The following is a 57,671-nucleotide window of genomic DNA, read 5'->3' as shown; positions in this document are numbered from 1 at the left end:
TCTCCGGCGGTCTCTTTTTCCCTGCTATTTTTTCAAGCAAAAGTCGGGCAGCAGCACGACCTATTTCCGACACCGGCTGGGCAACGACCGTGATCTGTGGATCGGTAAAAGTCGCCAGATTAAAATCATCAAAACCGATCAGAGAGACATCGTGGGGAATCGATATTCCCATCGATCGGAATGCTAAAAGCGCTCCCTGCGTCATCAAACTGTCGACAGTAAAAAGTGCCGTTGGAGGTTTTTTTTGACTGAACAAGCGGATGGTTGCATCCACGGCATACTCAACCGTCGACTGTGCGACGCAGATCAATTTTTCATTGGGTTCGATGCCATGTGCAAGCAACGCAGCCTTATAGCCGTTGAAACGCTCGCGTGATGTGAAGATGCGTGCATCATCCTGCAAAAGCGCAATATCGCGATGCCCCATTTCGATCAGATATTCAATGGCTTTGCGTGCGCCACCTTCATTGTCGACCACAACACTATCGCACTCGACACCCTGCGCTGCGCGATCGATGAGGACCAGGGGTACGTTTTCGGCTATCAGACGTTGCAGATGTGAACTGTCTTCAGCTGATGTCGGTGCCACGATGAAACCGCGAATGCTCAACGACTGAAGGCTGGCCAGCAGTGATTTTTCCTGATCCAGTTGTTCTTCACTGCTCGCAATGATGAGATTGTGCCCCTCTTCGCGCGCCAGCACTTCGACATCATGGGCAATTTTAGCAAAAAACGGATTTTGTATGTCACCAAGAACGCAGCCGATAATCGGCAACTGCCCGCTGCGCAGAGCCTGGGCCAGTCGATTGCCTCTGTATCCCAGTTTCTCCGCAGCAGCCTGAACCTTCTGGGCCGTTTCATCACCAACATAGCCGTAACTGTTGAGTGCGCGGGCAGCAGTGGCGCGCGATACATTCGCTAACGCAGCCACATCCTTAAGGGTCGCCGATTTCAGAGCCATACCATTTTCACAACTGATGAACCTTGATCGTTGTTATCATTCGCAGGGGCGCAATAGTAGTACTGTTTATCAAATGGTTTGCATGATGATCGATCAAAAAAAATTCGGTGTTGATCTATTGGGTCGTGAGCTGGATTTCGCCTCTAAAATCATTCTAGACCGGACTAATCGTCGGTATTTTCGTAACAACGCTACAGGCTGCTATATCAATGGCAGTCGCGGTTTAGAGCTAACCATTTATACTCCGGAACATGAACGATAGAACCTGGCATCATATAGCGTTTTCAATTCGAACAGGCCATCAAGATGGAGAGGCCACCAGGCATTAACTTCGAACCACCCGTCCTTTCAATCAGAATGTTTACTCTGATGGCGACTGCGCTCGAGTGTTAGTTCGGCAGTGGTCTGGCCGAGCCGTTTTGCCAATTCCCGCATGATCGTGACGGCCATTTCCGGGTAGTCGCTGAGAATTTTCGTGAAGTGTTCCTTGCTGATGCGCAAGGTTTCCAGCGGTGTCGCCGCCCTCACCGTGGCGGTGCGCCCCATATCACAAAGAATACCTATTTCACCGACGATTGAATTCGGCTGGGCTTCGGCAACCTTGATCGGTCCACCGGGTGAATCGACCAGAATATCCGCGCTGCCCAAGAGGATCACATAGGCAGCATCGGATATGTCGCCCTGATGGAACAGTGTCTCTCCGGGCTTAAAGGTCATGCGATCAGAGGTGAAGGCGAGAAGCTTCAGCTTCGACGGCTCTATACCGGCAAAGAACGGCATGCGCCGCAGCATTTCGACCTCATCCTTCAACAACATCGATTTCCCCTTTCATCACGCTTTACGACAGCAACTCCTTGAGCGGCCCATCTTCCTGTATCAGTGCCTCATAGGTGCCATCCTGCACCACGCGTCCATGATCAAACACGATAACGCGGTCGAAGTCGCTGGCGAGTGGAAAATTGCTCAGCGCCCATATTATCGCGGGTTTATGACCTTCTTTATGCAACGTATGCATGATGTTTCCCGCGATCTGGATCTGGATACGCTGATCCAGCGACGGCAACGGCCGGTTGAACACCACATAATCGGCATGTTTCAGCAAAGCCCGCGCCATATTGATCTTCTGACGCTGCACGCTGGTCAACCGCTTGCCGCCCGAACCAACATCAAAATCGAGGCCGATGATCATGATTGTACGCTGCTGACCTGTTTCCTCAAAAAGATCGATAAGGGTCGATCGAATCTTCTCCGACGCGTTCACCTTCCCGTAGCTTATCTTGCCGAACAGAAGATTATCGAGAAGCGTGGCGTGCTTGATGAAACGATCCGGCTCGTAGGGCTCGATAACGGCACGTAAATCCTTCGGCGTATCTCGCAGAAAGCGGGTTCGCGCCTTTACGATCTTGGCCTTCAACGCTTCAGTCAGAAGGCCGAAGCGATGCCGTGGCTCAATATAGGCGAAGCTTAGACGCACAATGCTGACGCGATCATCATCCGACACGGCATCAACACTGAGCCCCTTCACCCGTTGCAAAAGCGTCTCGTAATCGGGAATGTCTTCAGGACGCATGAAGGTCAGTTGCTGGAAGAAGGGATGATCCGGCGGCAGATCTCGGAAAAGCTCAATTGCATTTTCCGCGATTTCGAGACTCATCGCGTAGAGATCGGCGAGAAGATCGTTCTCGCCGATAACATCCCGGAAAAACGGATGCGCCGCCAATTGCCGGATAGTCATGGAGGAGCGGTCGAGCACACCGAACAGGAGATTTTCACCCACCGTCGCCTGCGCGTTATAGACATCCGGCTCGAAAGGAATGACGAGTTCGGCCATATCGCTGCCATCAAGCCGCTGGCGCAACGCCTGCCTGAGTTCAACGATCCGCCCGATGAATTCGGGATGAGCAACCGTATCGACCTTTGACAGAAGCGCTATGTCGAAAATGTCATGGGTCACCATCACCGCATCGAGGACAGGGCGCACAATGGCGTAAAGCTCGTCCCGCCCCTTAATTCCCATCGCCGCGTAATCGACCCAGTCGCTGTTGAGGTCGAAATCAGGGTTTCGTGCGCGGCGCGCTTCTGCGATTTCCCAGCGCCGTTTTTCTGCGTCATCGCCCTCATAGGCGACCTTGGTCAGCGGCGCATGTTTCAGCCCATAGAGCAGATTATCGCGTAAGGAACCGCTGAAGAAATAGCCATCGCCCGACGCATAGGCAATGCGCCGCCCTGTAACCGATTCAGGCAACTCGAGAAGATCGTGACTGTCGATTGAGACCCGTCCCGTCGAGGGCCAGACGAGCCGACCGAGCAGTTCGGCAAAAACGTCGCTGCCGCTGCCAGCAGGCCCGATCAGTGCTACAGTCTCGGTCGGCTTCAACTCGATGCTGATATGTTCCAGAAGCGACGCGCCGCTGTCGTCCTGCACCGTGACATTGGTGACGACAAGTGGCTGATCAAGCGGGGAAACTGTATCGTAGTGGACGGACTGTACCTTCGGGTTGATGAGATTATCGACGCTGAACTGCTCGACGACCTGAGCATATTTGACCTGCACATCCTGCCGGTTCTGGTCCCAGTCGATCAGTTCCTTGAGCGGACCAGGCAGATCCTTGTAGGCGTTGATGACGGCGACGAGCTGGCCAATGTCGAGCCGGCCCTGAAGCGCCAGAAAGCCGCCGATCATGTAGAACAGGAATGGCGTGACCTGCGCCAGGAAATTATTGATGAACTTGACCAGAAATTTCCACTGATAGAGATTATAGCGGATGGTGAAGATGTGGCCCAGTCGATTGGCGATATCGGCGCGCTCGAAATTCGACGTGTCGTTGCTGTGGATGGCGCTGATGCCCTCGACGATTTCGCCCACGCGGCCCGAAAGCTCACGCGCTGACAGCTGGCGCTGACGCCCAAGTTCCAGAAGCCGCTTGCGCATCCGGGGAATGATAATGCCCTGCGCGGCAACAATGATCGCAGCAATCATGCCGAGCCAGAAATTCTGCATCAGAATGAAGGCGAGCGCCGTAACAGCCTGCCCCCCAAGGAGGGCCGGCTGTACAAAGGCGTCGCCGGTAAAGCCTCCGAGCGGCTCCACTTCATCCTTGATCATGGTCGCGATTTCCGCAGAGCGCACCCGCTTGAAATGGAATGGTGGAAAACGCAGCACACGGTCCACGAGATCAAAGCGGATGCGGCGCAGCATGCGCTCGCCGAGCCTGCCCTTATAGGTATTGATGTAGAGCTTGAAGAGACCGTTGATCACCACCAGCAGCAGGAACACCATGCTGAGGCCGACGAGCATCTGGACGCGGTTAAGTTGCAGACCGCCGAAGAAGACCACCTCGCCCACAATCGGGAAATCATAGGTGATGCGCATGAAAGTCTGCCTAGCGCCCGGCTTCTCAAAACCTATGCCCTGAATGGGGCCGTTGATGATCTGTTTGGGCAGATCAAATGACAGGAAATAGGGGATCATCGAAACGGCGACGACAAAAAGAATCCAGGCTTGCTGGGCGCGCGTCGTGGACCAGATATAGCGGGCTAGGTTCTTTTCCATGAAGTCCCATTTGAAATCGATGGCCCGCCGGGCCGTGCTGCTATGGTGCCAATACGGTTGATCGCTCTAGCTATACCGATGCATGTTGCGAAACCTCCTCCGCTCTTGCCAGTATATTTCTAGTGCGTTTGCAACAAAATGGAAGTATCCCGTGTCATATAAAGGCGGGATAAAAAGTTTTAAGCTGAGGGCTGCACTTTGCCAATGAGGCTAACGACGACGATATAGAAAATAGCGCTTCGCCGGGATATTCTGCGGTACTGGTATCGGTGTCAATTCCGGGTGTTCTAGCGGCAGACCGCTGGCCGCGATACCACCCTGTGTCAACAAGCGGGCTGCCGCATCGGGCAGCCATGTCAGCGTCATGGCGTCCAGGTCGTCATGACCGGTGCCAATATCGGCATGCACAAATGCTGCCTCAATGCCAAAATAATCACGGATCGTGTCCTTGATTTCGCCCAGTACCAGATTGTCGCTGTCAGGCGTCGAGCTTTCGAAGGACTGCATCACACGATCAAATGCAATGATACGACGATCGGGAAAAAGCTCCCGGATATGATCATATGTGCGACCGTTACCAAGGCCAAGCTCCATGATGGTGCCCGGGGTTGCGCGTACATCATCCGTAATGCAGTTCAGGATATCACGCTGGGCACAGAGACGGCGGATGAAACTGTCAAGACGGCTCATGGTTTATTCTTCCTGCATGATGGAACGCTGCGGCATTCTTCAACAATGTGCCGAGCTATGCCTTGACGATATTGTCGCCGCTAATGCCACGGCGTCCGAACGCATTGCGGGTGTCGATGACCAAGGGCGCCCAGTTGACCAGCGCCTGATAGTCGATCGGATCATGGTCGGTGGCAACGAGCACAGCGTCAAAGCTTCTGACTACCTCTTCGGTCAGTTCGACCGAACTGCGGCCACGCAGTTCGATATATTCGCGTGTCGTTGGAATCGTCGCGACAAAGGGATCGTGATAGCTGGTCGATCCGCCACGAGCTTCAATCAGCTCGATAAGTTTCAACGATGGACTTTCGCGAATGTCAGGCACATTTTTCTTATAGGCAAGCCCGATGACTAGGACACGCGAACGGCTCACGGCCTTGCCGTGGCGGCGGTCAAGCGTCTCAGCCAACCGGTCGACTACATGGCGCGGCATGGCCGAATTGATCTCACCAGCAAGCTCGATGAAGCGCGTGGGCAGTTCGTATTCGCGCGACTTCCAGGTCAGGTAAAACGGATCGATGGGAATGCAGTGCCCGCCCAGCCCCGGACCCGGATAGAACGGCATATAGCCGAATGGTTTGGTCTTGGCGGCCTCGATCACTTCCCAAATATCGATGCCCATGGCCTCGAAAACGACCTTCAACTCATTGACGAGCGCGATATTGACCGCTCTGAAGATGTTTTCCGTCAGCTTTACCGCCTCGGCGGTGGCGTTGGACGAGACCGGAACAACAGTTTTGACGGCGGCTCCATAGAAGGCCGTCATGAGTTGGGACGCCTCTGGTCCATCGCCAGCCACGATCTTCGGGATGCTCGCGGTCTCGAAATCGCGATTGCCGGGATCCTCGCGTTCTGGCGAAAAGCCAAGGAAGAAATCCGTGCCGGAACGCAGTCCGGTCTCTTCCAGGATCGGTCGCACCACCTCATTCGTGGTGCCGGGATAGGTAGTGGATTCCAGCACGATCAGTTGGCCGGGCTTCAACGTTCGGGCGATCGCCTCGGAGGTCTTGACGACGAATGACAGGTCAGGGTCCCGCTGTTTGGTCAGCGGCGTCGGAACGCAGATGATGATGATATCGCAGTCGCCAAGGCACGCAAAATCAGTTGTCGCGCGGAAACGACCTTCGCCGACATGACACCCCAAAAGCGTATCGGATACGGACTCTATGTAGGATTTGCCATCGTCAATCATGACAATCTTGCCGGGGTCGATATCGAAGCCAATAACGCTAAAACCGCTATTTGCGACGGTCATCGCCAGTGGCAGTCCGACATAGCCAAGGCCGATGACGCCCACTCGCGCCGAACGATCTGCAATAGCGGTAAACAGGTTTCCGTGAAGCGGAACAGAATCGGTCAAGATCATGGATCTCCGGCAGTTGATGCCTTTCAGTGGCGGATTTGCAGGCTCCATGTCAAGCACGCGGCTTAATGGCAACTGCACGTAGAGCGAAAATCCTTTCTATTTTACTTTGGTGAAACTGGCTTTGCGGCTATTACACGCTATATTGGTCAGCGTGATTTGCTGATGACACGCCATGAAACGGCTGATGGCTGGAAAGAACAAAAAGCGATGGATGTCCCCCGGATTACGATTTCCGAAACATTGCTCAGTCCAGTTTTATACTGGCTACAACAGTCCGCGCTGAACGGCGCAAGCCTCGAAACTCTGGCCGAAGGATTTTGCGATCAACTCGCAGCGGCCGGTGTGCCGCTGATGCGTGTTCATTTGAGCTTTTCGATGTTGCATCCGCTCTACGATGCGCTCGGCTTCACGTGGATACGCGGCAAAGGCATGGAAATCGAAGGGTTTCGCGCCTCGGCCAGCGAGAAGGATACGGAGCGCTTTCTCAACAGCCCCTATTTCTATCTTCTCAGCAACAACCTGCCGCATCTGCATCGTGAGATCGACCCGTCCATACCTTCGGAATTCGCGGTTTTCGATGAATTGAAGGAAATCGGCGCCACCGACTATCTCGCCTTCGTACACTCCTTCGGCGAGGGTGACAGCCAGGGTATGGTGGGCTCCTGGACGACGGATGTCCCGGGCGGCTTCGGGGACGACGTCGTCGAGACACTCCTGAAAATTCAGGACAACCTTGCTATCGCGGCGAAGATGGCAGTGCTGGGCAAGCTCGCGGACAACGTGGTCACCACTTATCTCGGCAGCAATGCCGGCAAGCGCGTGTTGTCAGGCCAGATACGTCGCGGGGATGGGGAGACCATTCGCGCGGTACTCGTGATGGGCGACATGCGACAATCGACCAACCTAGCCGACCAGTATGGCAGGCAGGTTTATATCGACACCCTTAACGAATTTTTCGATGCAATCGCTGCGCCATTCAACAAGAATGGCGGCGAGATTCTGAGTTTCATCGGAGACGGTTTCCTTGCCGCTTACCCGTGCGGACGTCACCGGGAGCCTTCCGAGATTGCAGCCCGCGCGGCAATGGAAGCAGTGCGGAAAGCCGCCGCCGCCGTGACAGACATGAACGATGAGCGAAAGAAGAAGGGGTTAGATGAAATCCGCTACGGGATGGGGCTGCATGTCGGCAACGTCATGTTCGGAAATGTCGGGCTTAAGGACCGGCTGACATTCTCCACTTTTGGCAGCGCGGTCAATGAAGTGGCCCGGCTGCAGGGACTGACCAGACTCTATCCCGACCACCCAATCATCGCCAGCGAGGCGTTCGCCACCTATTGCGGCGGCGACTGGTTGATGCTCGGCGCGAAGAAACTGCGCGGTGTTCAGGAAAAGGTAACGATACTGGCGCCAGGTGCAGAGAACATGAAGTTGGGCAACGTCGAGGCAACCGGCCAAAACAAATCGGATGCGGGCTCGGAGGCCGAGCAGGTGATGCTGCTTTACCGCAATTCCCGCGATCAGAAGAAGCCCCGGAAACTTGAGGGAAACTTCATGCAATGATGAAGACATGGGCTGTTGCGTTACTTATACTCACATTCTTTGTCAGAGTCCCAGCGGTTGCCGATCCATTGAACACACCCCTTTTCGACACTTTCGACGGTGAAGATTTTTCACCCACAGGCGGGCTATATTACCGCAACAATGATGAACAGAAAGCAGGATCAGTCGAGTTCCAGAGTGCGGTCACCCGCACCGGAACCGGCGCTCTGAAACTGAGTGTGCGGCCCGGCTGCAAAGCAACAACAGAAAACTGCAGCGAACGGGCGGAAATCTGGGAAAAAACCGCGCTCCGTGTCCCGTATGACGAAGCTGTCTGGTATGGCTTTGCCGTTAAATTCGCCGACCCCATCCCGCAGGACGACCACCGTTATGTCATTGCGCAATGGAAACGCGAGATCGGCCCCGGGACAAAAGGCGACTTCAGCCCGTTTCTGGCGGTGCGGCTCAATAAGGGCAAACTCTTCATGACGGTGGAAACGAATTATCACGCGCCCGTTTCCACCGGGACCAAGGGCATAGCCGCAACATGCACCAAAGGCTCGACACCGGTTTGGTTGCGCCCGGAAACCAACCAGATGCGGGCGCTTGTTGCGACCGACAACAATTGGGTTGCCGAAGATGGCAATCTCTTCACTGGATGCACGGATAAAATCACTGTCACGCTGCGCGGTAACAACCTTCCCGCTCCGGATTCCGGATGGATCGACTTTGCGATCATGACGAAACCCGGACCTGACGGAACCGGCCATATCGAGATTTTCGCCAACGATCTCTGGGTCGCGACAGTCAAGGGCTTTATCGGCCATAACGACCCAGGTTTGGGCAAGAACCAGTATTTCAAATTTGGGCCATATCGTGCGGCTGGAACCGGCGAATGGTCGCTGTTCTATGATGATTTCCGGAGATCGGCCAACTGCAAGGACGTCCTGCGCGACAGCAACGCTTGCAGCCTCATCAAGTAACCCTTCCGGACGAGAAGAAATTCCCGCCGCATATCCTTCAATTGCCGTATGGCGACTACTGGGAGGTAGGAATCTAGTCATAGACTCGACAGCATTCGTGCGCTAGCGTTCACATCGGGGTATCCGCACCGGAAACACGCAACTGTGAAGGCCCACAAGCATGATCTCTGGTACGGATCTCTTGAGGATTGAAAATCTGAGCATTTCCTTCAGCCTGATGGGCGGGGAAATCATGGCCGTGAAGAAGGCGGATCTCCGAGTCCTGCCAGGGAAAGTCACAGCCCTTGTCGGGGAATCCGGTTCCGGAAAATCCGTTATAAGCCAGTCCGTTATGGGAATCCTGCCGCGCACTGCGTCCGCAAGTGGAAGGATACTCTTCCAAGATCCTGCTGCACCGGGCCAGCCGCCGATCGACATTCTCAGCCTTCCAACCGATGGCCCGGAGATTCGCGCCTTGCGCGGCAGCCGTATAGGCAAGATTTTCCAGGAGCCGTTGACCTCCCTATCACCGCTCCACACGATCGGCAACCAGATTTCCGAAGTGCTGTCGATCCATACGAAAGACACCAAAGCCGAACGGCGCGAGCAGACCGAGCAGATGCTTGGACTTGTGGGCTTTCAGAACCCGGCTCGCGCCTATGACAAATATCCATTCGAGCTGTCCGGTGGTATGCGTCAGCGCGCCATGATTGCAATGGCGCTTATATGCAAGCCATCACTGCTGATCGCTGACGAACCCACCACGGCGCTTGATGTTACCATTCAGGCACAAATTCTTGAGCTGCTAGGCGAGCTGCGCACCAAGCTTAACATGGCAATGCTGCTCATCACGCATGATCTGGGCGTTGTTGCGAATGTCGCGGACGAAGTCGTCGTTATCTATCACGGCGAAATCATGGAATCCGGTCCCGTCGAAACGATTTTCCGCAAACCAGCCCACTCCTATCTCAAGGGGCTGATGGCCGCCGTGCCGCATTTCGACATGAGGCCGGGCGAACGGTTGAAATCCTTGCGCGATGTGCCCGTCGATGTCACCAAGTTGATGGGTAAGACAAAGGCGGCTAATGAGGATCGCAGCAATGTGCTGCTCTCCGTGCGCAACGTCTCCAAGACCTTCGCCGCCCGCAAGACCCTCTTTTCAAAAGATGACGGACCGCCGACACGCGCAGTCAACGATGTCAGTTTCGATGTATTGCGCGGCGAATGTTTCGGTCTGGTCGGCGAGAGCGGTTGCGGCAAGACTACACTGAGTAAGATTCTGATGCGCGCCATCACGCCAGATGCCGGCTCAGTGACATTCAACGGCAGTACAGGCCCGATTGATGTCCTCGACGCCAGCGGGAGCGAGCTGCAAGCGCTGCGCACTAAAATCCAGATGGTGTTTCAGGATCCGGTATCGTCGCTATCGCCGCGCATGACGATCCAGAATATTCTCAGCGAACCGCTGGAAATCCACGGGCGCGGAAACGCCAAATCCCGGATGGACAAGGTGTCTGACCTGATGGATGTCGTCGGCCTCAACCGGCGCTATCTTAAACGCTATCCACATGGTCTCTCCGGCGGCCAGCGCCAGCGCGTCGGCATCGCGCGCTCCCTGGCGCTTGGCCCGGAACTGATCCTGTGCGATGAACCGGTATCGGCGCTTGATGTGTCTGTACAGGCGCAGATTCTCAATCTTCTCAAGGATTTGCAGAAGGAGCTCGGGCTCACTTACATCTTCATTTCACACAATCTGGCGGTAGTGGACTATATGGCCGACCGGATCGCCGTGATGTGTGCCGGACGGATCGTCGAAATAGCTCCGCGCAGTACCTTGATGCGGTCGCCCGTCCATCCCTATACGAAGTCGCTGCTTGCGGCGGTTCCATTTCCCGATCTTGATCGTCCGCTTGACTTTGGCAAGCTCCGGGCCAGCGGCGCATCCGACAAGCGCAACTGGGGGATCCAGTTCCGCAACGACGGTCCGGAAGATATGTTGACACCAACGGATCTGGGCAATGGGCATCTTGTGCTTGCACGCAGAACGGCAGATGTGCGGGAGTTGAGACCTTGATCAACCGCCGTACTGCTTTGGCTATGCTTGCTTCCTGCGTTCTGCCTGGCGTTGCGCGGGCGAGATCGTTTGACTGGAACTATTCAATGCCGCCGCGGGGACCTTCAGGGCTGCCCAGCATAACCGACCGTCTCCCCAAAACTCCAAGGGTCATCAACATGGCAGCCCTTGGTCGAAAGCCCGGCGTCAATGGTGGTGTCATCCGGACCTTGATCGGCAACCAGAAAGACATCCGGCTGATGACACTTTATGGCTATTCCCGCCTGGTCGGCTACGATGAAAAGCTCAACATGCATGCGGATATTCTCCAAAGCTTCGAAGTGATCGAGGACAGGGCCTTTACCTTCAAGATACGCCCCGGACACCGCTGGTCGGATGGTTCTCTTCTGACATCAGAGGATTTCCGCTATTGCTGGGAAGACGTGATGCTCAATACGGAGCTGAAGCGCGGTGGACCGCCGCGAGTGCTGCTCGTTGATGGAAGACCACCACGTTTCGAAGTCATCGACGAGTTGACCGTCCGATATAGCTGGGATGCTCCCAATCCGGATTTTCTGCCGCTGCTAGCTGCACCACAGGCGCTGACGATTGTTCTGCCGTCGCAATATATGAAGCAGTTTCACAAGAAATATCAGGACAACTTCCGGCTTTCCGCGCTGATGAAGCAATATCGCGTCAAGAAATGGGTTGATCTTCACTTCAATATGGCCCGCAGCTATCGTCCCGAAAACCCCGAGCTGCCGACGCTCGATCCGTGGCGCAACACGACCGCTTCACCGGCTGAACAGTTCGTTTTTGAGCGCAATCCGTATTTCCACCGTGTCGATGAAAACGGCCTGCAATTGCCCTATGTCGATAAAGTGGTTCTGAACATCAGTTCCCCTGCAATCATAGCAGCCAAAACCGGCGCAGGAGAAAGCGACCTGCAGGCACATGGTCTCGATTTTGCCGACTACGCTTTCCTGAAGGATTCAGAGAAGCGATTTCCGATCAAGGTCAGTTTATGGAAACGGACGGAAGGCTCGCGAGTGAGCTTGCTGCCCAATCTCAACTGTACCGACGCGACTTGGCGGTCGCTTTTCTGGGATGTACGGGTGCGCCGCGCGTTGTCGCTTGCGATCGACCGAACTGAGATCAACAAGGCGGTGTTCTACGGCCTTGCCGTTGACAGTGCCAATACCATCCTGCCCGAAAGCCCGCTGTTCAAACCCGGATACCGAACTGCGTGGAGTGCACACGATCCAGCGCAAGCGAACGCCCTGCTGGACGCCGCAGGTCTGCAAAAGCGTGACGAGAATGGCATACGCTTGCTACCCGACGGTCGTCCGGCAAAAATCGTGGTCGAAACCGCTGGCGAAAGTACGCTGGAGACAGATATCCTTGAGCTGATCACAGATCACTGGCTGGATATCGGCATTGCGCTGTTCATCCGGACATCTCAGCGTGACGTTTTCCGCAGCCGGGCCATGGGGGGCGAAATCATGATGGCAATGTGGTCGGGGCTCGACAATGGCATCCCTACTGCCGACATGAACCCGGGCGAACTCGCGCCAACCTCCGATGACCAATTGCAATGGCCGGTCTGGGGCATGTATTACATGTCGAACGGGATGAAAGGCCATCCCCCGGAAATTCCCGAGGTCAAGCAACTTATCGAGCTTCTTGACCAATGGCGGGATTCCAGCGACATGACCGAAAGAGCCGCCATTTGGACGCAGATGCTCGATATCTATTCGCAACAGGTATTTTCTATCGGCATCGTCAACAGCACGCCACAACCCGTCTTGCGAGCAGACAGTCTCCGGAACGTGCCAGACAAGGGACTTTACGGCTTCGACCCGACGGGTTTTCTCGGAGTATTTATGCCGGATGCGTTCTGGTATGGTAAGGATGCCTGACCATGCTGCGATACATCCTTTGGCGCATCGCAGCGATGATCCCCACACTGGTAATCATTTCAGCTCTGGTCTTCACCATCATCGAATTGCCGCCCGGCGACTACTTTGAAAGCTACGTGTCCGAACTTCGTGCCCAGGGTGAAGCGGTCGACATGCAGGAAATCGAAGAGCTGCGTGTCCAGTATGGCTTCGATAAGCCGCCAGTGCTTCGCTATTTCCACTGGGTCGCCGGCATGCTGCAAGGTGATTTCGGCTATTCATTCGAATATCAGCTTCCTGTCAGTGATGTGGTCGGCGACAGATTGTGGCTGACAGTGATGGTGTCGTTCTTCACGATCATCTTCACCTGGCTGATCGCCTTCCCCATCGGTATTTATTCGGCAACGCATCAATATAGCTGGGCGGATTACGGGCTGACACTCATCGGCCTGCTTGGCATTGCGATCCCGAACTTCATGTTCGCGCTCATCCTGATGTATTTCGCCAATATCTGGTTCGGGACGTCAATTGGGCATCTCATGGACCAGAAATACCTTGCCGAACCAATGAGCTGGGCCAAGGCATCCTCGATCCTCTCCCATCTCTGGATCCCGGTGCTGATCGTCGGCACCGCTGGCACTGCGGGCATGATCCGGCGTCTGCGCGCCAATCTTCTGGACGAATTGCAGAAACAATATGTGGTGACGGCACGCGCCAAGGGTATGCACCCTTTCCGTGCCTTGGTGAAATACCCCCTGCGTATGGCGCTTAACTTTTTCATCTCGGATATCGGCTCGATCCTGCCCGCGATCATTTCCGGTGCTGAAATCACAGCAATCGTCCTTTCGCTGGAGACGACGGGACCTATGCTCATCAAGGCATTGCAAAGCCAGGACATGTATCTCGCGGGTTCGTTCCTGATGTTTCTAGCAACATTGACGGTGATTGGCGTGTTGATCTCCGATATCGCGCTCGCCTTTCTCGATCCGCGCATCAGACTGCAAGGCGGAAGCACAAAATGACATCACCGCTTCCCGAACCCGGCGCACCCCTTCCTCACTTTGTCTCGACGAAGCCGTTCGATCCGCATTCGGTTGATGTCATGACCGAGGAGCAGAACCGCCTCTATCGGGCATCGCAGATGCAGCTGATGTGGTGGAAGTTCAAAAAGCACAAGCTGGCTCTTGCCTCTGCGATTTTCCTCGCCGCGCTCTATCTGATGATCGCATTCGTCGAATTTCTGGCGCCTTACAATCTCCACACACGCAACGTCGACTTCATCTATAGCCCCCCGCAAGCCGTTCGCCTTTTTCACAACGGCGATTTCATCGGACCGTTCGTCTACGGCCGCAAGATGACGCTCGATATGGATACGCTGCGGCGGGTCTATGTGGACCAAAAAGATCAGGTTGAGCCCTTACGGTTTTTCTGCTCGGGCGACCCATACAAATTCTGGGGCGTGGTCGCGACGGATTTCCACCTTGTCTGCCCCGCGAAGGGCGGGCAGCTGTTTCTGCTTGGCACTGATCGCCTCGGGCGCGACGTGCTGTCGCGCATTCTCTATGGCGCTCGCATTTCGCTTACAATCGGCGTAATCGGCATCGTTATCAGCTTCACTCTGGGAATTGTTATCGGCGGCCTTGCCGGTTACCATGGTGGAGTTTTCGACCTAATTGTCCAACGAATCATCGAAGTACTTCAGTCTATTCCAAGTATACCCCTGTGGATGGCCCTCGCCGCTATTATGCCGATTACATGGAGCCCCATGCTGATTTACCTCGGGATCACCGCCATCCTCGGACTGCTCGACTGGACGGGGTTGGCGCGCGCCGTGCGTTCCAAGCTGCTTTCACTTCGTGAAGAGGACTATGTGCTCGCGGCCCAGTTGATGGGTGCAAATAGTCGCCGCATCATAGGACGACATCTCATTCCCGGTTTCATGTCACACCTGATCGCAACTGCAACCATGTCTATTCCGGGCATGATCCTCGGTGAAACCGCGCTGAGCTTTCTCGGGCTTGGATTACGGCCACCCATAACAAGCTGGGGCATCCTTCTAACCGAAGCCCGAAGTGTAAGCGTCATCGTCTTCTACCCATGGCTATTGTTCCCCATCATTCCGGTCATTCTGGTGGTTCTGGCCTTCAATTTTCTTGGTGACGGTCTCCGCGACGTTGCTGATCCGTATAGTTGAGGTGGATGCTCATATGTTGAAAAATTTCCCATATCACGGGTTGCGTCACCACATTGCCGCGAGGTTCGCATCATGACACGCCGCCTGGAGGACGTCCGTATCCTGATGTATAGCCACGACACGTTCGGGCTCGGCCATTTGCGACGCTGCCGGACGATTGCCCATTCGCTGGTCGAGGACTATCGCGGTCTGAATATCATGATCATATCCGGCGCCACGATCGCCGGTGCTTTCGACTATCGCGCGCGTGTCGATTTCGTCAAAATCCCAAGCGTGATCAAGCTGCGCAATGGTGAATATGAGTCAATGGAGCGGCACACCGATCTTCATGACACACTGAAAATGCGCCAATCGATCATCCGCCACACGGCCGAAACGTTCCAGCCCGACATTTTCATCGTCGACAAAGAACCGATGGGCATGAAAGGCGAAGTCGAGGAAACCCTCACCTATCTCAAGACCCGTGGAGCGATGCTGATCCTCGGCCTGCGTGAAGTCATGGACGCCCCGCATTTGCTCGATGCCGAGTGGAAGCGCAAGAATGTGATGGACAAGATTGACAAGCTTTATGACGCGGTGTGGGTCTATGGTCCGCCGGATTTCTACGATCCGCTGGTTGGGCTCGACGTGCCCAAGAGCGTCCGCGATAAAATGAGTTTCGTCGGTTTCCTGCAGCGTAGCGTCTCCACCCATGAACTCCCGGACCATCGTCCAAAGGGCGACTACATTCTCGTTACCACGGGTGGAGGCGGTGACGGCGCCGATCTCGTCAACGACGTCATACGGGCCTACCAGCACGATCACACACTCCAGCACAAGTCACTCGTCGTTCTCGGACCGTATATGCCCGCGAAGAAGCGCCGCAAGATGATAAGCAAGAGCAGGGCGATCCCTCATATCGAGGTCATCGAATTCGATAACAGGATGGAAGAGCTGGTGGCGGGCGCCAAGGCCGTCGTTGCGATGGGCGGATACAATACCTATTGCGAGATCCTGTCCTTCGACAAGCCAGCGCTGATTGTTCCGCGCGTCCTTCCGCGCGAAGAACAGTTAATTCGCGCCAGACGCGCCGCAGAGCTTGGACTGATCGACATGCTGCTTCCCAGCGAATCCGAGGACCCGGTTCGCATGGCTGGCGCGCTCAAAGCCCTGCCCAGCAGACCTGCACCTTCCAAGAGTGCACTCAAGGGTTTCAGACTGGAAGGCTTGCCGCATATTTCTCAAATTGTCGGGGACCTAATGGATCGACGTCAACCGAACCACCTGTCACTCGTCAAGGGATAATCGCGTGTCATATCGTCGAAAAACGGTCGTGGTGTTAAAGGGATATCCGCGCCTGTCTGAAACATTTATCGCCCAGGAATTGCTTGGGTTGGAACAGTCGGGCTTCGAACTGGTCCTCGTGGCTCTGCGTCGACCAACAGATAAGAAGACCCATCCAGTGCACGACGAAATTCGTGCACCAGTACACTACCTACCGGAATATCTCCGTGATGAACCCCGCCGTGTTCTGTCGGCACTGATCGCCTGTATGCCGCGCCCGGGTTTCTGGCGCGGTTTGACGACAGCGCTCAAGGACTTTCGGAAGGACCCGACGCGCAATCGTATCAGGCGCTTCGGACAGGCCGCAGTTCTTGCCGCGGAATGGCCGGATGGAGCAGAATGGATTCACGCGCATTTTATCCACACCCCTGCATCCGTCGCAGCCTATGCCAGCCAGATCACCGGCATTGGATGGACATGCTCCGCTCATGCCAAGGACATCTGGACTTCGCCGGATTGGGAGTTGCAAGGTAAACTTACCAGCACACGGTGGACGGTGACTTGCACGCAGTCGGGCTTCAACCATCTGCGTCAGCTAGGAGGCCCCAAGTCCAATGTGCATCTGAGCTACCACGGCCTCGATCTTGCCCGGTTTGGGCCTTTCGAGGGGAGTCGCTCGCTGCGCGACGGGAGTGAAGCCGACGATCCTGTAAGAATCCTGAGTGTCGGTCGCGCCGTTGAGAAGAAGGGTTATGACATTGTGCTGAAAGCGCTCAGCCTGCTGCCCGACGACCTTCACTGGCGGTTCGAGCATATCGGCGATGGAGACAAGATCGCCAGCCTGAAAGCGCTCGCAAGCGAGCTGGTGATTGCAGACAAAATCCAATGGAAGGGCGCGCTTGACCAGAAGGACGTCCTCGCTGGCTATCAAGCCGCCGATATTTTCGTACTTGCCTGCCGGATCACGACGGATGGTGACAGGGATGGTCTGCCGAATGTGTTGGTGGAAGCGTCAAGTCAGGGGTTGATCTCGGTCTCCACCAACATATCCGGCGTGCCCGAACTACTGGTGGACGGGGAGAATGGCCTGCTTGTTGCGCCTGAAGATCCCCAAGCATTGGCTAGCGCCATGGAAACAGCGATCCGCGATGCGAATTTCCGCCATCGTCTGGGGCGTGCCGCCGAAAAGCGGGTGCGAACGGAATTCAACTTCCACAATAGCATCCGTCAATTAAAATCCTTGTTCGAAACCGAATGGCAGCCAAACAAATGAGGCAATCGACGGCAAGACCGCGCGTTTTGTTCTATGTTCAGCATCTGCTCGGCATCGGCCATCTCGCGCGCGCCAGTCGTATCGCCCGCGCACTGACGCAAGATGGTTTCGACGTCACCATGGTCACCGGCGGCATGCCTGTTCCGGGATTTCCGGGACCTGAAGTAAACCATGTGGCACTACCGGCGATTGCTTCGGGTGATGCTGGGTTTTCAGGTCTTGCCGATGCCTTCGGTAACCCGCTGACCGATGAGTTCAAGGCGGCCCGCCGTGAGATGCTGCTTGTAACATTTCGGGATATCAGGCCCGATATCGTCATCATCGAGGCATTTCCTTTTGGACGTCGGCAGGTTCGCTTCGAACTTATCCCTCTGCTGGATGAGATCAGCGGAATGACGCCGAAACCACTCGTGCTGACCTCGTTGCGCGACATCCTGCAGGAGCGCGCCAAGCCCGGTCGCGATGAGGAAAGTGTTGCGCTGGTGCAGCGCTATTTCGATCGCGTGCTGGTTCACGGCGATCCGCAGTTTGCACGTCTGGAGGATAGTTTTCCGCTGCATTCAGATATTGCCGACAAGGTTATCTATACCGGCCTTGTCGCCGCGCCACCGCCCTCATCGCCTTCGGAGACTTTTGATATCGTCGTCTCGGCGGGTGGCGGTGCCGTGGGCGCCTTGCTCATCCGTGCAGCTCTGGAGGCCGCAAAGCGCCAGTCGCCCGACCTTTCCTGGTGCATTGTGACTGGCCCTAATCTGCAGCAGACAGTTTTCGACGACATCTCAGCGGGGGCCCCGGACAATGTTCGTATCTTCCGCTTCCGGCAGGACTTTCCAAGCCTGTTATTGGGTGCTCGCCTGTCAGTCTCTCAGGCCGGATACAACACCGTGTGCGATATCCTTCGTGCGGGCTGCAGTTCCTTGCTCATCCCGTTCACAGCGGGTGGAGAAACCGAGCAGACTGCACGCGCACGCCATTTGGAAAAGCTCGGCCTCGCATCGGTTCTGACTGAAGACGAGCTATCGGCGGATAGCATGACCGACGCCATAGGCAAGGCGCTTGCCACACCTCGTTTGCCCGCTCACAATCTTGATCTCGATGGCGCGCATCGCACTGCAGAAATCCTGCATGATCTTCTGACAGTACGCTAGACGGTACCGATCAGCATAAATCTGGTATATTTCTTCATGGGCAGTGCGCCGGCAAACGCAATCGTTTCCAACGACGCTTGAGCTATGAACGCATCCAGCGAAGCGACGCAGTTCACATGGGTCGGCTCGCTGAAATAATCATTCGACTGCAGAAGAACGCGGGTTCCTTTGGGCAAAAGCGATAGCCAGGCAGGCAGATCAGCAATATGCTCGCAGCTGGTGTTGATCACCAGATCGGCTCCAAGGTCCGGATAGGCAAGATCATACATATCGGCGGTCAATGCCCGGAACCGATCATTCCACGCGCTGTTCAGGGTTTCCGCGACAGCGCCAACATCAGGATCAATATCAAAACTGTCGATCGCCTCGATCTCAAAGCGCGGATCATCGAAAAACATCGCGGCCAAAATGCCGTACCAGCCGCCAAGTATAACCACACGGCTGAATTTTCCGCCGAGAGTTTCAAACAGCGATTGCCGCGCCCATAGTTTGCAAGCCACTTGTTTGTGGTTGAAGGCATTTCCAAGATCAGCTTCGGGGTGGCGGGCAACGACCCGCGACAAACCCTTGATCAGCGGGCTTGATGTGTAGGCGGCAGTACCACGCAGAATGTCGAATGCGCTTTCATGCCAGTCAATGGTAGTCGCGTTTGCGTCGAATGTGTCCATCATGGGTAAGTTGTAGGCCAGACATTTATTGCTGGTCAATTCCTATGGCCGATCTTCAAACAGAAATGCGCTGGTTAGCTGGGATGTATCTTGCCGGTTGTCAGATCAATAGCAAAGTTTCGTGACGGCAAACCGGACATGAAGCGGTCGAACATCTGAAAAATTTTGCCAAAGGCTTCTTGCATTGATCCCGTTTCCATTACCTCTATACGACGGGCATAGAGGTCCGACACCCATTTATAGGCTGCAAGGTGTGGCCCAGATATCGCATCAAGCCCCAGATCGCTGCCCATCCGCACACGATACCAGTCACGGAGAAACGTCATTGCCTCAGTTCGCGACAGAAAATCCATATCAAGTCCGTATTCAACGGCAGATATAGTTAGCCGGCGCTGGATCTCTCCATCCGCAAGTACCGCCTTAAGATCGGGAAGCGCGCCGCAACTGACAGGAGGTTCGACCAGCGCGATGGCGGCCAAATCCAGAAGTCCAAGATTTTTCATTGCTTCTGCAAGGTCCTGCGGCCATTCCCGGCGCAAAAAACGCCGGCCGATGAGATGCGCGAGGTGGCTCGACAGGAATTCCCCATAATTGGCAGCGTTAAGCAGATTGCCGGGATTGATCTTGTTCCTCTCCGCTTCGTCTGCATATAGAGAGAGGATATCAGCGTCGAGCGTCATATCACCGATGCTGACCGTCTCGATATCCAGCGAATTGGGCTGGATGTGCAAAATCTTGTAAGCGCCGGGAAAAGCGACCAGCGAGGGCACGGACACATTGAACAGAAAGCCATTGGAATTGCGATAGCAAGCGGTATCGTTGATATGAAGATGACCGCTGAAATGCACGCGAACACCAGCATCAATCAAGGCGTCACCGACATCCACTTCCGGGATGCGTCCCAAGAGGCTTGTTTGCCCGAGAACTGAAAGTTCGTCATTCCGCGTGCCATCCAGTGGATCAAGCGCCGGATAATGAGAAAATGCGACGACTGTTTTGCCAAGTTTCCGCGCACGGTCCGTGACCGACTGTATCCAATCCAGAATGAAACGCTTGTGGATCAGCATAGCGTTCCAACCGGCATCGGTGCTGTCCGTGATAGCCTCCTCCGCATCGCCGGTGTGTCCCGTCACCGGCACGAACACGTTGGCGTCGATCATCAGCATCCATAGATCTTCAAAAGGCTCAACAAGATAGGACCCATCCATGAGCGTGCGCACCGTCAGTCCGTCAGGCGAGCGAATTTCGAATTGTCTAGCAGATGGATGATCTGCAACTCCGAAAGGGGTTTCCCAATGCAGATATTGCGGCTTTCGGAAAAAGCCGACATCACCTGGCGACTGAAGGCCGAGCGGATAGCCTGCGCAACGTAGATTTTCATTGACGATCAAGGCATCGTCGTCTGGCGAAGCCTCGCGCGCCGGATTGCTGGTTACCAGATCGTGGCCGCCGCGAGCATTCAGAAAACGTTTCGATCGATGCCTCCCGCCGGGACCAAAAATGTCGTGATTGCCGGGCACCGCATAGAACTGCATTCCATGGCGTCTGGTATAATCGTTCAGAAGGGCCCGCAAGCCTGTCATGGTCGCCGTCTGACCGTCATCCGAGTAGTCACCCAGAAGGACAACGTGGCGGATTCCTTGCCCAGCTATATCCTCCAGCGCGTATCGCAATGCGGCAAAGCTCTCGTTGAACACACGCGTCGAACGCACCGTGTTGGCAAATGGACGCAATGCCATGGCCCGGTTGTTCACAGTGACCCCGGCAGTGCCATAGTCACCGAAAATGTCATGGAAATGCGCGTCAGCAATCACGGCAATGGGCGGGAATTCAGATGTCATCCCTGGGAGATTTCCTTTTCAACATCTCGCGCTTCATACGACTGACAAGAGTGCTACATATTTAGTAGCAGGCTAGATTCGGTGCTCGCATATGCTTCACCGTCTGGCTAACATGCCATGATTGCGACAAAACCGGAAACGGTCGGACAAACGTTGATTTTCTTGCCGAAGAGCCAGCAGTCTCATGTAGCGGCGGCCTTCGGGATTGCGCGACGGCAGAAAGAGAGAGCGACACAGTGTTTCGGGTGCGTTTTTGGGGAGTGCGGGGCAGTTTGCCGGTATCAGGACCGGATTTCCGGCAGTATGGCGGCAATACTGTCTGCATAGAGATGCAATGCGGTGAGCACAGATTATTGTTCGATGCGGGTTCAGGCCTGCTGCCCGCAGGCAGATCGTTGCTCGCCGAAGGTATTTCCGACTTCAAACTGTTCTTCTCACACTGCCACTACGATCACATTATAGGTCTGCCCTATTTTGCGCCACTCTTTGATGCCCGCTCGACGGTGGAACTCTGGTCGGGGCATATGTACGGAAAGATGAGCACGAGCGAAATTGTCGCAGAGTTTATCCATCCCCCGTGGTTTCCCATTGAAATAAATGTCTGTCCCGCACGAATGATCTGCAGGGACTTTAAATCTGGCGAGGTTCTGAAACCCTATCCGGGTGTTGAGATTATGACCGGAAGTCTCAATCATCCCGGCGGCGCAATTGGCTATCGCGTGCAATGGGGTGGACGTTCCATAGCGCTGATCACCGATACCGAGCATGAACCTGGCATCCTTGACCCAGCGGTGCTGGACCTGATCGAAGATGTGGACCTCTTTCTCTACGACACCACCTATACCGACGATGAAATGCCCAAGCATGTCGGCTATGGTCACTCATCGTGGCAGCACGCTATCCGGCTTGCCAAGGCAGCCCGTGCGAAGAATGTTGCCTTCATCCATCATTCGCCGCTACGCACAGACGCAGAAATCGAAGCAATCGATCGCCAAGCCGCGAGCCAGTTTGCTGGCGCCTTTTCAGCCCGGGAAGGACAGGTGTTCGACGTCTGAACCACTAGTCTGAATGAGCAGATCCGGTAGCGCTGTCCAGCGACACGCTGGATGAGATGCTGTCTGATTAAAGAGTGTGTCGAGAAATCGCCACGCGGATTCGTCATGCACCAGATGATGGGTCAGGAACCCCATGCTGCCGCCGCCAGCAAACATAACCTGCAGTCGATGGATGATATCTTCAACCAGCGCCGCATGGTCGCGAGCCCCCCGCGTCCCATGCCAGTCCATCAGATCGACATGGGTGTTGATCATCGGCAACGGACCGATCTTCTCTGGTCCGAAAACCGAAAGAGCCTGAAACCCAAGACCGGCAAGCGTCCCCACCAGAGAAGGTGCAATGCGGTTCCATGGCGGCACGAGAACGGGAACGAAGCGGCCATCATGAAGGGCCGCGAGACGGTTCAAACCAGCCTTCAGTTCCGCTGTAATCACTGCGATTGGTCTATGTTCGCCTAGCTCCTGCTTCTTCTCATGTTCGCTGGCAAAGTTGGTGTGCGACCAACCGTGGACGGCTACCGTCGCCAGCGACCAGTCGTTCAGGTACTCCGCGAGCGAATGCCCGGTATGTTCGGGGATAACCGCCAGCGTCACGGGAACAGAATGCCGTACGCTCAGATCACGCAATTGTGCCAGCGCCAGTGTCGGCGAAACGGCATCGTCATCACGCAGCCAGAAGTCGGCGACTTTTCCAGCCTTATACCATCGGTCCAGTTCGCTCTTCAGCGGTTCCCAGATGTCAGTCCCCATTATTTGGTTCCCACGTGATGTTTGAGAATTTCATCAAGACGTTGGGACGCCACTTCCAACGACCGCTCGTCTTGCACAAACTGCCGAGCCGCAGAAGACATGCGGTCGCGGGTTTGGGTATCCGCCAGCATCGAGCCTATCGCTCGAGCAAATGCCCCTATATCGCCCGGTGATGTGAGAATGCCGGTACGCCCGTCGACCACGACCTCCGGTACGCCGGCAATGGCCTGGGCAACAACCGGTAATCCGGCGGCCTGTGCTTCCAAATAGGCAAGTCCGTAGGCTTCGCCACATCCGGGCCAGACATAGAGAGCGCTTTGTGCAAACAGACCTACGATTTGAGACGGCTCCATTTCCCCATGCCACTGGATTCGACCCGGGGAGAAGCCGGCAAACAGTGTTTCCACTTCCGTGCGACAGACACCATCTCCCACAATGGAGAGTGTCCACGGAATATCATTGAGCTGCGCTAACGATCCCGCCAGCATTCGGTAGCTGTCCATTTTGTCGCCGCTGCGCATCATCGCCACCGCTATCAGCCGATCATGCTCGGTATAGGGCACTACCTCGGCAACACTCCCGCAATCGATAAAAGGCGTAAGCATCGCGACGGGAGCGCCAGGGGCCACCTCTAGCAGCCCCCTTCGGTCACGCTCGGTCAGGCAAATGTTGACGGCGGCCTGTCCAACAGCTTTCAACAAGTTTTGCTGTATCTCCGTCCAGAGGCCCGTGTTGCGCCTCGCGGAATAGGATGCTTCTGCTGTCACATAGGGTATGTCGAACAACGTTGATAGCATCGGTCCGAGGAGATCGGGAGCCTTGTAATAGGGATGATATGTCAGCCACAAATCCGGAACGGTATCGCGTCGCCAATGTGCTGAAATCCGTTCAATCTCTCGTTCAGCCTGCACTTCGAGTGTAGCAAATGCTTCGGTCGAGGGAGTTTTCAGGAAGCTGCGGAATTCTGATACGACTTCCACCTCATGGCCGCTACGCCCCAATGCTGCAATCAACAGTCTCGCCATAAGCCGGTCTCCGGAAGGGACCGGATGATAAGGAGACTTTAATGGAGAATAGAAGGCGATCTTCATCGTCTAATCAACTTGTCCGTCACTCCGCTGTCAATTCAGACCCGATTTTTTAGAATCCGCATGAACGTGTATGTGTTTAATTGATATCGAACCAATGTGGCAGGTCAAGGAAAACACTCGTCCCGCGTTCAGGAGGCTGGGAGGCCGTTGATTAACTGAATAGGGTTGCAGATTCCCTTCTTGTCAGTTGGCTGCATAAGGTGAAATTGCTGCCACATTATCTTTGATTTGCATTTCATGGCTTATCGGAGGGAAAGCACGCTGGGTGCATTCCTTGCGCTCGCAAAGTTTGCATCCCGCGCCGATCATCGCTCTCGCGCTCTGATCACCGATGGCCAGCCCCTTGGAGTAGACTACCCGTTCTGCATCCCTGAGGTCGCATCCCAATCCAATGGCAAAAGTCTTATCCGGCGCGCCGTAACCGCCATGATGATGTGTAACGGTTCTGGCAACCCACAGATAAGCCCGACCATCCGGCATTTCAGCAATCTGCGTGCATATCCGCTCCGGCGAAGAGAAGGCATCGTAGACCGTCCAGAGGGGACAGGTTCCGCCTATTCTGGAAAAGTGGAAATCTGTTGCAGACTGACGTTTGGAAATATTACCAGCTCTGTCGACGCGCACGAAAAAGAACGGCACTCCATTTGCACCGGGTCGCTGCAAGGTGCTCAGTCGGTGGCAAATGGTTTCAAAACCCACGCCAAACTGCTGTCCCAGCAAATCAATATCATAGCGCAGCTGTTCCGCCGATTGCAGGAATGATCCATAGGGCAGAATGACTGCTCCCGCGAAATAATTTGCAAGACCGACACGGGCGAGAGCAACGGTTTCGTGACTGGAGAATGTCGCGTTGCCTGTAAGGCTGTCGAGCAGATCCGCTTGTTCCAGAAAGCACAATTGCGTGGCCATCTGGAACGCGCCCTGCCCGGGGGAAAGCGCGTTGGATAATGTCAGGGTTCGCGCGATTGGATCAAAACGCCTAAGAGCGTTTTCCTGATCAAAAGAATGACCATATTCAACAGAGATTGCGTGTCGGCTTTTGAGGCGCTCCGCAAGGGCTTGATCGAAACGACCGATCTTCATGCCAAGTTCTTCGGCAACTTTCTCCGCACACCGGTCGAGTTTCGCAAAGTGATTGCTTCTTTCATAGAAATAATCGCGGACTTCCTCATATGGCATTGAAGGAAGCTGCTCTAACGACAATTGCCGTGGATCACCCAAACGCATCGCCAGCGTCTCGGACTGCTCGATGGATTTTCGCATTTGCTTGTATAGCTGGAGGACCGAGCGTCCCACGGCAGGCATATTGCTGGCGATCTCCCTGATCTCACTGTTGCTAACCGTCTCGCCCAGCAGCGGGTTTGAAAATACCTGCTTCAGCTCACCGATCAGGCGTTCGTCATCGTCTTCAGAAAAGAACTGAACATCAACACCAAACGCTGCGTTCATGCGCAACACAACCTGAACCGTGATCGGACGCTGGTTGTTTTCGATCTGGTTGAAGTAGCTGAGAGAAATCCCAAGTGCATTTGCCAGCGCCTGCTGGGTCAGCTGACGTTCCTCGCGCAGTCTTTTCAGCCGCGCGCCCACAAACGGTTTTTTCATCAGCTCCTCCAACCAACAATTGATGACTTTGCAAACTTTGCAAATTCACCGATTTCGCTTCACAAAACTACACAATTTCAGTCATTTACCGAGTTACCGATAAGTGGATATTGCGAATTATTGCGAAATTCGCAAGCGCCAATCTCGAACTGGCGCGATGTGCACTTGAGGAGATGCATTCGTGAATACTCATACCGTCCGCACCTACAAATCAGCCGAACATCTGGACCGAGAAGACCAGCTCGCATGGAAAATCGCATCGGTTGCCGCCGATAACGTGCCACTTGACGACGATGTCGTCGAGATGATCGGCAATCGCATTATCGACAATGCGTCTGTTGCTGCGGCATCCTTGGCGCGACGCCCGGTTGCAAGCGCCCGCGCGCAGGCCATCGCTCATCCCTACGCGCCAGGCGCGACAGTATTCGGGCTTTCAGGTGACAAGCGCGTTTCGCCAGAATGGGCTGCGTGGGCCAATGGCGTCGCGGTTCGCGAACTTGACTTTCACGATACGTTTCTGGCAGCAGATTATTCACATCCCGGCGACAATATCCCAGCTATTCTGGCGGTGGCACAACATTGCGGTCTCTCCGGCAACGATCTGGCTCGCGGCATTGCAACCGGATATGAAATTCAAGTCAACCTCGTCAAAGGCATATGCCTGCATGAGCACAAGATCGACCATATCGCCCATCTTGGTCCATCGGCCGCCGCTGGCATTGGAACAGCGCTTGGATTACCCGTCGAGACAATCTATCAGGCGGTTCAACAAGCGCTGCATGTGACCACGACAACAAGGCAATCACGCAAAGGCGAGATTTCCAGCTGGAAGGCGTTTGCACCCGCATTCGCGGGGAAAATGGCCATCGAAGCGGTCGACCGCGTTATGCGCGGAGAAGGCGCGCCGTCACCTGCATGGGAAGGCGAAGACGGGTTTATCGCCTGGCTGCTAAGCGGCCCTCAGGCGCAATATGCTGTTCCGCTACCGGGGAAAGGTCAGCCCAAACGCGCCATCCTGGACACCTACACCAAGGAGCATTCGGCGGAATATCAAAGTCAGGCCCTGATTGACCTTGCGCGGCGTATGGGACCGAAAATTGGCCAACTTTCAAATGTGGATAGCATCGTCATCCATACCAGCCATCACACACATTATGTGATCGGAACTGGCGCTAACGATCCGCAGAAAATGGACCCGATGGCCAGCCGCGAAACGCTTGACCACTCAATCATGTACATCTTTGCTGTGGCGCTTGAAGATGGCGGCTGGCACCATGAGCGATCCTATGCGCCTGAGCGTGCACAGCGACCTGAAACCGTAGCCCTGTGGCACAAGATTGCGACGGTGGAAGACCCCACATGGACAAAGCGCTATCACAGCGCAGACCCTGCGGAGAAGGCTTTCGGTGGCCGGGTCGTCATAACCTTGAAAGACGGATCGATCATCGAGGACGAGCTGGCGATTGCCGATGCCCACCCGTTGGGCGCGCGCCCCTTCAAACGTCCTGACTACATTAACAAGTTCCGGACCCTGGCAGACGGAATAGTCGATGTTTCCGAGCAGGAGCGTTTCATCGCAGCCGTCGAACGGCTGACCTCGCTGAAGCCCGATGAACTTGACGGCCTGAATTTCAGCGTTGTGCCTGATCGGCTGGGCGTTCCCGCCGCGAGCGGAATCTTCGACTGGAAAGTGTGAACATTACGGGAGGAATGGAACATGACTACACCAAAACCCAAGAAGTCTGTGGCTCTTTCCGGCGTTGTGGCCGGAAACACGGCACTTTGCACAGTCGGGCGGACAGGCAATGATCTGCATTATCGAGGCTATGACATTCTCGACATGGCCGAAACCTGCGAATTTGAAGAGATCGCTTATCTCCTCATCCATGGTGATCTGCCCACCCGCACAGAACTTCTCGCTTACAAGGCAAAGCTCAAATCCCTTCGTGGATTGCCTGATGTCGTAAAACGCACGCTTGAACTATTGCCCGCAGCCACTCATCCGATGGATGTTCTGCGATCAGGCGTTTCAGCGCTTGGTTGCGTTCTGCCAGAAGCATCGGACCACAATCATTCCGGCGCACGCGATATTGCGGACCGCCTTCTGGCGTCGCTCGGTTCAATGTTGCTGTACTGGCATCATTTTGCGCACAACGGTCGGCGCGTCGATGTCGAGACGGATGATGACTCGATTGGCGGGCATTTTCTGCACCTCCTCCATGGGGTATCGCCAACGGACTCGTATGTGCAGGCCATGCATGTCTCGCTGATCTTATATGCGGAACATGAATTCAACGCCTCGACCTTCACGGCACGCTCTATCGCCGGAACAGGTTCGGATATGTACTCGGCTATCGCTGGCGCTATCGGCGCCTTGCGCGGACCAAAACATGGTGGGGCGAATGAAGTGGCCTTTGAAATCCAGAAGCGATACAGCCATGCCGATGAGGCGGAAGCGGATATTCGTCGTCGGGTGGAAGCCAAGGAAGTCATTATCGGTTTCGGTCATCCTGTCTATACGGTTGCCGATCCACGCAATGAAGTCATCAAGAAGATTGCTCTGAGCCTTTCAAACGAGGCAGGCTCGACGCGCATGTACGACATCGCCAACCGCATCGAAACGACCATGGCGGACACCAAAAACATGTTCGCCAATCTCGATTGGTTCAGTGCTGTCTCGTACCATTTGCTTGGTGTTCCAACGGCCATGTTCACCCCACTGTTCGTCATCGCGCGAACCTCAGGCTGGGCCGCCCATGTCATCGAACAGCGTGTCGACAACAAGATTATCCGGCCCTCGGCAAACTACGTTGGCCCTGAGAACAAAGCCTTTATTCCCATCGAGCATCGCGGTTCGCTTATTGCTCAACCCCATGCTGCTTAAGGAAATATCATGACCTATCTTGTTGCTTCTGACCTGGCATCAGAGCCCGCTGGCGTGCGGTTCAGAAAACTGCTGGATCAGCGAACCATTTTACAACTGCCGGGCGCGCACAACGGTATGGCGGCTCTGCAGGCCAAAGCCGCAGGCTTTAGCGGGCTTTATCTGTCCGGCGCGGCCATGACCGCTTCGATGGGAATACCGGACCTCGGCATGATTACGGTGGACGAGGTTTCCTTCTTCATCCGCCAGATCGCACGAGCAAGCGGCCTGCCTTTGCTTGTCGATGGAGACACCGGTTACGGCGAAGCGCTCAACGTGATGCATATGGTGCGTACATTCGAGGACGCGGGTGCCGGAGCTGTCCACATTGAGGACCAGCTGCTTCCAAAGAAATGCGGCCATCTCAACGATAAAAAACTCGCAGACGCGCATGTTATGGCTGCAAAAGTGGCCGCTGCCGCCAAAGCGCGTCGCCATCTGTACCTGATCGCGCGCACCGATGCCGCAGCAAGCGAAGGTATCGACGGCGCTGTGGCGCGCGCCAAGCTCTATTTGGAAGCGGGTGCGGATGCCATCTTCCCGGAAGCCCTGACCAATGCCGATATGTTTCGCGAGTTTGCCCGCCGAATGCCCGGCGTGCCTCTTCTGGCAAATATGACCGAATTCGGAAAAACGCCATTCTTTACGGCATCCGAATTCGAAGAAATGGGATATCGGATGATTATCTGGCCCGTTTCCTCGCTGCGCATCGCCAACAAAGCGCAAGAACGGCTCTACGGTACGCTCAAGGTGGAAGAATCGACAAAGTCTGTGCTTGGAGACATGCAAACGCGTGCAGAACTCTATAATACAATCGGTCTGACAGCTTACGAAGCCCTCGACGCCTCCATCGTGAAAACGATTGTACCGGAACCTGCCCCCGCCTGACGGCACTTAACGACTTCCCGCAGCGGCGAGGCGCGACATATCGATACGACCACTGCTTCGTTATTGTCGACGAAGCAGTGGTCCGTCATGATCATGTCGGCGTCTTGCAGCTCTGGCGGTACTAGGCCGAAAGTTCCCTTCTGATGATTTCCGCACCTGCACTCAAGGCATTCAGCTTGCCTCGCGCTATTTGCCGAGGCAGCGGAGCCATTCCGCAATTGGTGCACGGATAGAGCTTGTCGGCATCGACGAACTTAAGTGCATTTCGCAAAGTACTGGCGACATCCTCAGCGGTTTCAACAGTATGTGTTGCCACATCGATGGCCCCAACCATGACCTTCTTGCCTCGAAGAAGTTCGATAAGATCGATCGGAACGTGGGAGTTGTGGCATTCCAGCGAGATGAGATCGATATTGGATTGTTGCAGTTTGGGGAAGGACTCCTCATACTGACGCCACTCGGACCCCAATGTCTTTTTCCAATCGGTATTGGCCTTGATGCCGTAGCCATAGCAAATATGGACAGCTGTTTCGCACTTGAGACCTTCAATGGCCCTCTCCAGGGTAGCTACACCCCAGTCATTTACCTCGTCAAAGAAGACGTTGAATGCCGGCTCATCGAACTGGATGATATCAACGCCTGCGGCTTCCAGTTCCCTCGCTTCTTCATTGAGAACCTTGGCAAACTCCCAAGCCAGCTTTTCACGGCTCTTATAGTGGGCATCATAAAGCGTATCGATCATAGTCATAGGCCCCGGAAGAGCCCACTTGATCGGTTGACTGGTCTGCTGGCGTAAGAACCTGGCGTCTTCAACAAAAACCGACTTCGGGCGAGACACAGCACCAACGACTGTCGGTACACTTGCGTCATAGCGGTTGCGAATTCTGACAGTCTCGCGTTTCTCAAAGTCAACGCCGCTGAGATGTTCTATAAAGGTCGTGACAAAATGCTGGCGCGTTTGTTCGCCATCACTGACAATATCGATATCTGCCTGTCGTTGATCGTCCAAGGACAAGCGCAAGGCGTCTCTTTTGCCCTCAATCAGCTCGTCACCCTGCATTTTCCAAGGCGACCACAGTTTCTCAGGTTCAGCAAGCCACGAGGGTTTGGGCAAGCTGCCAGCGGTTGAGGTAGGCAACAATCTTTTCATAATGGGCAGCCTTATGTTTTGTGATTATCAACGAGCGTGATTGGCAGACCATTGTTCAAGAATGGCCTTGTATGGTTTGATGAAGTGTTCCTCAGCAAATTTTCCCTGCTCAACAGCCAGTCGGCTCCGTTCTTCTCGATCATAGACAATACGGGTCAGTGAATAATCCTGATGCTTCAGATTTGGCTGATAGCTGGCCCCTGCCGCGGAATTCGCGTTGTAAATCTCGGGCCGGTAGATCTTCTGAAAAGTCTCCATCGTGCTGATGGTGCCGATGAGCTCGAGATTGGTATAGTCATCGAGCAAGTCACCGAGAAAATAAAACGCTAACGGCGCAACACTATTCGGAGGCATGAAGAAGCGAACCTGCAATCCCATTTTCTTGAAGTACAGGTCTGTCGCAGACAATTCATCCTGCCGGTATTCAACACCCAACACCGGATGCTGATTTCCAGTTCGAAGATATGTCTTACTGCTAGAAGCACTCAGGCAAATGACCGGCGCCTTATGGAAATGTTCTGTATAAACATCCGAGTTCAGGAAGCATTTGAACAGGTTTCCATGCAGGTCACCAAAATTCTCGGGCGTGGTGAATGCCTGACGACCCTTATTATGTTCTGGCAACACGACGCTGAAGTCATAATCTCGAACATATGAGGAGAAATTGTTCCCCACAATGCCTTTTATGCGTTCATTTGTCTTATGATCAACGATTTCCGTTTTCAGTATTTCGATCAACGGAAAAGCGTCTTCGTTCTCTTCAGCATCGATATTGAGTTCAACCGAAATGATTTTGAGTTCAACGGAATAGCGATCACCTTTTGGGTTGTCCCAATGGGCTAGCGCGTTGAAGCGATTGTCAATCATCTTCAAGGCGTTACGGAGATTTTCCTGGCGATTGTCCCCCCTGGCCAAATTGGCGAAATTGGTCGTGATACGCGTATTATCTGAGGGGTGATAGTCCTCATCAAGAGGTTGACTCTTAAGTCGGAACGTAAAGTCGTGACTCATCAAGATCTCTAGGTGATCAACGAGTGGCTCGCCCTTGGCGATGACTGAAATTGCGGTTTGAGACATGACTTACCCCAAAGAGTTTGGGGGCATGGGTCAGCGAACACATAGCAACACAGACCGCTACGCGGTCTTCGCTACGGCACACCGGGACACCCCGCCCGTGGACGTTATTTCGCTAAGGCAGGTTTCCTGGCTCGCGGGTCGCTGCTGCTGTCCGCCTTCCCAAGGAATCTCCCCAGTGACACGTTGGACATCAGCTCGCCGCTTACAGTTGCGGGGGCAGCGTCGGCTTTCCCGAATGGGACGGGGCACCGACTTCCCTCTTAGCCCCGGCACGTCGCACGCGACACCCGGGGAACCTAAGCACGATAAACTTCGCGCATCAGACACGTAATGTCAATAGCACATAAAGAAATGTTTATATCTTTAAGTCAGATTCACGAGAGTGGCTTTCTTAGCACCAGCTTACCTGTTCTCTTCTCGATTTCCATGACTGGTATGGGGCCGGAGAACGAACCCGCTTCGCAGGAAGGCGCGTGCGAATGAGGTAGCAAGCACAGAGCGACCATTGCACTCTGCGTTGAGTGTCGCTCGGAGCGAGCAGAGAATGACTGGCTTCTTCAACCAGGAGCCTGACTATGCACAACCAACCGAATTCGCCCGCGATCAGCCCGCTTCGTCAACGCCTGATCGACGACATGAACCTGCGCCACTTCGGGCACGAGACCCAACGCAACTATCTGCGCGACATCGGACGACTTGCCAGCTTTCTCGGGAGGCCCCCCGATACCGCGTCCGTGGACGATTTGCGCCGCTTCCAGATATGGCAGCAAAGCGAGGGCGTCCCGGTGCCGACGATGAACAGTGTCGTGTCGGCGCTGAGGTTCTTCTTCAATAACACGATTGATCGCCCTGATCTTGCCCGCCGTCTCGTGCGTCTGGCGCACCCGCGCAAACTGCCGGTGGTTCTGAGCCGTGAGGAAGTGACGCGTCTTCTTGATGCCACAACCTGTCTCAAGCATCAGGCGGCACTGGCCGTTGCCTATGGTTCGGGACTGCGCGTATCGGAAGTGGCTTCGCTGAAAGTCGCCGACGTCGACAGCGAGCGCATGCTTCTGCGAGTGGAGCGCGGCAAGGGCGGGCATGGACGCAACGCCATGCTGTCAGAAGATCTGCTCACGCTTCTGCGCCAATGGTGGCAAGCCGGCTACCGGCAGGGCGTCATGCGGTGGGATGGCTGGCTCTTTCCAGGCATCAACACGCTGAGGCCCATCAGCACGCGCCAACTACACCGCGTTGTAGTCGAAGCTGCAAGCAAGGCTGACATCGACAAGCGCGTGGGACTGCACACGCTGCGCCATTCGTTTGCCACCCACCTTCTGGACGACGGCGTCGATATCCGCATCATCCAGGTACTGCTCGGTCACGCCAAGCTGAACAACACGGCCCTTTACACCAAGGTTGCGACACGCACTGTGCGCTCAGTGACGAGTCCGCTGGATCGACTTGGTTTGTTCAAAGCGGAAGGGTCTGCGCCTGACAGCTGAGCCATGAAGACCTCGCTTGAGGTCGCCGATATCTTCCATGCTGCTGGTCCTGAATATCGGATCGCCCATGCCGGGCATCTGAGCCTCGACCAGTTGAAGGTGATGTCGGCGATCGAGAACTACCGCACCGCAGCGCTTTGCGGGCATGTCGAAGCTTGTGAAGACTGCGGCCAGTGGCGGATCGCCTATAACTCTTGCCGCAACCGGCACTGTCCAAAGTGCCAGGGCGCTGCTGCGCGGACATGGCTTGCGGAGCGCCAGGCCGACCTTCTTCCTGTCAGCTACTTCCACGTCGTGTTCACGCTGCCGACCGAGGTGTCCGACATCGTCTTCCAGAACAAGGCGGTCGTTTATGACCTGCTGATCAAATCCGCGTCGGAGACGCTGTTGACGATTGCTGCCGATCCAAAACATCTCGGCGCGCGCATCGGCATCACCGCCGTGCTCCACACCTGAGGGTCGGCTATGACCCATCATCCGCATGTCCATATGATCGTGCCGGGCGGCTGCATCTCGCTTGACGGAAGCCGCTGGGTCTCGTCACGCCCAGCCTTCCTGCTTCCGGTGCGCGTTCTCGGCAAGCTGTTCCGCCGTTTGTTCCTCACACGGCTCAACGCCCTGCGCGATGCAGGCCGTCTCATCTTCTTCGGATCGATGGCGCACCTCGCTGACCGGCGCGCTTTCCTGCATCACCTTAAGCCTGTTCGAGTCAAGCGCTGGGTGGTCTATGCAAAGGCCCCATTCGCGGGTCCGGAAGCCGTTCTCGCCTATCTCTCACGCTACACGCATCGGGTCGCGATCTCGAACCACCGCCTGATCGCCTTCGACAATGACAGTGTCACATTCCGCTACAAGGATTATCGCCGCGACGGAATTGATCGCCGGCAGGTCATGGCGCTGGCCACCGGCGAGTTCATTCGACTGTTCCTGCTCCACGTGCTGCCGCGCGGCTTCCATCGCATCCGCCACTATGGCTTGCTCGCCAGCAGCGTGCGTAAAATCATCCTGGCGCTGATGCGCGAACTGCTGAACGTTGTCACGCCAACGGCGACGAATGATCAATCCAAGGAGTCTGATGAATTCCGCCCGCCATGCTCTTGCTGTGGAGGGCGCATGATCGTCATCGAGGTGTTCGAGCGATGGCGGCAACCGCGCGGGCCGCCAAACACACCCAAAACAAACCGGGAGAACTCGCAATGACCCAGCATGGCATAGCCCGGTATTCAACCGAAGGCGCTCGATCTTCGGCAACGCACCCGCATGTGCTGAGCACGATCTTCACCGGCGACATAGCGGCGCTCACCTATCATTATGTCGGCACCCCCATGCGGACACACCGCAGAGTCGTCCGACTGCATCAATGGGACCGCCTCCCGGATGCGGGCACGACATCAATGACATCGGCCAAAAAGAGAAATTCCCATAGCCTTTGATTGTGGCCCGCGGGTTCCTTCCCCGGGGACTTTCGTACGCCCAACGGTGCCCGAAACTCTTCACGTGTGCGGACTGTCCGATGTTGGGATGTAGAAAGGTGAGAGCGGAAATCAAAGGGACGGATACCTTTGTCCGAGTTGAGGCCCTTTTCAGTTATTCCGTTGATGGAACGCCGGACCCGAAAGCAGCCACTTGAGCCAAAAATGAAGTCAGGATTGTGCCCAACCTATCCGGTGCGTCATAGGGCAGCCCGTGGCCGATATCAGCAACGTGTTGATGACGGAACAAATGGTTGAGCCCCTGCAAATCTCGCGCCATTTCGCGCGAGATAATGCCACGCTCAGCTGTCACAAGGAGTGTCGGAACTTCAATAGCCCTCGCCACTTCGCGCCAATCCGGGCTTGGTGGAGTGAGAACCTCGCAGGCGGTGATACTGGTCTGAAGTCGAGCGTCGACAAGATGGCGGATCAGTTCTTCCGAACGGTTTGGGTTTTTGTGGCGCGCTTTATCGAGCAGATTATCTCTCGTCGATTGGAGCAACTGAAGGTGTTCCTCACCGACCCCACTTTCGTAGACATCACATTGCATCTTCGCATCGAGGAAGGTTGGATCTATGAGAATGACCGCCCTTACGGACGAACCAAGCTCGCCGGCTGCCACCGCAGCCGTCATGCCGCCCATTGAATGGCCGATCAAGATCGGGCAATCTAGCTTCAAACATTTGATGAGTTCGACAACATCTCTCGCATGGTCGGTATATCGGTAGCCTGTCACAGGTGAGCTAGTTCCACCATGGCCGCGAGCATCGGGAAGGACAACATCAAAATCCGCCAGTGCCCGCGCCATCGGCAAGAGGCAGGCACCGCTTCCAAAAAGTCCATGCAAAGCGATCAGGGAAGGTTTATGCCCCCCTGATCGCCAATAGCGGACTGTCAACCGGTTGGTTTGGCAGGTGCCTCGTTGCCAGTCGACTTGTTCATCGGTATTGCGCATTCAATGACGTTGGCACGATTCGAGTGCGGCGGTCGACGGCAGTATTCCTTGCGGCTAACTCCATCGTGATGCCAACTGCATTCGACTGTCAGCATCTAAGCCTTCCAGAACCTTGACAGGTCTAAGAGCTGACGCCCGTTTTGGAAAACGAGAGAATGTTCCGGTAATGACCGGCATGGGCGCGCATTTCCGACAGACAGGCAAGAGGCAAGAGCAGACATCCTTGGCGAGCATAACGCCTCTATCCAAGATGCTTCCTGAAGAGGCGGACCACACTTCCGGGAGCATCATCACCAAAGAATTGGCTTAGGTTCTGTGCGCTCTGCGCGGCAATTTCGATGCTTCTTGGAAAAAGGTGGCTCTCGTATTCCGACAGGGCAAACTCCAGATTGTCAGGTGACGACACGAGCGCTCTGGCCAGTTCCGAACCATCATAAAGGGCAAGATTCGCACCTTCGCCCGCGAAAGGTGACATCAGGTGCGCAGCATCTCCAAGTAGGGTCACGCCCGAAACCCGGTCCCATCGATGTTCCACTGGCAAGGCATAGATCGGGCGAAGCAAAGGAGCAGTTTCACCATCGGTGATCAGTGCGATAAGCGGAGCAGCCCATCCTTCGAATTGCCCCGCGATCTGGGCCAAGCCCGCCTTTGGATCGCTGAAGTCTATGGAACGCGTCCATTCCTCCGATCTGTTCAAAGCCACATATGTATGAAGCGTCCCGTTTGCGTAACGGTGTGCAAGGATGCCCTGGCCAGGCGAAACCGCCATCAATGTGCCGTTGCCAATCGCGTCCGCGCTTGCCTTGTGGCGAGTATCGCCATCGAACAGCAGTGTTTCTATGAAGGAAGTGCCCGAATAGATGGGCGCCGCATCAGACAGAAGCGGGCGAACCTTAGACCATGCGCCATCCGCACCGACGAGCAGGTCGGTTGCAGTGGTCGATCCGTTGGCGAAGGTGACCTCAAAGCGGCCGACTCCAAGCGGAACTATCGAAGTGACTTTGTGGCCCCATCTGATGGTGTCTGAAGGAATAGAACTGATCAGCATATGGCGAAGATCGCCCCTGTCGATTTCGGGACGATTTGCCACTGCGCCGCCGGGATGATCGAATAGGATCACCCCGTTCATATCAACAACACGCTTCGCATCTTCGCCAGGACGGACTAGACTCAGGAATTTTTCATAAAGTCCGGCCGCCTTTAGGGCGAGCTGACCATTATAGGCATGAATATCCAGCAATCCGCCCTGTTTCCGTGAATCCACAGAATTCTCGGCTTCGTAGATGGTCGCTGGAATTCCATGAAGATAAAGAATGCGTGCTAGGGTAAGGCCAGCAAGGCCCGCTCCAATGATCGTGATGAGATTGCGCACGTCAACGCTCCTCTGATTTGCATTTGTTGCTTCGGGAGACGCTGGTGCAGCCACGACAATAGGCGTAGCGGACTTATCTTCGACGGCCTTGGGACGGCGGTCGTTTTTCGCGATGGATATACCTGTATGTTAGCCTGTGAGACAATGCAAGCTAATGACCGCTTCAAAGCGCATTACCGACAGACCGCTAAGAGGCCCAAAGCGACTTTATCATCTTCGTGTTGCGACAGCACCACGGCTTTACAGGCATCATCTCCTCTCGTGCCTCACCTGATCCTTGAGGAAGGCGGCGATCTTGCGCGATACGATCTCGGCTGGAAGATGCATGGCATACACATGCTGGTTTGGTAGCCGATGGCCGGGCATGGCATCGACAAGTCGACCGTCTTGCAACTCTGCGGCGATGAACCAGTCCGGCAAAAGGGCCAATCCTGCACCCCCAATCACCATAGCCTTCACGGTGGACGCATTGTTCGTCACCAGACGCGATCTGCGTGGCGCAATGAAGACGTGCTTTTCGCCCTTTTGGTCGAACATCGTCCATTCCCGGACATGGCTCATGGAAGAATGAACCACATGCGGAAGTCGAGTGAGAAACTCGGGGTCGGGAGATGTCATCACACCGTACCCGCGATCAGGAGCAAACACCGCGCGGACCTCATACTCTCCCAAGTGGACCCCGGCGTAATTGAGGTTGGAGAACTGCTCGGAACGGCCTAACCGAATAGCGACATCGAACCGGTCACGCAGCAGATCGGCATTCGATGATCCCGCCTCGAACATAATATCCAGATCGTGGTGTAGAGCGGAGAACCGGGCAAGTACGGGTGCCAGCACGACCGTTCCGTATTCAACAGTCGAGGTTATCCGTAGCGAGCCCTTCAATCCCGTCTGCTCCTGCCTCGCCTCGGCGACGGCCTCGTCCATTTCTCCCAATATTCGCAGGCATCTGGCATAAAAGCGCTCGCCCGCATCCGTCAGCGCAAGGCTGCGCGTCGTGCGATGCAGCAGCGTAACGCCCAGTTCCAACTCCAATTGTTTGATGTTGAAACTGACGGCGGCCCGCGCCTGATTGAGACGCTTGGCCGCAAGGGTAAACGACCCGGAATCGACGACAGTACGAAATGCTGACAGGCGATCGAGGCTGACTGACAAAATGGCTCCAATTGGAAAGTATATTCGACGAATGATGTCGAATTGTAGTTTCTAGTTGGCGAAATTGAAAGGTGCTATTGCGATGGCAGTCACGCCCGCCTGGAAGAAACAGCCCGATGTCGCAACGCTTAAAAATCGCCAGTCTTTATCTCCTCGCTTTTGCAGTCGATCTCGCAAATATGTTCATATTCAACGCGGCACTTTCAACGATGCAGCTTGAGATGCAGGCCTCCGTCACGCAGTTGGCCTGGGTCGGAACCGTCTACATGCTCGGTCTTACGGTCGCCATCCCAGTCGGAAGCTGGCTGGCGCACAGTTTTGGGCAGCGTCGCGTTTTCATAATTTCACTATTGGTCGTTTCGCTCGCGGGTATCGGCGGAGCCTTGGCAATCAATATCGAGATGGTGCTGACAAGCCGTCTGCTGCAGGGGCTTGGCGGCGGCCTCCTGGTACCGGTCGGACAGGCTATGGCCTATCGTGCCTACCCGCGCGAGGACAGGGCGCATCTGACCTCGGTCGTGATGATGGTCGCGCTGCTCGTGCCGGCGCTTTCGCCTGCTATATCGGGGTTTGCCGTCGATCATGCCAGTTGGCGCTGGGTATTCGCCGGTGTATCCGTAATGGTCCTTGGAATCGCTGCGCTTGCGCTGGCCTGGATGCCCGGCGAGACCGAAGAAAAAGCGCAAAGGCCGTTTGATCTCATCGGCTTTCTGCTGAGCACGGTGGCGCTCTTTTCACTCCCCATCGGTTTGTCGCTTGTCGCAGAAGGCGAGAGAATGCTGACCGGCGCTCTTATGCTCGGTGTCGCGGTCATTGCCGCTGCGGGGTATATGCACTTTGCTTTGCGTTCGCGAGAGCCCCTCCTTGATCTGCGCCTGCTTTCGAACGAAATGCTGCGTGTAGGCAGCATCATCTATCTTTGTGTACCAGGCGTATTTACAGGTGCCAACATTGTCGTCGCCCTTTACCTGCAAAGCCGGATCGGCCTCACTGCGACCGAAACTGGTTCGATGATGATACCTTGGGCGCTCATGTCCTTTCTCGCCATTCTGACCACCCGGCAGGTCTACCCTGTAAGAGGACCGCGTGTCCTTTTTCTCACCGGCATGGTGCTGGAGAGCGCGGGACTTTTGCTGATGGCCGTACCCATCGCCAACGTGTCAGCCGCAACACTTGCCGCATTCGCCGCGATGGGGTTTGGAGCCAGCCTGTGCACGAGTGCGGCACAGACGGCAGCTTTCGTTTCCGTTCCCTCAGCTCGCCTCGGCGAAGCGAGCGCACTCTGGAACATCAACAGGCAGATCAGCTTTTCTTTCGGCTCCAGCGTGATGGGAAGCCTGCTCGGTCTGTTGATGGCGACGGGCCTTGCCGGAAGCGATGACGCTGCTTATCACTGGACCTTTGTTGCAGCAGCTCTGCTAACCCTTATTCCGGTTCCCCTCGTTCTGCGCTTGAAGGCAACTGCGGTAAATCTGGCTGCATAAGCCCAGCTTCAACTTGAAAGGAATAGATTATGGTCAAGGTCGAAGCGCTGTGCCAAGATATCGTCGATATTCACGTGGACATCGAGAAATGGTTCAGAGGCGAGCTTTCATCTGATCGCCTGACTGCATTGATGACCCGATTTTCGTCGGACTTTTCGATGATAACGACAAAAGGTATCGCATTGGACAAAGACGATGTCAGGCATATGTTCGCCGCAAACCACGGAAAACGGCCAGACTTGAGAATTTATGTCGAAAACATCGATCTTGTTACCGTCTGGGAAACTGGCGCTTTATTGACTTACCAGGAGACTCATCGCGAAGGTGCGGCGTCTAGCACAGTTCGACGCTCCACAGTTGCCCTGAAGATATCTGACAAAGGCCCGCGGTATTGGTGTCATCTTCACGAAACCTTCATTCAATAGTAGGCGGCATCTAGCACAGAACAATCGCTGGACGTCTGCTTTAAAGCGCGAAGCGGGCTCAGCTGAGCGCTGCTAACTTGGGCCGACATCTAACTTTCTCAGCCAATTTCGCGGATTTGGATTGACAACTCCGCCTGATCATAAGCGCGGCGGCGCGCCTTGATGGCATCCAGATTGTCGTGGACCCAGAAGTTGAACCCCTCAAGGGCTTGCAACGCTCCGTGGCCGATCTCCGTCAGCTCATACTCGACACGTGGCGGCACTTCAGGAAAATAATGGCGTCTGACGAAACCGTCACGCTCGAGATTGCGCAGCGTGAGCGTCAGCATGCGCTGGGTGATTTCACCGACCTCTTTTCTCAATGTTGAAAAGCGTAGCCGATGATCGTCAGTAAGAGAAAGACGCCAAAGAACCGGAACAGTCCATTTGTCACTTAGCAGGCTGCAAACCCCGTTTGACGGGATGGGCCTGAATTGCCTGTCGTTCTCTGATGAGCGCGGTGTGCCGGTATCGATATCTTTGTTCAACAGTATCATCCTTGTGCCTGACGCTGAAAAATGCGCCGTCTTCCGGCTGAACATTATTCCTATATATGGATGGCTCTTGTTTAACGCGAGGGTTTCAAGTGACCAATAGCAAGCACCCCATTCTGGTTTTCGGCGCGACTGGAAGACGGGGAGGATCTGTCGCCAAAGCCTTGTTGAAGGCGGGATGGCCCGTTCGCGCGCTCGTTCAGGATTCCAGCACAGCTGCATCTCTGCAATTGCGAAATGCAGGCGTCGAGCTAGTGCAGGCTTCATTTGAAGAGACCAATGTTATCCGCTCAGCGATGAAAGACGCCTATGGCGTCTTTAGCGTACTGCCAGCCAACCTGGCCGCCGAGAACGAAGTTCGTTGTGGTATCTCGATTGCAGATATAGCTGCTGAAACCGGTATCGACCATTTTGTTTATTCATCGGGTGCCAGCGTGGGGAATGAACTGACAGGCGTTCCGCGTTTTGACGCAAAGCCTCGTATCGAAGCTCATGTTCGGCAACTCGACATGACAACCACCATCATCCAACCGATGATTTTCATGGAAATGTTGGTACGGCCAGGCTATGGTCTGGATGAGGGCCGAATAGTGCCCCTAATCCGATCCGACCATTCGATTCAGCTAACCGCTGTGGAAGACATCGGCCGTTTCGTTGCTGCTGTGCTTGCCGACAAGTCCCGCTTTGGCGGCGCAACGCTTAAAGTCGCGAGCGACCGCCGGACCGGGCGCGAGCTTGAGATCGTCCTCAGTGAAGCAGCCGGACGCCCAATAGCCTATGAACGGTTTTCCGACGACATACTCGCTGCAAACGCTGATCTCGCGCATATGGCAAAGAGCCTGGAAGACGGGCCGCTTGCCGAGCAGGTCGATCTGAGCCTCATGCACGAAATCAACCCCGATCTGCTGACTTTCGCGTTCTGGCTTGCCGGCAATGGGCGCAAGTCGCTAGATGCAGCCTTGTGGGCATCAGTCTCGTGACACTACACCATCTTCAATAATTAAATGGAGCCGAAACAAGAGCTAGCTTGCTGGGCAGCTTTCGAATCTTAGATACGATATTCCGGCCCCAGAGGGCCGAATCCAGAACGGTCATTCACGGCAAGGGGGACAACAGCCCTCCGCCTCATTTCGATCGAAAGTGGTGTCTTGCGTTCACCCGGTAAAGTATGAAGCTACGGAGCGCTGCGGATCGACATTCATTTTTCCGCGGCTCGGGTGCCGTAAGCCGGACTTATTACGTGAACCGTCGTATCGATACACTACTCCTCGGGACATGCCCTAGAAATCAGGGAGCGAAACTGCTCCATCACCTCAAGGTTCGCTGGACTATAAACCATCATGCGGAGGTCGGATCTCCCTTCAACGGTAAAGGTCGAAAATTCAAGTTCTATCGGTCCCATTGCAGGATGGCGGAGACGCTTGATGCCTTCCTGAAGACCAGCGATCTCATTGTCGTCCCAGAGCGCCTTGAATTCGGGGCTGCTGGCGGAAAGCTGATTGACCAACTGCTGTATTTCCGCACCCGCACCTGCACGCGTGGCATCGGCCCGGAACGCGGCAACGACATAACGGGCAACACTTCGCCAATCGTCCTGTGCCGCGCGCACCCGTTCGTCGGAAAACATCATGCGAAGGATGTTGCGCCGATCCTTGGGGAGTCTGGCATAATCCGTAAGGATCACGGTTGCAGCTACGTTCCACGCCACCACATCCCATGTCGCTGTCATGATAATGGCAGGACTGCAGGGCATGGCGTCGAGGACGCGTTGCAGTCGCGGTGTTATGCCTTCAGGCTGACGATACCGTGCTTCCGGCGGATGACCGAAAGCGAGAATGTGGAGGTGGTCGCGTTCGGGCTCGGTCAGCATGAGCCCGTTCGCAATCCGGTCCAGCACATGCGGTGACGGCGCTCCGCCACGCCCCTGTTCCAGCCAGGTGTACCAGGTCGGACTTATACTTGACCGCTGAGCTACTTCCTCGCGGCGCAGACCTGGCGTGCGGCGGCGTCCAACCTGAAAGCCGAATGTAGCGGGATCAAGCCGCATACGCCGATCACGCAGGAATGTACCAAGGGCATTCTCGGAATTGCTCACGATTATGATCCTGTTGGAAATTATACCATGATAAAATCACTACTTTAACAGGACAATTTTTCATGGGATCAGGAGCTACGTCAATATCGGAGACTTACCATGCGTGTTTTTCTAACGGGTGCCACGGGTTTCATCGGATCCCGTATTCTTCCGGAATTGTTGGCCGCCGGCCATGAAGTGATCGGCCTTACCCGTTCTAAGGCTGGAGCGAACGCCTTGGCAACGGCTGGTGCAAGTGCTCATATAGGAAGACTAGAGGATCCAGCCGGGCTAGCAGACGGAGCACGAAACGCGGACGCGGTCATCCATACTGCCTTTGATCATAATTTCACGAATTTCGTGGCAAATTGCGAGAAGGATCGCCTTGTTATCGCCGCGCTCGGATCCGTTCTGAAGGGGTCCAATCGGCCACTGCTTATAACGTCGGGCGTTGGCATCGGAGACCCAGGCGATGGTCAGCCTGCCAGGGAAGACGTTTTCGATGCACATCATTTCAATCCGCGCATCGCCTCGGAACTGGCGGGGCAAACGTTGCTCGAAGCAGGCGTAAACCTGTCTGTCGTGCGGCTACCGCAAGTGCATGATACCGTCAAGCAGGGCCTGATCTCCCCCTACATCGAGATGTCGCGGGAAAAGGGCGTGGTCGCCTACGTCGGGCAAGGCGACAACCGCTGGGCGGCCGGCCACGTCCTTGATGTGGCGAAGCTCTATGTGCTTGCCATTGAGCGTGCTGACGCAGGTGCACGTTACCATGCAGTTGCTGAAGAAGGCGTGGCGGCGCGGGATATAGCCGAAGTGGTCGCTGCCGGTCTCAGCCTCCCGATCGTCTCCCTTTCCGCAGAGGAAGCGTCGCCGCATTTCGGCTGGTTTGCCATGTTCGCCGCAGCAGACATAGTGGCATCCAGTGCGCAGACGCGGGAGAAACTGAGTTGGGCGCCGACAGGCCCGAGCTTGCTTGAAGACCTGCGGCAGATGGATTATTCCGCGAAGAAAGCTTGACGCGACTCGTAGGAGAAAAGCGGCGTGGTACGGGCAACTCTGAATTGGCATTCGCGTCTGCACGCCCGGCACGTTTGACGAGCTCGACCACGCTCCACTACGCAGCATGCCGAAGAACCGGGCGAGAATCTGCGGGGACGCTTCAGCGATTTCATCGACGCGAGGAAACAGGTAGCTTTCATAATCCGCAAAAGTAGAGTCGTTGTCCTCGGCGTAGCGGAGGATCGCCTTGGCAAATTAGGTTCCGTCTTATATGGCAGATGCGTCCATTCACCGACGGAAGGTGACGTGAGGTGTACCCCGTCGCGACTAGGGTGAGGCTTGCTACACGATTCCAACAGGACCCGACCGGAAGCTTATGGATGGAGCGAAGCACCGGATCGGTCTCGCCGTCGGCGATTAACGGCGTCAGGCGGGGTACCAATCCCTCGAATTCCCTCGCGACATGCGCTAGGCCGGGCCGCACGTTGCCAAAGTCGATGGAGCGAAACCAGTCCCCTAGGTTGTACGGCACCACGTAACCTCGCCGGCAAAGGTAGCCTTTCCATTTGCGCGATCGAAAGAATACTCGCCCTGCGGAGACTATGAATGGCGATCCGGTGGCTTTCGACCTTTGTTGTGGTCGTTCAGATGTCCGTGCGATCATGTTAAAATCGGTCAGGGCTTTTAGGCGAAAAGTGCCACACACTTGGGAAGTTCGAGGTTGCTCGATTATCCTGGGAAAGATGTATTAAAAGTGTAGAGGTTGAATTTCATGAGAATTCTCAGAGCGCGTAATTTCTGTCTGGCTTTGGTGATCGGTCTTTCATGCTTAGTAGCAGATCGATCCGATGCGGAGGAAGTGACGCGGCACTCGGTTTCAAACGGGAGAACTGTGTATGTTGGTGGCGTTGCCAACATTTTAGTGCGAGTAGAAAACCCGAAAGGAAGTCTGCTTCTTCTGGCGGGAGGCAGTCAGCGCCTGAATGTCGGCGCAGATGGAACCTTCACCGAACAGCCACTAAGCGCAATTATTAGAAATCGGGACGCTTTTGCAGCGAGCGGATTCAACATCCTGCTTGTCGATAAGGAAACCAGTCTCTGCGATGCCGTGGAATATATGAGGCGTCTGAAGCGCCCGGTTACCATTGTTTCTCTTAGCAATGCAACGCGGCGGACAGCGAAAGCTCTGGCACACGGCGCGAAGCCTGACAAAATCGTGCTCGCCTCCGGTGAGCTGAATGCGCGCTCAGGGCCATTGGATGGCGTCGCGGACATTCTTCGTGATCCTGCGCTATTGCCTCCCACATTGGTGATTCATCACCGGAAAGATGACTGTCGCGTCACAAATCCTGCGGGCGTGGCTCCATTTCAGGTTTGGGCCGGAGATCGTGTTCGCAAGGTTATATGGATCGACGGAGGCACAAAAGGAACTGGAGGATGTGCTTCCCTAGGCTATCATGGTCTTGGTGGTCAAGATGCAGTGCTGGTTTCGGAAGTCGTCAATTTCGCTGCTGACAAATGACCCATAATACAGACTATGTCCGCCTATCAATCAAAAGGCGGTTATGCGTTCTTTCTCGCTAAAACTTGCCAGTCCGCTTTCCACCCCTTCGCGGCCGTTAACAACAGGATAAGCGGAACGACCGCTTTGAAAAGCGTGATAATGCTGCGCCAATGACCGCAATGAGGGCGCAAAACAGACATGTGGCGGGCAAACCGAACCTTGATCTGGCCGAGTTCTATTCAAGCCTAGACAGGCGGCGCTTCAAGACGGCTAAAAGCTTCGTCCTGTGAAATGGTAAGGGATTCTCACAGGACCTGACCTCTTCGACCGTGCGTCCGCAACCAAGGCGCTACTTGTTGCGCGGACCGTACGGGCAGATTGCGGCGCATGGTGAGCCATTCGTCATCTTCTTACTTCATGTAGGCCCTGACAACGTCGATCAGCTCGGATGCACCTTCGTCACGGTCCTTCTGTACCAGTCCTTCGGCGGCGATATGCATTCGGATGTGGTCTTCCAGCACTTCGCCCATGAGGCCGTTTATGGCTCCACGGACGCCAGCGATGAGCTGCATCACTTCCTCGCAGCCCTTTTCCTCCTCAAGCATCCGCTCAATGCCTTCCACCTGTCCCTTGATGCGGCGAACCCGGTTTATAAGTTTCTGCTTCTCGCGGATCGTATGGTTCATGCGGATGCTCCTCGGATGTAAGTGATCAGGCTGCTCGGGACTCGACCTCGACCGTCACATGCGACAGGTCATGGATCACTGCGAGCTTGGACCGGTAATAGGAAGGTGCCCGAGGTTTGTCAGTGACAATGGAGATGATCGCACCATGGTGGCCCGGACCAAGCTGCCATACGTGCAGATCGACGATCTGAGCATCTTCCCTGCTGATGATCTGCTCAATTTCCTCCGGAAGGTCTTCGTCCTTAGGGACGTAATCGAGGAGGACGCTCCCCGCATCGCGGATAAGGCCCCACGACCATCGGGCGATTACGACTGCTCCAACAATGCCGATTGCCGGGTCAAGCCAGAGCCAGCCGTAGACACTGCCAAGGACAAGCGCTGCAATGGCCAGAACGGAGGTCAGCGCATCGGCCAGGACGTGCAAATATGCAGCTCTGAGGTTCTGATCCTTGGTCGCGTTGCGGTCGTGCGAGTGGCCGTGATCATGTGAATGATGGTGGTCGTCTTTCAACAGCCATGCACACACCAGATTCACCAGCAAGCCGATGACGGCCACGATTATGGCTTCCTGGAAATCGATGGTGACAGGTGCCTGGAAGCGGAGAAAGCTCTCCCACCCGATCAAGAGCGCGATCAGGGCCAGAACGATAGCACTGGCGAATGCCGCCAGATCGCCCAGTTTACCTGTGCCGAACGAGAAGCGGGGATTGGCAACGTGCTTGCGCGCATAGAGATAGGCCAACGCGGCAATAAGCATCGCAGCAGCATGGGTGGACATATGCCAACCGTCTGCCGTCAAAGCCATCGACCCAAATACATTGCCTGCCACGATCTCGACGACCATCATGCTGGCCGTGATGGCGATCACCAACCAGGTACGTCGCTCGTTCCGAGCATGGTCGTCACCGAGGAAGACGTGTTCATGGGACGCGTTTAGGGCTCTGTTATGGCAACGGTCGTGAGCGTGCGAATGCTCATGGTCGTAGTTCGGATCCGATGGCGCACTCATATCTGAACTCCGTTTCTATAATATAGGGGGATACTCTATATTGGAGCAAGTTGCAATCCGTCTTCTGCTTATAGGTAGTCCGGCCAGTGTCAGAAACACTTCCATCATCGATGATGACCGCTATGGTGGCGCAAAGCGGACGCAACATCTTCTCCGCAATTAGGATGGTGAGCAATAGGGGCGACTTCTATTGCTCATAAACATATGATATTGAGAGCGATAGAAACGGATGTTATCGCTCATGCCCTGGAACTGGACACAGCCTGATTGGCCGCATTTTCGCTATGACGCTTCTGCGCTCGTGGCACTGGAACAGCGATTTCTGCTCTCCTCCGGCGAGGTCATCGGCGCTGTGCGCCACATGGATCCCGACGAGCGCGACCGGTTGCGCATCGAACTCTTGAGCGACGAAGCGGTCAAGACGAGCGCGATTGAAGGCGAAACATTGGACCGCTCGAGCGTCCAGTCATCACTGCGGCGACAACTCGGCCTGGACGCGGACCGGCGTTCGGTGCAACCGCGTGAACACGGGATCGCGGAAATGACGGTCGACGTTTATGGCACCTATGCCCTGCCGCTAGATGACGCCACTTTGTTTCGGTGGCATACCATGTTGATGGCAGGCAGTCGGCATCTGGAAAGTATCGGTGCTTATCGCAGCCATTCCGACGCTATGCAGATCGTCTCTGGCCAGTTGGACCGTCCGACGATTCATTTCGAGGCGCCACCATCAGTGCAGGTACCAGACGAAACGCATCGGTTCATATCGTGGTTCAACGCAAGCGCCCTGACCGGCGGCACGCCCCTCCCCGCGCTTACCCGCGCCGGGCTTGGCCATTTGTGGTTCGAAAGCATTCACCCGTTCGAGGACGGTAATGGACGGCTTGGTCGCGCACTGGCCGAAAAAGCACTCGCCCAGTCACTGGGACAACCGAGCCTGATCATGCTCAGTTTTACCATCGAGCAGCAACGGAAAGCCTATTACGATCAACTGGAAATCCATCAGCGAACCCTCGACGTCACCGAATGGTTGGTATGGTTTTCCCAAACCGTGCTGACGGCTCAACAAACAACACTGGATCGCGTCGCCTTTTACATCGCCAAGGCACATTTCTACGACCGTTACAGGGGAGCGTTCAATCCCCGTCAGGAGAAAGTCATTGCGCGTCTGTTTGAGGCGGGCCCCGAGGGCGTTATCGGTGGCCTCAGCGCAGACAATTATCTCGCCATCACCCGCACGTCGCGCGCCACCGCCACCCGCGATTTGCAGGACCTGGTCGACAAAGGGGCGTTGACGCGCAGCGGTCAGCTTCGTTTCACCCGATACGCGCTGAACTGGGGCAGACCGGTTGGGGAATTCTGATTTAGAGTCAATAACGAGCTCGACCCCTCCTTTGTAAGTGAAGGTAGCTTCAATTCAAGATTGCTAGTCAAGAAGCGAACTATCGTTAGAGCATAGACCGCTACGCCTTGAAAGGGTATGAACCGCTGACCCTGTCATCGGGAGATGTGTTGATTGCTCGTCAGAAGCTGATTATCCCGGAGGAACGTTGCCTCACCCAAAAGCAATATTGGTGGAGAAATCCGTTAAATAGTTCGAATTTATTGGATTCAGGCGTATTCATAATTTATGGAGCTAAGGGATCTGCGCCAGTTCTCCGACGTTTCTACTTATTCGATAAATGCGCGACATAATTGTTTGCCGTCATAATCAATTCTCTGGAGGCGAGCCAAGTATTCGGCGAACACCATCCTTTGAGAACGGTTGTGCCAATTGTGCGAGAAATCCCTTTGCAACCTGCCCCTTGATGCCAATGTCTGTGGATGAGGGTCGATCCGGGTTATGATAGGTTCTGAATATCTGGTCGAACAAGACAATGTTCTCGCCGTAATTGGTATTTCCTTCGCGAATGTCCTTCGAATGGTGCCAACGATGGAGGCGGGGCGTACTAAAGACATAGTCGAATATCCCCGTCCTCATGTCGACATTGCAATGGGTGAGAATGCCCGCAAAGGCAGTGATGGCACCTAACCACCAAAATATCTGTAGTGGTGCGCCCAAGAAATAAAGCGGAGCTTGGCTTAGCCCGACCTTAAACAGGGAATCGACGACATGAAACCGACCGGTGTTGACGACCCAAAGCCGGGTCACAGAGTGATGCAATGCGTGGAAGCGCCAAAAGAACAATCGTTCGTGCGCGATGCGATGAGACCAATACAGGCCGAACTCCGCAATGATTACGGCCAATGCAACCTGTAGCACGCAAGGCAATGTGGTCGGCCAGAAGCTAAACTGAAGCGTAGCCAGCGGCTGCAGAAAGCTGGCAGCGATCATGGGAAACAGCGCCGCAGCAAGTGCGGCGACTTGAACAAGTCCTTTGGTCAACAACGTATGAGCGATATCATTCCAGGTCTCACCATCTGCCTCAAGCCAGCATCCTTCATATGGAATAATGCGTTCCATAATAAACAACACAGCGACGGCGGCAGCATACACTACGGTGAACAATACCATAGGGCGATCGCTGTCGAAGGCGAACTTGGCACCAACCAGCCCGGAAAAGAACACCAATGGCCAGCCGCAATATCGCAAAGCCCATCTGAATAGCTCGAAGTTCAACATTACTTTGAAGTTCCTGTCTGGGCGAACTTTCAATCGTTCCGGGCACGATTGGTACAGCGGGATGTAACCTTTCACAGTTAAGCATAAATCTGCAACCCCTGTTTCACCGGCAACACCTTAAGAAGATATGAACCACTGGCCTCCTCTGTTGAGAGATGATCTGATTGCCAGTCAAGATCGACATTATTGAAGGCTTTTCGTTTAGCTCAGGCATGGAGTCAAATCGTCGATAGGCTCAAAATACTGAGGAAATCGACGCTATTCCAACTTGATGAAACCTATTGCACAACCAATTCTAATCTTGTCAAAGACTTACTAAAGACTGTTCGTTGGTGGGAAAAGCGGTCAACGCATCGCGAAACTCCGCATGAATATATATATATATCAACGACTAAGCTTGTCCTTCAAACGGTGCCAGGTATGAATGCGATTGGCCAATTGCGTGGCAACCGGGTGAAATGGAACGGGCTGCATGTTGGTTATAGGCAGGGGCATGTTTTCGTCGTTAGTGCGGTCCATCGCCCATCGTCCAATCTCCTGCCCTAAGGACATGGACAATGCGACGCCTCGCCCGGAATAAACGCCACCGAATACCAATCCCGGTGCAAGCCGGTACAATCGTGGCCTGCGATCGGGAACCACAGCAAAAGTTCCGTGCCAATACTCGGTCATTTTTGGGGAATCTTTGAACGCTGAAAATGCGTTCTTCAGTGTTTGGGCAACCTTATCGCGGCCCCGTTCCGCTTCATTATGCCAAAAACTATGAGTCCCACCGCTGACGAGACGATTATCGCAGTCATAATGGAAATAACGCAGGTCGTTGCGCATATCGGACACGGCAGGATTGCCGACCATTATATGTGCGCGGAGTTCTTCAGGCAGGGGTTCGGTAGCCGCCTGGAAAACCTTGAACGGAATGAGCGTCTGTTGCAGGCCGGGCCATAATTTATCCGTCAACGCATTCGTTGCAAGGACAACCCGTGAAGCAAAGATCGACCCCTTGCTCGTTTTGACCCGCCATCCACTACCGCTTTTTTCCAGAGAAAGAGCCTTCGAGTTTTCGAAGACCCTAACCCCTTCTTTTTCAAGCGCCTGCGCCAATCCGATCGTCATGGCAAACGGGTTGATATGGCCGGAATTGCGAACGATCCAGCCCCCCAGATAAGGGCTGCCAATCCGGGCCGATACCTCTGCACGATCCATCCATTGGACATCGGCACCCAGCGACTTCCATTCGTCATGGAACTGGCGTGCACGTCGCAAGGTCGCATCATTATGCGCCGGCTGAATCCAGCCGTTCCGCACCTGGTGCGCATCAATGCCAAATCGTTGCATCAATCCGAATGCGACATCGGCGGATTGGGCAACCATATGGTTAAACTTCCCGCCGATCTTTTTGCCATATATTGCTTCAAATTCGTTCGGCGAGGCTTTGGAATGGTGGGAAATCACCAGACCGTGGTTGCGGCCCGACGCTGACGAGCCGATTTCATTGCCTTCCAGTAGAATGACGTCCGCGCCGCAATCGCGAGCCCCCAGCGCGGCGGCCATGCCGGTAAAGCCACCGCCAACCACCAGAACATCCGTATGGTGCTCTCCATACAATTCCGGCGCAGCAATGCGTTTTGCCGTCGTTTTGCGCCAAAGATGCGGCGTTTTCCAATCGACTTCAAACATGGAGGTTTTCCTCCGATGCGCCACCGAGATAGTGCTCGCTCAAGTCGGAGTGATCGACCATTTCCTTTGCCGGGCCGTGCAATCTGACGCGACCTGTGTTCAAAAGATATGCATAATCCCCACATTCGAGCGCCAGTTGAACGTTCTGCTCCACTAACAGGATTGAAATACCTGTCTGAGAGAGGTCGAGAATGATGCGAAAAATCTGATGAATGATCTTCGGCGCCAGCCCCAGAGATGGTTCATCCAACATAAGTAGTTTGGGCTCGGACATCAGCGCGCGTCCGATAGCCAGCATTTGCTGCTGACCGCCGGACATACGGCTTGCCATGCCGTTGCGACGCTCCTTGAGGACCGGGAACAGATCGAAGACTTCCTGACGGAGGGTATCGAAGCTCTTCCCCATCCGGCCGATATGCGCCGCAACCAGGTTTTCTTCCACGGTGAGACGCTGGAAAATCTGGCGGCCTTCCGGACAATGAGTCAATCCCATGCGGACAACCTGCTCCGGCCTGGCACCGGTGATATCCTTGCCGTCGAAGAAAATCTTGCCGGCGGTCGCCTGTGCCACGCCTGAAATCGAATTCAGCAACGTGGTCTTGCCAGCGCCATTCGGTCCGAGGATAACTACGATTTCCTGAGGATCAACCTCCAGATCGACGCCCTCAAGAACGCCGACGCGCCCGTATCCCGAGCTTAGCCCGGCGATCTTCAGCAGCGGTGCGGATTTCGTCGATGTCATTGTCTGTCCCCAGATAGGCGAGTTGAACGTCAGGATTTGCCTGAACCTGTGCAGGCGTTCCCTGGAAAAGTAGTTTGCCGTGATGCATGACCACGATGTTGTCGCAAACCGTCATGACGAGATCCATGTCATGTTCGACGACAATCATGATCCGATCCGGAGAACGAAGTGCAGCCAGCTGCCTGGTCAACTCAGCAGTCTCGTGATGGTTTAAGCCCGCCGCCGGTTCGTCCAGCAAGAGCACACGCGGGTTCATGACCAGCGCACGCGCAATTTCCAGCATTCGCTGCCTGCCGTAAGATAAACTTCCGGCTTCCGAATTAGCATAGCCCTGCAGGTTGAAGAACTCGAGGATTTCCATGCAGATGGCACGACGACGCGCTTTTTCAGCACGGCTGAAAGGTGGCCAGACGACCTCCTTCCAGGTGTTTTTTACATCCTGCGGATAGAAACATACTTCCAGATTTTCCACTGCTGTCATTTGATCGAACAGTCGAATGTTTTGGTACGTGCGTGCCACGCCCGCATTGGCAATCTGATATTTCTTAAGGTTCTCGAGGTGTCTTCCATCCAGTGTGATCGAGCCGGACGATACCTCGTAGGAACCGGCGGTCATGTTGATCAGCGTCGATTTTCCGGCACCGTTGGGACCGATGATACCGTGGATCAGGCCGGGCACGAACTGCGTGGTGACATCGTCCGTTGCAACGACTTCACCATACTGCTTCCGCAGATTATTGAAGGCGAGCGTCATTTTCCGAGTAGCCTCCTGAATAGTTTATCCGGACCAAAAGTACGCGGCACGATACCTGCTGGACGAATGATGATGAGCGTGATCATGAGCAGACCGAGAAACAGAATTCTCCATTCCGCAAATTCGCGCAAAACCTCGGGCAGAATGATCAAGATCGTCGCGCCAGCAATAATTCCGAGGATATTTCCGATACCGCCAATAACGATCATCAGGACAATAAGCACCGATTCCTGGAGCGTGAAGCTTTCGGGACTGACAAAGCGTTGTGACGCTGCAAAGATGACCCCTGCAATGGACCCAATTGACGCTGAGGTTGCAAAGGCTGCCAGTTTGGCATTTGTGGTGTTGATACCGATACCACGAGCGGCATCCTGATCTTCACGCACTGCCGACCAGGCCTTGCCCAGAATGGATTGCTCCAGCCGCCAGACAACAATCGCCACGACCAGAACCGTCACCAACAACAGCCAGTATATCTGGGCCGGTTTGCTGAAATCAAATCCGAAGATTTGGAGCTTATCCAGACGTGCAATCCCCTGAGGGCCACCCGTGAGCCAATCGACATTGTTGATAACGATACGAATAATCTCGCCAAAGCCGAGCGTGACGATTGCCAGATAGTCACCCCGTAATTTGAGAACCGGTATACCCAGCAGAATGCCGGTCATCGCGCCGAGGAAGACGGCTATCAACAGAATTGTAAAGAAGGAGAAATGCAGGTCAAACTGGGGGCTGGCAAGGAGCCCGTATGTATACGCACCGACGGCATAGAAGGCGACAAAGCCCAGGTCGAGCAAACCCGCATATCCGATCACAATGTTCAGACCAATTCCCAACAGGATGTAGATCAACAATCCATTAACGACACGGATATAGTAATTGGGCAAAAATGGTGTCGCTATTATAAGAGCGACAACGGCAGCGAGCACAAGGAATGCCGTCAGGCGACCTTTGACCTTTTCTTTTGTTACTGAAGCAGCAGCGATCGACATCAGAATTCCCTCTTATAGACCATGCTTTCTTCGGACACCGTTTCACCAAGAATACCCGCTGGCTTCACGAGCAAGACGAGAATGAGGATCGCGAAAGACAGAACGTCACGATATTCGGTGCCAAGCGTGCCACCTGTCACGATTGGTAGCAGGGACACACCCGCCACTTCGATGAAAGCGAGAATATAAGCACCGAGCATGGCACCCGGTATGGAACCGATCCCTCCCAGAATTGCGGCCGTGAATGCCTTGAGGCCAATCACCGCCCCCATTGTCGGCGACATGATGCCATAATAGCTCGCGTAAAGAATCCCACCGGCAGCACCGAGCAAAGGCCCAAAGAAAAAGACCATGGAAATGGCGAGATTGACATTGATGCCGAGCAAGCGCGCCGTGCCCCGGTTTTCAGCAACCGCGCGAACGATGACGCCAATACGGCTGCGGTTCACAATCAGATGCAATCCGTACATGAGAATGAACGATGCAATGAGAATGCCGACCTGCATCGCGGTAATTGTGGCTCCAAGCACTTCAAAGCGGATTGATGGGAAAAAGCTCGGGAAGCCGATCGGCTGGGGGCCGGCCAGAATCTGAATAGCCGTGACGAGCGAGAGCGACACGCCAAGCGAGGAGAGCATCGGCGCCAGGCGGGACGAGTTGCGCAGCGGCTTGTACGCCACTTTTTCAATTCCCACACCGATGAGGCCAACTGTGATGATAGCCAGAAAGAAGACAATCGTCAGCGCAATCGTACCTGCGCCTGCAACCTGGCCCACAATGAGCGTCAGCCCGAAGAACGCGGCATAGGCTCCCAGCATGAACATTTCAGCGTGGGAGAAATTGATCATTCGCAAAACACCGTACACCATGGTGTAACCGAGTGCGATCAAGGCATAAAGCGAACCGATAGTCAAAGCGTTGACTGTTTGTTGGATGAATGTTCCAAGCATGGGGGGTCCTGCTCGAAGGGTTCAGCGTCAATGCGGCTGAACGGGGAGAAGAGTGCCTGCCCGGACTTGAGAGCACAGGCGCACGATGGCCTCACTTGCCGACATAATGTCGACAAGTGAGCTTGCGTTTCTCAGTTCGATCCCTTGAGGGTAAAGCCCTTTCCTTCAACCTGGTAGACATAGGATGGAGCAACTTTAAGCTCGCCAATGTCATCGAACTCCAGTTCGCCGACAACAGTTTTCACCTTGACGCCATGGAGTGCCGAATTCATTTCTTCACGGCTGAAGCCCTTCGTCGTCTTAATGACTTCTTCCAGAATTTGCCCCTGAACGTAACCGTAGATCGAGTAAGGGCCTGCTTCTTCGCCAAACTTTTCCTTATAGGCCTTGGCGAATTCCGCGATCTCAGGTGAAGCATCCATCGGCGGGACCTGGATCGCCATGACCACGCCCTGAACATTGGCTTCTCCGGCCTGATTGATGAAATCCGGCGTATAACCGCCATCCGGGACGATGAGCTGCGACTTGACGCCCTGTTCATGCATTTGCTTGGCGAAAAGCGAGAGCTGCGGCATCACCGCACCAATGAAGATGACGTCGGGATTGCTCGCCTTGATTTTCGCAAGAACTGCGGTGAAATCAACGTCCGCCGGTGCTACGGTGAGTGAATCGACAATCTTGCCGCCACCCTTTTTAAAATTATCTGCGAAAATTTCCGACACACCCTGACCGAAAACCTGCTTGTCGCTTACGACAAGTGCAGTTTTTGCGCCCAGTTTGTTTAAGGCATATTCAGCGGGAAGACGCGCGTTTGTCAGATCGTTGCCGACCGGACGCACCATGAACTTGTAGTCCATATGGGTCAGCGCCGGATTCGACGCGAATGTCATGTTTGGCAGTTCGCAATCTTCGTAAATGGGAAGCGTCGACTGGGCTACGCCGGAATTAAAGTTCACGAGTGCGATATTGACCTTATCATTATCGCAAAACTTCTGAGCGACCAGTGTGGCTTCACGCGGGTCCGCTTTGTCGTCCTGCTGATCAATACTGATCGTTGACCCGTTGACACCGCCCGCAGCATTAAGCTTCTCGACATAGAGCTTGAAGCCGTTATGCCAGGTCGCTCCAAAATAGGCCTGTGGACCCGACAACGGAGCTGCAATACCGATCGTGACTTCACCAGCGAAAGCTGGAGCGCCTATCAAGGAGGCACCGAGACAAATTGCCAGAACAGATTTCATATTATTCCCCTAGATGTTTTTTTCGAAAGACTGGAAGGCTTAAGGAAGCAGAGATTTTGTTGCACGTCAAGAAAGTGTCTACACTATTGCGTTCATTTTTTTGTTTGCCGGCCTCTCTGTTCAGATGCAACGTATCATTCGTCGGAAGCGTCGTTCGCTCTCGGCGTTCCTCTTCGTAAAGACCCATAATTTCAATATATTATGGCATACGCGTAGAGATTTTCACCCGTCCCGACCGTTCAACCGTTCTGCTTCAATATCGTCTCGGCTGAAATGAAGCCCCACGTCAGATTAGGCCCCAATGTCGTGCCGGCCCCCACCGCGCGGGTACCGATCGGATTCGCCATTGCCAATCCTGCTGCGTAGAGGCCAGGAATGATGGAACCGTCTTTCCGCACGACTTGCCCGAATTCGTTCGTTCGAGGGCCGCCTTTGGTGCCAATGATCGAGCGGTTCATCGACACACCGATATAAGGCGCCTTGTCGATCGGTTTCAGCCGGATAGAACCATCCTTGTCGCCACCGTCCTTCTTGTGTTCCCAATAGTTTTCACCGCGATGGAAATCATCGTCGCGTCCCTTCGCGCAGAAATCATTCCAGCGTTCAATCGTCCGGCGGAGTTCTGCCGCAGGCAGCCCCAGCTTTGCGGCAAGCTCTTCGATAGTATCGGCTTTCTTGATCCAGTCCGGTTCGTAAGAAGCATACCAGCGGAAAGGAAACGACGTGCGCAGGAAACGATGATCGCCGATCATGTAACATGGCAGATGAACCGGAGAACCATCGTCATTGCGTAAATCGATGGCTTCACCGCTGTTGAAATGCGCTTCACTCACAAAACGCTTTCCATAGCGGTTCACAACAATCGAGTGTGGTTCGTACAGAAAATTGATCGGAAGCCCATAGCGTTTGCCTTCGTATCGGGTCGGCAGACAGGCATAGACATTGGCTTGCTCCATGTGATCGATATGCGCACCGACCGTCGCGGCCATTTTCTGGCCGTCCCCCTCGTTACCGGATGGCGTACCAATACGATCAAATGGGCCGGAAAAGTATTTTTCCCGCATCTCCTTGTCCCATTCGAAACCGCCTGAAGCGATGATAACACCACGACGAGCAGAAACGGTTTCACGTTTGCCATGACTGTCGACTTCTACGCCGGTGATACGCCCGGTATCATCCTGTACGAGGCCAACTGCGCGCGTTGCAAGCCGGAACTCAACGCCATTATCCAGACAGCCCTTTAACAAACCCGTCATCAATGCCGTACCCTGAGCACCTGCATTGTTAAGCCACCGCCAGAGAAGCTTCGGCCACATCTTGAGGCCGGCGCGAAAGGGGGTATGGTACAGATCGAGAGTGACGTTTTCCTGATATGTGAAGCTGTGAGGCAGGGTAGACCGGCGAATGTGCTTGGCATATTTGCCGAGAAGCCGGCGACTCAATGGACGCGGAGACATCATGCGTCCATATTTTTTCCCGCCCGGCGCTTCGACATAGGGATCTGGCTCATCAATAAGCCGAAAATCGATAAGCGTATTCTCCGTGATGAA

47 protein-coding genes, 1 pseudogene and 1 riboswitch (2 of these 49 running past the window's edge) are annotated in these 57,671 nt (G+C 54.9%); of the genes and pseudogenes, 21 read left to right on the top strand and 27 right to left on the bottom strand.

Features of this window, described 5'->3' with window-relative positions; all coding sequences use genetic code 11:
* From QBD01_RS08965 to QBD01_RS08945, 5 genes are all read right to left on the bottom strand, one after another.
* Positions 1–961: the 5' portion of a LacI family DNA-binding transcriptional regulator gene (locus QBD01_RS08965; RefSeq protein ID WP_280992490.1), read on the bottom strand. The gene continues 53 nt to the left of window position 1, outside the view; only the first 961 of its 1,014 coding nucleotides appear in the window; it begins with the start codon at positions 959–961; the stop codon falls past the left edge of the window.
* A gap of 348 nt (positions 962–1,309) precedes the next feature.
* A complete protein-coding gene (locus QBD01_RS08960) occupies positions 1,310–1,777 on the bottom strand; it encodes a cyclic nucleotide-binding domain-containing protein (protein WP_182523103.1) in 468 nt (155 codons plus the stop codon).
* A 22-nt stretch (positions 1,778–1,799) separates the two neighbouring features.
* Positions 1,800–4,514 (bottom strand): ABC transporter transmembrane domain-containing protein, encoded by a 2,715-nt coding sequence (locus QBD01_RS08955; RefSeq protein ID WP_280992489.1) that lies wholly within the window; start codon positions 4,512–4,514, stop codon positions 1,800–1,802.
* A gap of 210 nt (positions 4,515–4,724) precedes the next feature.
* Positions 4,725–5,204: a class I SAM-dependent methyltransferase gene (locus QBD01_RS08950; protein ID WP_182523101.1), complete on the bottom strand. Its 480-nt coding sequence runs from the start codon at positions 5,202–5,204 to the stop codon at positions 4,725–4,727.
* Between the two features lie 55 nt (positions 5,205–5,259).
* Positions 5,260–6,603 carry a nucleotide sugar dehydrogenase gene (locus tag QBD01_RS08945; protein WP_392391346.1) on the bottom strand — a complete coding sequence of 448 codons (1,344 nt, stop codon included), beginning with the start codon at positions 6,601–6,603 and terminating at the stop codon, positions 5,260–5,262.
* A gap of 213 nt (positions 6,604–6,816) precedes the next feature.
* Between QBD01_RS08945 and QBD01_RS08940 the strand changes: the two genes are divergently transcribed.
* From QBD01_RS08940 to QBD01_RS08900, 9 genes are all read left to right on the top strand, one after another.
* Positions 6,817–8,169 (top strand): adenylate/guanylate cyclase domain-containing protein, encoded by a 1,353-nt coding sequence (locus QBD01_RS08940; RefSeq protein ID WP_182523129.1) that lies wholly within the window; start codon positions 6,817–6,819, stop codon positions 8,167–8,169.
* Entirely contained in the window at positions 8,166–9,131 is a 966-nt protein-coding gene (locus QBD01_RS08935; protein WP_182523100.1) for a polysaccharide lyase, read from the top strand. Before QBD01_RS08940 ends, QBD01_RS08935 begins: the two co-directional genes overlap by 4 nt.
* Before the next feature lie 160 nt (positions 9,132–9,291).
* On the top strand, positions 9,292–11,184 hold the full coding sequence (locus QBD01_RS08930) for an ABC transporter ATP-binding protein (RefSeq protein ID WP_182523099.1): 1,893 nt from the start codon (positions 9,292–9,294) through the stop codon (positions 11,182–11,184).
* A complete protein-coding gene (locus QBD01_RS08925) occupies positions 11,181–13,082 on the top strand; it encodes an ABC transporter substrate-binding protein (protein WP_392391345.1) in 1,902 nt (633 codons plus the stop codon). The genes QBD01_RS08930 and QBD01_RS08925 overlap by 4 nt, the downstream gene beginning before the upstream one ends.
* A 2-nt stretch (positions 13,083–13,084) precedes the next feature.
* Positions 13,085–14,083, top strand: a complete 999-nt coding sequence (locus QBD01_RS08920; protein WP_182523098.1) for an ABC transporter permease — start codon at positions 13,085–13,087, stop codon at positions 14,081–14,083.
* Complete coding sequence (locus QBD01_RS08915; RefSeq protein ID WP_182523097.1) at positions 14,080–15,255, top strand: ABC transporter permease; 1,176 nt, start codon at positions 14,080–14,082, stop codon at positions 15,253–15,255. The genes QBD01_RS08920 and QBD01_RS08915 overlap by 4 nt, the downstream gene beginning before the upstream one ends.
* A gap of 72 nt (positions 15,256–15,327) precedes the next feature.
* Entirely contained in the window at positions 15,328–16,539 is a 1,212-nt protein-coding gene (locus QBD01_RS08910) for a glycosyltransferase family protein (RefSeq protein ID WP_280992486.1), read from the top strand.
* Positions 16,540–16,543: 4 nt separating this feature from the next.
* Complete coding sequence (locus QBD01_RS08905; protein WP_182523095.1) at positions 16,544–17,791, top strand: glycosyltransferase family 4 protein; 1,248 nt, start codon at positions 16,544–16,546, stop codon at positions 17,789–17,791.
* On the top strand, positions 17,788–18,939 hold the full coding sequence (locus QBD01_RS08900) for a glycosyltransferase family protein (RefSeq protein WP_392391352.1): 1,152 nt from the start codon (positions 17,788–17,790) through the stop codon (positions 18,937–18,939). The genes QBD01_RS08905 and QBD01_RS08900 overlap by 4 nt, the downstream gene beginning before the upstream one ends.
* On the opposite strand, the gene QBD01_RS08895 is transcribed toward QBD01_RS08900, so the two are convergent.
* Together QBD01_RS08895 and QBD01_RS08890 are read right to left on the bottom strand one after the other, a co-directional pair.
* The gene (locus QBD01_RS08895) at positions 18,936–19,610 is read right to left on the bottom strand and encodes a class I SAM-dependent methyltransferase (RefSeq protein WP_280992484.1); all 675 of its coding nucleotides are present in this window, start codon (positions 19,608–19,610) and stop codon (positions 18,936–18,938) included. The genes QBD01_RS08900 and QBD01_RS08895 overlap by 4 nt on opposite strands.
* A 71-nt stretch (positions 19,611–19,681) precedes the next feature.
* On the bottom strand, positions 19,682–21,448 hold the full coding sequence (locus QBD01_RS08890; protein ID WP_182523094.1) for a metallophosphoesterase: 1,767 nt from the start codon (positions 21,446–21,448) through the stop codon (positions 19,682–19,684).
* A 272-nt stretch (positions 21,449–21,720) separates the two neighbouring features.
* On the opposite strand from QBD01_RS08890, the gene QBD01_RS08885 reads away from it, so the two are divergent.
* Complete coding sequence (locus tag QBD01_RS08885) at positions 21,721–22,503, top strand: MBL fold metallo-hydrolase (protein ID WP_210277422.1); 783 nt, start codon at positions 21,721–21,723, stop codon at positions 22,501–22,503.
* Here the strand turns inward: QBD01_RS08885 and QBD01_RS08880 are convergent.
* The 3 genes from QBD01_RS08880 to QBD01_RS08870 all read right to left on the bottom strand — a co-directional run bounded on the left by QBD01_RS08880 (position 22,471) and on the right by QBD01_RS08870 (position 25,949).
* The gene (locus QBD01_RS08880; RefSeq protein ID WP_280992483.1) at positions 22,471–23,253 is read right to left on the bottom strand and encodes a polysaccharide deacetylase family protein; all 783 of its coding nucleotides are present in this window, start codon (positions 23,251–23,253) and stop codon (positions 22,471–22,473) included. The genes QBD01_RS08885 and QBD01_RS08880 overlap by 33 nt on opposite strands.
* The gene (locus QBD01_RS08875; protein WP_280992482.1) at positions 23,253–24,344 is read right to left on the bottom strand and encodes a glycosyltransferase family 4 protein; all 1,092 of its coding nucleotides are present in this window, start codon (positions 24,342–24,344) and stop codon (positions 23,253–23,255) included. Before QBD01_RS08875 ends, QBD01_RS08880 begins: the two co-directional genes overlap by 1 nt.
* Before the next feature lie 183 nt (positions 24,345–24,527).
* Positions 24,528–25,949: a short-chain fatty acyl-CoA regulator family protein gene (locus tag QBD01_RS08870; protein WP_280992481.1), complete on the bottom strand. Its 1,422-nt coding sequence runs from the start codon at positions 25,947–25,949 to the stop codon at positions 24,528–24,530.
* A gap of 181 nt (positions 25,950–26,130) precedes the next feature.
* Here QBD01_RS08870 and QBD01_RS08865 point away from each other — a divergent pair, with 181 nt between their 5' ends.
* The 3 genes from QBD01_RS08865 to prpB are packed head-to-tail and all read left to right on the top strand — an operon-like array spanning position 26,131 to position 29,760.
* Entirely contained in the window at positions 26,131–27,645 is a 1,515-nt protein-coding gene (locus QBD01_RS08865) for an MmgE/PrpD family protein (protein WP_280992480.1), read from the top strand.
* Positions 27,646–27,666: 21 nt separating this feature from the next.
* Positions 27,667–28,833: a 2-methylcitrate synthase gene (prpC, locus tag QBD01_RS08860; protein ID WP_182523153.1), complete on the top strand. Its 1,167-nt coding sequence runs from the start codon at positions 27,667–27,669 to the stop codon at positions 28,831–28,833.
* A gap of 9 nt (positions 28,834–28,842) precedes the next feature.
* Positions 28,843–29,760, top strand: coding sequence for a methylisocitrate lyase (gene prpB / locus QBD01_RS08855; RefSeq protein WP_280992479.1), 918 nt, complete (start codon positions 28,843–28,845; stop codon positions 29,758–29,760).
* Positions 29,761–29,881: 121 nt separating this feature from the next.
* On the opposite strand, the gene QBD01_RS08850 is transcribed toward prpB, so the two are convergent.
* Positions 29,882–30,910 carry a methionine synthase gene (locus tag QBD01_RS08850; RefSeq protein ID WP_182523152.1) on the bottom strand — a complete coding sequence of 343 codons (1,029 nt, stop codon included), beginning with the start codon at positions 30,908–30,910 and terminating at the stop codon, positions 29,882–29,884.
* Positions 30,911–30,937: 27 nt separating this feature from the next.
* Positions 30,938–31,921, bottom strand: a complete 984-nt coding sequence (locus tag QBD01_RS08845; protein WP_182523164.1) for a DUF1852 domain-containing protein — start codon at positions 31,919–31,921, stop codon at positions 30,938–30,940.
* 164 nt (positions 31,922–32,085) lie between these two features.
* Positions 32,086–32,302, bottom strand: a riboswitch (cobalamin riboswitch).
* Between the two features lie 260 nt (positions 32,303–32,562).
* Between QBD01_RS08845 and QBD01_RS08840 the strand changes: the two genes are divergently transcribed.
* On the top strand, positions 32,563–33,471 hold the full coding sequence (locus tag QBD01_RS08840) for a tyrosine-type recombinase/integrase (RefSeq protein ID WP_182523151.1): 909 nt from the start codon (positions 32,563–32,565) through the stop codon (positions 33,469–33,471).
* A 3-nt stretch (positions 33,472–33,474) separates the two neighbouring features.
* Positions 33,475–34,671 (top strand): annotated as a pseudogene (locus tag QBD01_RS08835) (IS91 family transposase).
* 387 nt (positions 34,672–35,058) lie between these two features.
* Here the strand turns inward: QBD01_RS08835 and QBD01_RS08830 are convergent.
* The 3 genes from QBD01_RS08830 to QBD01_RS08820 all read right to left on the bottom strand — a co-directional run bounded on the left by QBD01_RS08830 (position 35,059) and on the right by QBD01_RS08820 (position 38,425).
* The gene (locus QBD01_RS08830) at positions 35,059–35,898 is read right to left on the bottom strand and encodes an alpha/beta fold hydrolase (RefSeq protein ID WP_182523149.1); all 840 of its coding nucleotides are present in this window, start codon (positions 35,896–35,898) and stop codon (positions 35,059–35,061) included.
* A 241-nt stretch (positions 35,899–36,139) separates the two neighbouring features.
* Positions 36,140–37,270: an NAD(P)/FAD-dependent oxidoreductase gene (locus QBD01_RS08825; RefSeq protein WP_280992478.1), complete on the bottom strand. Its 1,131-nt coding sequence runs from the start codon at positions 37,268–37,270 to the stop codon at positions 36,140–36,142.
* Positions 37,271–37,519: 249 nt separating this feature from the next.
* Positions 37,520–38,425, bottom strand: a complete 906-nt coding sequence (locus QBD01_RS08820) for a LysR family transcriptional regulator (RefSeq protein WP_280992477.1) — start codon at positions 38,423–38,425, stop codon at positions 37,520–37,522.
* Positions 38,426–38,541: 116 nt separating this feature from the next.
* Between QBD01_RS08820 and QBD01_RS08815 the strand changes: the two genes are divergently transcribed.
* Together QBD01_RS08815 and QBD01_RS08810 are read left to right on the top strand one after the other, a co-directional pair.
* Entirely contained in the window at positions 38,542–39,909 is a 1,368-nt protein-coding gene (locus tag QBD01_RS08815) for an MFS transporter (protein WP_182523146.1), read from the top strand.
* 29 nt (positions 39,910–39,938) lie between these two features.
* Complete coding sequence (locus QBD01_RS08810; protein ID WP_182523145.1) at positions 39,939–40,334, top strand: DUF4440 domain-containing protein; 396 nt, start codon at positions 39,939–39,941, stop codon at positions 40,332–40,334.
* 98 nt (positions 40,335–40,432) lie between these two features.
* Here QBD01_RS08810 and QBD01_RS08805 read toward each other — a convergent pair whose 3' ends face one another.
* On the bottom strand, positions 40,433–40,870 hold the full coding sequence (locus QBD01_RS08805) for a helix-turn-helix domain-containing protein (RefSeq protein WP_280992515.1): 438 nt from the start codon (positions 40,868–40,870) through the stop codon (positions 40,433–40,435).
* A gap of 89 nt (positions 40,871–40,959) precedes the next feature.
* Here QBD01_RS08805 and QBD01_RS08800 point away from each other — a divergent pair, with 89 nt between their 5' ends.
* Positions 40,960–41,847, top strand: a complete 888-nt coding sequence (locus QBD01_RS08800; protein WP_182523144.1) for an NmrA/HSCARG family protein — start codon at positions 40,960–40,962, stop codon at positions 41,845–41,847.
* Positions 41,848–42,128: 281 nt separating this feature from the next.
* On the opposite strand, the gene QBD01_RS08795 is transcribed toward QBD01_RS08800, so the two are convergent.
* Entirely contained in the window at positions 42,129–42,962 is an 834-nt protein-coding gene (locus QBD01_RS08795; protein WP_280992476.1) for a helix-turn-helix transcriptional regulator, read from the bottom strand.
* A 99-nt stretch (positions 42,963–43,061) separates the two neighbouring features.
* Between QBD01_RS08795 and QBD01_RS08790 the strand changes: the two genes are divergently transcribed.
* Together QBD01_RS08790 and QBD01_RS08785 are read left to right on the top strand one after the other, a co-directional pair.
* Complete coding sequence (locus tag QBD01_RS08790; RefSeq protein WP_182523143.1) at positions 43,062–43,961, top strand: SDR family oxidoreductase; 900 nt, start codon at positions 43,062–43,064, stop codon at positions 43,959–43,961.
* 754 nt (positions 43,962–44,715) lie between these two features.
* On the top strand, positions 44,716–45,465 hold the full coding sequence (locus QBD01_RS08785) for an alpha/beta hydrolase (RefSeq protein WP_280992475.1): 750 nt from the start codon (positions 44,716–44,718) through the stop codon (positions 45,463–45,465).
* Positions 45,466–45,857: 392 nt separating this feature from the next.
* On the opposite strand, the gene QBD01_RS08780 is transcribed toward QBD01_RS08785, so the two are convergent.
* Together QBD01_RS08780 and dmeF are read right to left on the bottom strand one after the other, a co-directional pair.
* Positions 45,858–46,133 (bottom strand): metal/formaldehyde-sensitive transcriptional repressor, encoded by a 276-nt coding sequence (locus QBD01_RS08780; RefSeq protein ID WP_182523142.1) that lies wholly within the window; start codon positions 46,131–46,133, stop codon positions 45,858–45,860.
* Between the two features lie 25 nt (positions 46,134–46,158).
* Positions 46,159–47,142: a CDF family Co(II)/Ni(II) efflux transporter DmeF gene (gene dmeF / locus QBD01_RS08775; protein ID WP_280992474.1), complete on the bottom strand. Its 984-nt coding sequence runs from the start codon at positions 47,140–47,142 to the stop codon at positions 46,159–46,161.
* Between the two features lie 241 nt (positions 47,143–47,383).
* On the opposite strand from dmeF, the gene QBD01_RS08770 reads away from it, so the two are divergent.
* The gene (locus QBD01_RS08770) at positions 47,384–48,505 is read left to right on the top strand and encodes a Fic family protein (protein WP_280992473.1); all 1,122 of its coding nucleotides are present in this window, start codon (positions 47,384–47,386) and stop codon (positions 48,503–48,505) included.
* Positions 48,506–48,853: 348 nt separating this feature from the next.
* Here QBD01_RS08770 and QBD01_RS08765 read toward each other — a convergent pair whose 3' ends face one another.
* The 8 genes from QBD01_RS08765 to QBD01_RS08730 all read right to left on the bottom strand — a co-directional run.
* Positions 48,854–49,765: a sterol desaturase family protein gene (locus QBD01_RS08765; RefSeq protein ID WP_280992472.1), complete on the bottom strand. Its 912-nt coding sequence runs from the start codon at positions 49,763–49,765 to the stop codon at positions 48,854–48,856.
* Positions 49,766–50,149: 384 nt separating this feature from the next.
* Positions 50,150–51,442 (bottom strand): FAD-dependent oxidoreductase, encoded by a 1,293-nt coding sequence (locus tag QBD01_RS08760; protein WP_280992471.1) that lies wholly within the window; start codon positions 51,440–51,442, stop codon positions 50,150–50,152.
* A complete protein-coding gene (locus QBD01_RS08755; protein ID WP_182523015.1) occupies positions 51,435–52,184 on the bottom strand; it encodes an ABC transporter ATP-binding protein in 750 nt (249 codons plus the stop codon). Before QBD01_RS08755 ends, QBD01_RS08760 begins: the two co-directional genes overlap by 8 nt.
* Positions 52,108–52,938 (bottom strand): ABC transporter ATP-binding protein, encoded by an 831-nt coding sequence (locus tag QBD01_RS08750; RefSeq protein WP_182523014.1) that lies wholly within the window; start codon positions 52,936–52,938, stop codon positions 52,108–52,110. Before QBD01_RS08750 ends, QBD01_RS08755 begins: the two co-directional genes overlap by 77 nt.
* The gene (locus QBD01_RS08745) at positions 52,935–53,930 is read right to left on the bottom strand and encodes a branched-chain amino acid ABC transporter permease (protein ID WP_280992470.1); all 996 of its coding nucleotides are present in this window, start codon (positions 53,928–53,930) and stop codon (positions 52,935–52,937) included. Before QBD01_RS08745 ends, QBD01_RS08750 begins: the two co-directional genes overlap by 4 nt.
* Positions 53,930–54,880: a branched-chain amino acid ABC transporter permease gene (locus QBD01_RS08740; protein WP_182523012.1), complete on the bottom strand. Its 951-nt coding sequence runs from the start codon at positions 54,878–54,880 to the stop codon at positions 53,930–53,932. The genes QBD01_RS08745 and QBD01_RS08740 overlap by 1 nt, the downstream gene beginning before the upstream one ends.
* Before the next feature lie 131 nt (positions 54,881–55,011).
* A complete protein-coding gene (locus QBD01_RS08735) occupies positions 55,012–56,121 on the bottom strand; it encodes a branched-chain amino acid ABC transporter substrate-binding protein (protein WP_182523011.1) in 1,110 nt (369 codons plus the stop codon).
* A gap of 239 nt (positions 56,122–56,360) precedes the next feature.
* On the bottom strand, positions 56,361–57,671 hold the 3' portion of the coding sequence (locus QBD01_RS08730; RefSeq protein ID WP_280992469.1) for an FAD-dependent oxidoreductase. Its footprint extends 303 nt past the window's final position; only the last 1,311 of its 1,614 coding nucleotides appear in the window; its start codon lies off the right edge, out of view — the gene reads right to left on this strand; the stop codon is at positions 56,361–56,363.

The sequence above is a fragment of the Ochrobactrum sp. 19YEA23 genome, assembly GCF_029909865.1.
Classification (GTDB): domain Bacteria; phylum Pseudomonadota; class Alphaproteobacteria; order Rhizobiales; family Rhizobiaceae; genus Brucella; species Brucella gambitense.
The sequence above is the reverse complement of the archived record's forward strand: the minus strand, read 5'-3'. Positions and strand labels throughout refer to the sequence as shown.

Excerpts from the sequence above, each read along its gene's own strand:
- QBD01_RS08950 (WP_182523101.1), bottom strand. The coding sequence starts at position 5,204 with ATGAGCCGTCTTGACAGTTTCATCCGCCGTCTCTGTGCCCAGCGTGAT.
- QBD01_RS08915 (WP_182523097.1), top strand. The coding sequence starts at position 14,080 with ATGACATCACCGCTTCCCGAACCCGGCGCACCCCTTCCTCACTTTGTC.
- QBD01_RS08875 (WP_280992482.1), bottom strand. The coding sequence starts at position 24,344 with ATGAAGATCGCCTTCTATTCTCCATTAAAGTCTCCTTATCATCCGGTC.
- QBD01_RS08765 (WP_280992472.1), bottom strand. The coding sequence starts at position 49,765 with ATGTTGAACTTCGAGCTATTCAGATGGGCTTTGCGATATTGCGGCTGG.
- QBD01_RS08850 (WP_182523152.1), bottom strand. The coding sequence starts at position 30,910 with ATGAAAAGATTGTTGCCTACCTCAACCGCTGGCAGCTTGCCCAAACCC.
- QBD01_RS08900 (WP_392391352.1), top strand. The coding sequence starts at position 17,788 with ATGAGGCAATCGACGGCAAGACCGCGCGTTTTGTTCTATGTTCAGCAT.
- QBD01_RS08960 (WP_182523103.1), bottom strand. The coding sequence starts at position 1,777 with ATGTTGTTGAAGGATGAGGTCGAAATGCTGCGGCGCATGCCGTTCTTT.
- QBD01_RS08895 (WP_280992484.1), bottom strand. The coding sequence starts at position 19,610 with ATGATGGACACATTCGACGCAAACGCGACTACCATTGACTGGCATGAA.
- prpB (WP_280992479.1), top strand. The coding sequence starts at position 28,843 with ATGACCTATCTTGTTGCTTCTGACCTGGCATCAGAGCCCGCTGGCGTG.
- QBD01_RS08740 (WP_182523012.1), bottom strand. The coding sequence starts at position 54,880 with ATGCTTGGAACATTCATCCAACAAACAGTCAACGCTTTGACTATCGGT.
- QBD01_RS08780 (WP_182523142.1), bottom strand. The coding sequence starts at position 46,133 with ATGAACCATACGATCCGCGAGAAGCAGAAACTTATAAACCGGGTTCGC.
- QBD01_RS08745 (WP_280992470.1), bottom strand. The coding sequence starts at position 53,930 with ATGTCGATCGCTGCTGCTTCAGTAACAAAAGAAAAGGTCAAAGGTCGC.
- QBD01_RS08760 (WP_280992471.1), bottom strand. The coding sequence starts at position 51,442 with ATGTTTGAAGTCGATTGGAAAACGCCGCATCTTTGGCGCAAAACGACG.
- QBD01_RS08770 (WP_280992473.1), top strand. The coding sequence starts at position 47,384 with ATGCCCTGGAACTGGACACAGCCTGATTGGCCGCATTTTCGCTATGAC.
- QBD01_RS08830 (WP_182523149.1), bottom strand. The coding sequence starts at position 35,898 with ATGCGCAATACCGATGAACAAGTCGACTGGCAACGAGGCACCTGCCAA.
- QBD01_RS08880 (WP_280992483.1), bottom strand. The coding sequence starts at position 23,253 with ATGGGGACTGACATCTGGGAACCGCTGAAGAGCGAACTGGACCGATGG.
- QBD01_RS08785 (WP_280992475.1), top strand. The coding sequence starts at position 44,716 with ATGAGAATTCTCAGAGCGCGTAATTTCTGTCTGGCTTTGGTGATCGGT.
- dmeF (WP_280992474.1), bottom strand. The coding sequence starts at position 47,142 with ATGAGTGCGCCATCGGATCCGAACTACGACCATGAGCATTCGCACGCT.
- QBD01_RS08845 (WP_182523164.1), bottom strand. The coding sequence starts at position 31,921 with ATGAGTCACGACTTTACGTTCCGACTTAAGAGTCAACCTCTTGATGAG.
- QBD01_RS08790 (WP_182523143.1), top strand. The coding sequence starts at position 43,062 with ATGCGTGTTTTTCTAACGGGTGCCACGGGTTTCATCGGATCCCGTATT.
- QBD01_RS08920 (WP_182523098.1), top strand. The coding sequence starts at position 13,085 with ATGCTGCGATACATCCTTTGGCGCATCGCAGCGATGATCCCCACACTG.
- QBD01_RS08890 (WP_182523094.1), bottom strand. The coding sequence starts at position 21,448 with ATGACATCTGAATTCCCGCCCATTGCCGTGATTGCTGACGCGCATTTC.
- QBD01_RS08735 (WP_182523011.1), bottom strand. The coding sequence starts at position 56,121 with ATGAAATCTGTTCTGGCAATTTGTCTCGGTGCCTCCTTGATAGGCGCT.
- QBD01_RS08870 (WP_280992481.1), bottom strand. The coding sequence starts at position 25,949 with ATGAAAAAACCGTTTGTGGGCGCGCGGCTGAAAAGACTGCGCGAGGAA.
- QBD01_RS08910 (WP_280992486.1), top strand. The coding sequence starts at position 15,328 with ATGACACGCCGCCTGGAGGACGTCCGTATCCTGATGTATAGCCACGAC.
- QBD01_RS08810 (WP_182523145.1), top strand. The coding sequence starts at position 39,939 with ATGGTCAAGGTCGAAGCGCTGTGCCAAGATATCGTCGATATTCACGTG.
- QBD01_RS08750 (WP_182523014.1), bottom strand. The coding sequence starts at position 52,938 with ATGACGCTCGCCTTCAATAATCTGCGGAAGCAGTATGGTGAAGTCGTT.
- QBD01_RS08955 (WP_280992489.1), bottom strand. The coding sequence starts at position 4,514 with ATGGAAAAGAACCTAGCCCGCTATATCTGGTCCACGACGCGCGCCCAG.
- QBD01_RS08815 (WP_182523146.1), top strand. The coding sequence starts at position 38,542 with ATGTCGCAACGCTTAAAAATCGCCAGTCTTTATCTCCTCGCTTTTGCA.
- QBD01_RS08840 (WP_182523151.1), top strand. The coding sequence starts at position 32,563 with ATGCACAACCAACCGAATTCGCCCGCGATCAGCCCGCTTCGTCAACGC.
- QBD01_RS08755 (WP_182523015.1), bottom strand. The coding sequence starts at position 52,184 with ATGACATCGACGAAATCCGCACCGCTGCTGAAGATCGCCGGGCTAAGC.
- prpC (WP_182523153.1), top strand. The coding sequence starts at position 27,667 with ATGACTACACCAAAACCCAAGAAGTCTGTGGCTCTTTCCGGCGTTGTG.
- QBD01_RS08805 (WP_280992515.1), bottom strand. The coding sequence starts at position 40,870 with ATGATACTGTTGAACAAAGATATCGATACCGGCACACCGCGCTCATCA.
- QBD01_RS08940 (WP_182523129.1), top strand. The coding sequence starts at position 6,817 with ATGGATGTCCCCCGGATTACGATTTCCGAAACATTGCTCAGTCCAGTT.
- QBD01_RS08935 (WP_182523100.1), top strand. The coding sequence starts at position 8,166 with ATGATGAAGACATGGGCTGTTGCGTTACTTATACTCACATTCTTTGTC.
- QBD01_RS08930 (WP_182523099.1), top strand. The coding sequence starts at position 9,292 with ATGATCTCTGGTACGGATCTCTTGAGGATTGAAAATCTGAGCATTTCC.